At 45.5% G+C, this 57663-nt stretch carries 61 protein-coding genes, 4 pseudogenes and 1 riboswitch; of the genes and pseudogenes, 52 read left to right on the forward strand and 13 right to left on the reverse strand.

Annotated elements, in window-relative coordinates; translation table 11 throughout:
• The first annotated feature begins 390 nt into the window (after positions 1–390).
• From H525_RS0116915 to H525_RS0116990, 17 genes are all read left to right on the forward strand, one after another.
• Positions 391–915, forward strand: a complete 525-nt coding sequence (locus tag H525_RS0116915) for a helical membrane plugin domain-containing protein (RefSeq protein WP_245590509.1) — start codon at positions 391–393, stop codon at positions 913–915.
• On the forward strand, positions 908–1291 hold the full coding sequence (gene hypA / locus H525_RS0116920; protein WP_027417148.1) for a hydrogenase maturation nickel metallochaperone HypA: 384 nt from the start codon (positions 908–910) through the stop codon (positions 1289–1291). The genes H525_RS0116915 and hypA overlap by 8 nt, the downstream gene beginning before the upstream one ends.
• Positions 1257–1952, forward strand: coding sequence for a hydrogenase nickel incorporation protein HypB (hypB, locus tag H525_RS0116925; protein ID WP_245590510.1), 696 nt, complete (start codon positions 1257–1259; stop codon positions 1950–1952). The genes hypA and hypB overlap by 35 nt, the downstream gene beginning before the upstream one ends.
• 59 nt (positions 1953–2011) lie before the next feature.
• Positions 2012–2983, forward strand: a complete 972-nt coding sequence (locus H525_RS0116930) for an NADH-quinone oxidoreductase subunit B family protein (protein WP_027417150.1) — start codon at positions 2012–2014, stop codon at positions 2981–2983.
• A gap of 76 nt (positions 2984–3059) precedes the next feature.
• Positions 3060–4697 carry a nickel-dependent hydrogenase large subunit gene (locus H525_RS0116935; RefSeq protein WP_035101763.1) on the forward strand — a complete coding sequence of 546 codons (1638 nt, stop codon included), beginning with the start codon at positions 3060–3062 and terminating at the stop codon, positions 4695–4697.
• Between the two features lie 27 nt (positions 4698–4724).
• Positions 4725–5192, forward strand: coding sequence for a hydrogenase maturation protease (locus H525_RS0116940; RefSeq protein WP_027417152.1), 468 nt, complete (start codon positions 4725–4727; stop codon positions 5190–5192).
• Entirely contained in the window at positions 5182–5478 is a 297-nt protein-coding gene (locus tag H525_RS0116945; protein WP_027417153.1) for a hypothetical protein, read from the forward strand. Before H525_RS0116940 ends, H525_RS0116945 begins: the two co-directional genes overlap by 11 nt.
• A 50-nt stretch (positions 5479–5528) precedes the next feature.
• Positions 5529–6740, forward strand: coding sequence for a tetratricopeptide repeat protein (locus tag H525_RS0116950; RefSeq protein WP_245590511.1), 1212 nt, complete (start codon positions 5529–5531; stop codon positions 6738–6740).
• Positions 6740–7078: a hypothetical protein gene (locus H525_RS0116955; RefSeq protein ID WP_051331140.1), complete on the forward strand. Its 339-nt coding sequence runs from the start codon at positions 6740–6742 to the stop codon at positions 7076–7078. The genes H525_RS0116950 and H525_RS0116955 overlap by 1 nt, the downstream gene beginning before the upstream one ends.
• Complete coding sequence (locus H525_RS0116960; RefSeq protein ID WP_245590512.1) at positions 7078–7929, forward strand: NifU family protein; 852 nt, start codon at positions 7078–7080, stop codon at positions 7927–7929. The genes H525_RS0116955 and H525_RS0116960 overlap by 1 nt, the downstream gene beginning before the upstream one ends.
• 67 nt (positions 7930–7996) lie before the next feature.
• Positions 7997–8281: a HypC/HybG/HupF family hydrogenase formation chaperone gene (locus H525_RS0116965; RefSeq protein ID WP_027417157.1), complete on the forward strand. Its 285-nt coding sequence runs from the start codon at positions 7997–7999 to the stop codon at positions 8279–8281.
• A 5-nt stretch (positions 8282–8286) separates the two neighbouring features.
• On the forward strand, positions 8287–9426 hold the full coding sequence (hypD, locus tag H525_RS0116970) for a hydrogenase formation protein HypD (RefSeq protein WP_245590521.1): 1140 nt from the start codon (positions 8287–8289) through the stop codon (positions 9424–9426).
• A gap of 19 nt (positions 9427–9445) precedes the next feature.
• A complete protein-coding gene (gene hypE / locus H525_RS0116975; protein ID WP_051331124.1) occupies positions 9446–10480 on the forward strand; it encodes a hydrogenase expression/formation protein HypE in 1035 nt (344 codons plus the stop codon).
• 87 nt (positions 10481–10567) lie between these two features.
• Entirely contained in the window at positions 10568–10819 is a 252-nt protein-coding gene (locus H525_RS0116980) for a glutaredoxin family protein (protein ID WP_027417160.1), read from the forward strand.
• Between the two features lie 18 nt (positions 10820–10837).
• Positions 10838–13087, forward strand: a complete 2250-nt coding sequence (hypF, locus tag H525_RS0116985; RefSeq protein ID WP_027417161.1) for a carbamoyltransferase HypF — start codon at positions 10838–10840, stop codon at positions 13085–13087.
• A gap of 478 nt (positions 13088–13565) precedes the next feature.
• Positions 13566–13652: a tautomerase family protein gene (locus tag H525_RS26610; RefSeq protein ID WP_281172642.1), complete on the forward strand. Its 87-nt coding sequence runs from the start codon at positions 13566–13568 to the stop codon at positions 13650–13652.
• Between the two features lie 74 nt (positions 13653–13726).
• On the forward strand, positions 13727–13912 hold the full coding sequence (locus H525_RS0116990; RefSeq protein WP_027417162.1) for a hypothetical protein: 186 nt from the start codon (positions 13727–13729) through the stop codon (positions 13910–13912).
• Positions 13913–14020: 108 nt separating this feature from the next.
• On the opposite strand, the pseudogene H525_RS26615 reads toward H525_RS0116990, so the two are convergent.
• Positions 14021–14392, reverse strand: a pseudogene (locus H525_RS26615) (RNA-guided endonuclease InsQ/TnpB family protein); the annotation flags it as partial.
• Positions 14393–14533: 141 nt separating this feature from the next.
• On the opposite strand from H525_RS26615, the pseudogene H525_RS26620 reads away from it, so the two are divergent.
• The 14 genes and pseudogenes from H525_RS26620 to H525_RS0117065 all read left to right on the forward strand — a co-directional run bounded on the left by H525_RS26620 (position 14534) and on the right by H525_RS0117065 (position 31879).
• Positions 14534–15289: pseudogene (locus H525_RS26620) on the forward strand (ferritin family protein).
• A gap of 261 nt (positions 15290–15550) precedes the next feature.
• Positions 15551–17548, forward strand: a complete 1998-nt coding sequence (locus tag H525_RS0117005) for a sigma-54-dependent Fis family transcriptional regulator (protein WP_027417165.1) — start codon at positions 15551–15553, stop codon at positions 17546–17548.
• 320 nt (positions 17549–17868) lie between these two features.
• Positions 17869–19809 carry a hydantoinase/oxoprolinase family protein gene (locus H525_RS0117010; protein ID WP_027417166.1) on the forward strand — a complete coding sequence of 647 codons (1941 nt, stop codon included), beginning with the start codon at positions 17869–17871 and terminating at the stop codon, positions 19807–19809.
• Positions 19809–20162 carry an acetone carboxylase subunit gamma gene (locus tag H525_RS24545; RefSeq protein ID WP_051331125.1) on the forward strand — a complete coding sequence of 118 codons (354 nt, stop codon included), beginning with the start codon at positions 19809–19811 and terminating at the stop codon, positions 20160–20162. Before H525_RS0117010 ends, H525_RS24545 begins: the two co-directional genes overlap by 1 nt.
• Positions 20159–22333, forward strand: coding sequence for a hydantoinase/oxoprolinase family protein (locus tag H525_RS24550; RefSeq protein WP_051331126.1), 2175 nt, complete (start codon positions 20159–20161; stop codon positions 22331–22333). The genes H525_RS24545 and H525_RS24550 overlap by 4 nt, the downstream gene beginning before the upstream one ends.
• A 19-nt stretch (positions 22334–22352) precedes the next feature.
• Complete coding sequence (locus H525_RS0117025; protein ID WP_027417167.1) at positions 22353–24593, forward strand: hydantoinase B/oxoprolinase family protein; 2241 nt, start codon at positions 22353–22355, stop codon at positions 24591–24593.
• Between the two features lie 91 nt (positions 24594–24684).
• Positions 24685–25563 carry a hypothetical protein gene (locus tag H525_RS0117030; protein WP_027417168.1) on the forward strand — a complete coding sequence of 293 codons (879 nt, stop codon included), beginning with the start codon at positions 24685–24687 and terminating at the stop codon, positions 25561–25563.
• Between the two features lie 164 nt (positions 25564–25727).
• Positions 25728–26414, forward strand: a complete 687-nt coding sequence (locus H525_RS0117035; protein WP_425387737.1) for a CoA transferase subunit A — start codon at positions 25728–25730, stop codon at positions 26412–26414.
• Positions 26415–26489: 75 nt separating this feature from the next.
• Positions 26490–27140: a 3-oxoacid CoA-transferase subunit B gene (locus H525_RS0117040; protein WP_027417170.1), complete on the forward strand. Its 651-nt coding sequence runs from the start codon at positions 26490–26492 to the stop codon at positions 27138–27140.
• 84 nt (positions 27141–27224) lie between these two features.
• The gene (locus H525_RS0117045; protein WP_027417171.1) at positions 27225–28400 is read left to right on the forward strand and encodes a thiolase family protein; all 1176 of its coding nucleotides are present in this window, start codon (positions 27225–27227) and stop codon (positions 28398–28400) included.
• A 190-nt stretch (positions 28401–28590) separates the two neighbouring features.
• Positions 28591–28694, forward strand: a riboswitch (SAM riboswitch).
• A 241-nt stretch (positions 28695–28935) separates the two neighbouring features.
• Positions 28936–29432, forward strand: a pseudogene (locus tag H525_RS26625) (trimeric intracellular cation channel family protein).
• 87 nt (positions 29433–29519) lie between these two features.
• Positions 29520–29759: an AbrB/MazE/SpoVT family DNA-binding domain-containing protein gene (locus H525_RS0117055; protein WP_027417172.1), complete on the forward strand. Its 240-nt coding sequence runs from the start codon at positions 29520–29522 to the stop codon at positions 29757–29759.
• A gap of 117 nt (positions 29760–29876) precedes the next feature.
• Complete coding sequence (locus tag H525_RS24560; protein ID WP_035101768.1) at positions 29877–31328, forward strand: MFS transporter; 1452 nt, start codon at positions 29877–29879, stop codon at positions 31326–31328.
• A 59-nt stretch (positions 31329–31387) separates the two neighbouring features.
• The gene (locus H525_RS0117065; protein WP_027417173.1) at positions 31388–31879 is read left to right on the forward strand and encodes a DUF456 domain-containing protein; all 492 of its coding nucleotides are present in this window, start codon (positions 31388–31390) and stop codon (positions 31877–31879) included.
• 85 nt (positions 31880–31964) lie between these two features.
• Here H525_RS0117065 and H525_RS27530 read toward each other — a convergent pair whose 3' ends face one another.
• Together H525_RS27530 and lexA are read right to left on the reverse strand one after the other, a co-directional pair.
• On the reverse strand, positions 31965–32138 hold the full coding sequence (locus tag H525_RS27530) for a hypothetical protein (RefSeq protein WP_155837386.1): 174 nt from the start codon (positions 32136–32138) through the stop codon (positions 31965–31967).
• A gap of 174 nt (positions 32139–32312) precedes the next feature.
• Positions 32313–32936, reverse strand: a complete 624-nt coding sequence (lexA, locus tag H525_RS0117070) for a transcriptional repressor LexA (RefSeq protein ID WP_027417174.1) — start codon at positions 32934–32936, stop codon at positions 32313–32315.
• 218 nt (positions 32937–33154) lie between these two features.
• On the opposite strand from lexA, the gene yneA reads away from it, so the two are divergent.
• From yneA to H525_RS0117090, 4 genes are all read left to right on the forward strand, one after another.
• Complete coding sequence (yneA, locus tag H525_RS24565; RefSeq protein WP_035101771.1) at positions 33155–33427, forward strand: cell division suppressor protein YneA; 273 nt, start codon at positions 33155–33157, stop codon at positions 33425–33427.
• Positions 33428–33484: 57 nt separating this feature from the next.
• A complete protein-coding gene (locus H525_RS24570; protein ID WP_035101775.1) occupies positions 33485–33697 on the forward strand; it encodes a DUF896 domain-containing protein in 213 nt (70 codons plus the stop codon).
• A gap of 60 nt (positions 33698–33757) precedes the next feature.
• Positions 33758–34441 (forward strand): YneB family resolvase-like protein, encoded by a 684-nt coding sequence (locus H525_RS0117085; RefSeq protein WP_027417175.1) that lies wholly within the window; start codon positions 33758–33760, stop codon positions 34439–34441.
• Positions 34442–34890: 449 nt separating this feature from the next.
• Complete coding sequence (locus H525_RS0117090) at positions 34891–35262, forward strand: hypothetical protein (protein ID WP_027417176.1); 372 nt, start codon at positions 34891–34893, stop codon at positions 35260–35262.
• Between the two features lie 112 nt (positions 35263–35374).
• On the opposite strand, the gene H525_RS0117095 is transcribed toward H525_RS0117090, so the two are convergent.
• Complete coding sequence (locus H525_RS0117095; protein ID WP_211237031.1) at positions 35375–35782, reverse strand: FixH family protein; 408 nt, start codon at positions 35780–35782, stop codon at positions 35375–35377.
• Positions 35783–36183: 401 nt separating this feature from the next.
• On the opposite strand from H525_RS0117095, the gene H525_RS29695 reads away from it, so the two are divergent.
• The 11 genes from H525_RS29695 (at position 36184) to H525_RS0117150 (ending at position 48390) form a co-directional block, all read left to right on the forward strand.
• Complete coding sequence (locus tag H525_RS29695; protein WP_155837387.1) at positions 36184–36393, forward strand: Na+/H+ antiporter NhaC family protein; 210 nt, start codon at positions 36184–36186, stop codon at positions 36391–36393.
• A gap of 112 nt (positions 36394–36505) precedes the next feature.
• The gene (locus H525_RS0117100; RefSeq protein ID WP_035101825.1) at positions 36506–38998 is read left to right on the forward strand and encodes a U32 family peptidase; all 2493 of its coding nucleotides are present in this window, start codon (positions 36506–36508) and stop codon (positions 38996–38998) included.
• A 202-nt stretch (positions 38999–39200) separates the two neighbouring features.
• Positions 39201–40205 carry a C40 family peptidase gene (locus H525_RS25785; protein WP_027417179.1) on the forward strand — a complete coding sequence of 335 codons (1005 nt, stop codon included), beginning with the start codon at positions 39201–39203 and terminating at the stop codon, positions 40203–40205.
• Positions 40206–40346: 141 nt separating this feature from the next.
• Positions 40347–41417 carry an NAD(P)/FAD-dependent oxidoreductase gene (locus H525_RS0117110; protein ID WP_027417180.1) on the forward strand — a complete coding sequence of 357 codons (1071 nt, stop codon included), beginning with the start codon at positions 40347–40349 and terminating at the stop codon, positions 41415–41417.
• Between the two features lie 222 nt (positions 41418–41639).
• Positions 41640–42218 (forward strand): 5' nucleotidase, NT5C type, encoded by a 579-nt coding sequence (locus tag H525_RS0117115; RefSeq protein ID WP_027417181.1) that lies wholly within the window; start codon positions 41640–41642, stop codon positions 42216–42218.
• Between the two features lie 379 nt (positions 42219–42597).
• On the forward strand, positions 42598–42747 hold the full coding sequence (locus tag H525_RS27540) for an SDR family NAD(P)-dependent oxidoreductase (protein ID WP_155837388.1): 150 nt from the start codon (positions 42598–42600) through the stop codon (positions 42745–42747).
• Between the two features lie 23 nt (positions 42748–42770).
• On the forward strand, positions 42771–43757 hold the full coding sequence (locus H525_RS0117130; protein ID WP_027417182.1) for an aldo/keto reductase: 987 nt from the start codon (positions 42771–42773) through the stop codon (positions 43755–43757).
• Positions 43758–44029: 272 nt separating this feature from the next.
• A complete protein-coding gene (gene treP, locus H525_RS0117135; protein WP_035101777.1) occupies positions 44030–45436 on the forward strand; it encodes a PTS system trehalose-specific EIIBC component in 1407 nt (468 codons plus the stop codon).
• Positions 45437–45459: 23 nt separating this feature from the next.
• Entirely contained in the window at positions 45460–47139 is a 1680-nt protein-coding gene (treC, locus tag H525_RS0117140) for an alpha,alpha-phosphotrehalase (protein WP_027417184.1), read from the forward strand.
• Between the two features lie 23 nt (positions 47140–47162).
• Complete coding sequence (gene treR, locus H525_RS0117145) at positions 47163–47882, forward strand: trehalose operon repressor (protein WP_027417185.1); 720 nt, start codon at positions 47163–47165, stop codon at positions 47880–47882.
• Positions 47883–48012: 130 nt separating this feature from the next.
• Entirely contained in the window at positions 48013–48390 is a 378-nt protein-coding gene (locus tag H525_RS0117150) for a DUF2512 family protein (RefSeq protein ID WP_027417186.1), read from the forward strand.
• A gap of 142 nt (positions 48391–48532) precedes the next feature.
• Here the strand turns inward: H525_RS0117150 and H525_RS0117155 are convergent, their stop codons facing one another.
• Positions 48533–49969 carry an MFS transporter gene (locus H525_RS0117155; RefSeq protein ID WP_035101779.1) on the reverse strand — a complete coding sequence of 479 codons (1437 nt, stop codon included), beginning with the start codon at positions 49967–49969 and terminating at the stop codon, positions 48533–48535.
• A gap of 105 nt (positions 49970–50074) precedes the next feature.
• Between H525_RS0117155 and H525_RS0117160 the strand changes: the two genes are divergently transcribed.
• Positions 50075–50287, forward strand: a complete 213-nt coding sequence (locus H525_RS0117160; protein WP_027417188.1) for a hypothetical protein — start codon at positions 50075–50077, stop codon at positions 50285–50287.
• A 33-nt stretch (positions 50288–50320) separates the two neighbouring features.
• On the opposite strand, the gene H525_RS29700 is transcribed toward H525_RS0117160, so the two are convergent.
• Together H525_RS29700 and H525_RS0117170 are read right to left on the reverse strand one after the other, a co-directional pair.
• Positions 50321–50566, reverse strand: coding sequence for an alpha/beta fold hydrolase (locus H525_RS29700; protein WP_081413473.1), 246 nt, complete (start codon positions 50564–50566; stop codon positions 50321–50323).
• Entirely contained in the window at positions 50467–50817 is a 351-nt protein-coding gene (locus H525_RS0117170) for a dienelactone hydrolase family protein (protein ID WP_027417189.1), read from the reverse strand. Before H525_RS0117170 ends, H525_RS29700 begins: the two co-directional genes overlap by 100 nt.
• Positions 50818–51018: 201 nt before the next feature.
• Here H525_RS0117170 and H525_RS0117175 point away from each other — a divergent pair, with 201 nt between their 5' ends.
• Positions 51019–51207, forward strand: coding sequence for a hypothetical protein (locus H525_RS0117175; RefSeq protein WP_027417190.1), 189 nt, complete (start codon positions 51019–51021; stop codon positions 51205–51207).
• A 17-nt stretch (positions 51208–51224) separates the two neighbouring features.
• Here the strand turns inward: H525_RS0117175 and H525_RS0117180 are convergent, their stop codons facing one another.
• Positions 51225–51533 (reverse strand): hypothetical protein, encoded by a 309-nt coding sequence (locus H525_RS0117180; RefSeq protein WP_027417191.1) that lies wholly within the window; start codon positions 51531–51533, stop codon positions 51225–51227.
• 631 nt (positions 51534–52164) lie between these two features.
• Positions 52165–52563 carry a DUF3054 domain-containing protein gene (locus H525_RS0117185; RefSeq protein WP_027417192.1) on the reverse strand — a complete coding sequence of 133 codons (399 nt, stop codon included), beginning with the start codon at positions 52561–52563 and terminating at the stop codon, positions 52165–52167.
• A 197-nt stretch (positions 52564–52760) separates the two neighbouring features.
• On the opposite strand from H525_RS0117185, the gene H525_RS0117190 reads away from it, so the two are divergent.
• Positions 52761–53759, forward strand: a complete 999-nt coding sequence (locus H525_RS0117190) for a zinc-dependent alcohol dehydrogenase family protein (RefSeq protein ID WP_027417193.1) — start codon at positions 52761–52763, stop codon at positions 53757–53759.
• A 113-nt stretch (positions 53760–53872) separates the two neighbouring features.
• On the opposite strand, the gene H525_RS29210 is transcribed toward H525_RS0117190, so the two are convergent.
• Positions 53873–54022: a thioredoxin family protein gene (locus H525_RS29210; RefSeq protein WP_425387722.1), complete on the reverse strand. Its 150-nt coding sequence runs from the start codon at positions 54020–54022 to the stop codon at positions 53873–53875.
• 256 nt (positions 54023–54278) lie between these two features.
• On the opposite strand from H525_RS29210, the gene H525_RS0117200 reads away from it, so the two are divergent.
• The 3 genes from H525_RS0117200 to H525_RS27545 all read left to right on the forward strand — a co-directional run bounded on the left by H525_RS0117200 (position 54279) and on the right by H525_RS27545 (position 56458).
• Positions 54279–55205 carry a DMT family transporter gene (locus tag H525_RS0117200; RefSeq protein ID WP_027417194.1) on the forward strand — a complete coding sequence of 309 codons (927 nt, stop codon included), beginning with the start codon at positions 54279–54281 and terminating at the stop codon, positions 55203–55205.
• Positions 55206–55329: 124 nt separating this feature from the next.
• The gene (locus H525_RS0117205) at positions 55330–56034 is read left to right on the forward strand and encodes a PIG-L deacetylase family protein (protein ID WP_027417195.1); all 705 of its coding nucleotides are present in this window, start codon (positions 55330–55332) and stop codon (positions 56032–56034) included.
• Between the two features lie 244 nt (positions 56035–56278).
• Complete coding sequence (locus H525_RS27545; RefSeq protein ID WP_155837389.1) at positions 56279–56458, forward strand: hypothetical protein; 180 nt, start codon at positions 56279–56281, stop codon at positions 56456–56458.
• 34 nt (positions 56459–56492) lie between these two features.
• Here H525_RS27545 and H525_RS0117210 read toward each other — a convergent pair whose 3' ends face one another.
• The 3 genes and pseudogenes from H525_RS0117210 to H525_RS24585 all read right to left on the reverse strand — a co-directional run.
• Positions 56493–56801, reverse strand: a complete 309-nt coding sequence (locus H525_RS0117210; RefSeq protein ID WP_027417196.1) for a hypothetical protein — start codon at positions 56799–56801, stop codon at positions 56493–56495.
• A 139-nt stretch (positions 56802–56940) separates the two neighbouring features.
• A pseudogene (locus tag H525_RS29705) lies at positions 56941–57162 on the reverse strand (IS701 family transposase); the annotation flags it as partial.
• A 31-nt stretch (positions 57163–57193) separates the two neighbouring features.
• Positions 57194–57663: IS3 family transposase (locus H525_RS24585; RefSeq protein WP_035101780.1), on the reverse strand; the 470-nt coding region annotated here is incomplete at its 5' end.

Here is a 57663-nt window from a genome sequence, read left to right on the forward strand (position 1 = left end):
CCCTGCAGAAAAAGGACGAGCGGCAACGCCCGCGAGTTTTTCTCATAAAACAAGGAATTACCGGGTTAGTTTAGTATTGTCTTTTTTAATAATGTGTTTTGAGATATTTTCAAGATAGCGCTTGATTTTTTTCTATCGTCCTTGATTGGATGGCGCCACTGTCTACTTGACAAGGATAAGACCAGTTTAACGAGTCTTTTTACAAAAGCAAAGTTAACTTTGACGGATAGAATGTTGGCATGGTAATATTATTTTGATAATTCAAAATTATTGACGTTATTAAATTATTAAGTTGGAGAATATGAATCGTAAGAAAGGAAAAGCGGTAACGTACAAAAAGGACGTGCTTTTTAATCTCTACGGTTACCAAAAAAGGAGGGAATTATCGCTGTGAAAATTGGGGAAGGGTCGGTCGTGGAGGCACCAATTGATCAGTTGCTGATAGAGAAAATTTCTGATCCGCAAACGATCGAGCAACTGGTTCGCCTGCTCGATAAACTGGAGCATATAACGTTTCTGTTCGACATGGTGGAACATTTTATGCGTCGCGGGCCTGAAATAGCTGATTCGATTAACGAGCTCATCGTTATTTTACGACAAAGTTTGTCCAAGCCCGAATACGCAATGCGCTTTGAGCGTGCCCTTACCGCTGTCCAACAAATGCAGGAATTTCTCGATTCCCCTCAAGTCCAGGAACTGTTCAAATCCGATGTTCTCGACGTGCGCTCGGTGCAAATGGTTGGAAAAGTGTCGCGTTCGATGCTCCAGGCCACTGCAGAAACGGCCCGGACGGGGACGAAACGCGTCGGGCTTATTGGGCTTATGCGGGCATTGAGCGACCCGGAGGTGCAGCCGGCTCTCAATTTTGTTCTTAATTTCGCGCGACATTTATCGAAGGAACTCGGCGATGCATGAATTGTCCATTGCCCACAGTCTGGTTGAATTAGCCGTCGAAGCAGCGGAAAATACGGGGATGAAACGGGTGAAGGCTCTTTACTTAAAACTCGGTGTCTTGTCGGGTGTGGTAAAAGAATCTTTGGAATTTTCCTTCGATGTGGTCATCGAAGGGACACCTCTTGAAGGGGCGAGGCTAGTGATTGAGGACGTTCCTGTACAAGTATTCTGTTCTGATTGCCAGGAAGCGCATGTTTTGCCTGAACCGTTTCCTATGCGGTGTCCTGTGTGCGGGACGAGAACAGGCCAGGTGCTGGAGGGACGCGAGCTGGAACTGTATGCCCTGGAAGGAGGTGAGGAAAATGCAGGAGATGACATTAAATCCCCGGATCGTTGAAATCCGCCAGAACGTTCTTAAGAAAAATGATCTTCTTGCTAGAGAATTGAGGAAGCGTTTTCAAGAAACTGGTGTCTACGTCGTCAACCTGGTTTCGAGTCCGGGAGCAGGAAAAACGACGCTGCTTACGGATATGTTAACCAGACTTGGGGAACGGCATAGTGTGGCAGCGCTGGTCGGTGATTTAGCCACGGAAAACGACGCGGAACGCTTGCGTGAAAGTGGAGCGAAAGTGCGTCAAATTACCACGGGTACAGTTTGTCATCTTGAGGCGAACATGATTGAAAGAACTTTGGCAGAATGGGATTTGGCAAGTATCGATTTTCTCTTTATCGAAAATGTTGGCAATCTCGTATGCCCTTCGAGTTACGACTTGGGAGAAACCCAGCGTGTTGTTCTCTTTTCTGTGACAGAAGGCGAAGACAAGCCAGTGAAATATCCGACCATTGTTAACAGCGCCGATGTGGCAGTTATTACGAAAATCGACTTGGCTGAAGCGGTGGGATTTCAACGGGAACGCTTCTATGAAGCGCTGAACGAGGTGAGGCCTGGTATTCCTATTCATGAAGTTTCTGTGCGAACGGGAGAAGGGGTCGACGAGTGGATAACCCGTTTGGAGGCTGACAAAGCAGCGTTTAAAAAATCGCTCGATTCCCTGTGATCGATCGTCAAATCGCTCGACGATTTGCTAAAAAAACTCGCTCTTTGGAGGTGGGAGAAGTGGCGAATCTTCTTTGGGTGCACGGCGGTGCGTGCAATGGAAACACCCAATCGTTTTTAAATGCTGAAGAACCGACAGTAATTGATTTGGTCACTGATTTCGGTATTAATATTCTGTATCATCATTCTTTGTCGATGGAATTCGGCGATCAAGTGCGTCGTTTGTACGATCAGATCCTGAGTGACGAAATCCCTTTGGACATACTCGTGGTGGAAGGGACGGTTATTCAGGGGCCGAATGGAACCGGACACTACGACATGCTCATGGATCGTCCTAAAAAAGATTGGATTTTGGAATTCTCCCATAAAGCCCAGTACGTTGTCGCTATCGGCGACTGTGCATGCTGGGGAGGGATTCCGGCGACGAAGCCGAATCCGTCTGAATCGATTGGTCTTCAATACTTGAAAGGGGAACGGGGCGGATTTCTCGGAGCCGAGTTCCGTTCGAAGGCAGGACTGCCCGTTATTAATATTCCCGGTTGCCCGGCTCATCCTGACTGGGTGACACAAATTCTTGTTGCCGTTGCTACCGGTCGCGCGGAAGATGTCCTTTTAGATGATTTACAGCGGCCGCAAACGTTCTTTAAGACGTTCACCCAAACCGGCTGTACACGTGTGCAATATTTTGAGTGGAAAGAACCTGTGGAAGAGTTCGGACAAGGCACCCGGAAAGGTTGTTTGTTCTACGAACAAGGTTGCCGTGGCCCGATGACCCATTCACCATGCAACCGTATTCTCTGGAACCGTCAATCTTCAAAAACCCGGGCAGGGATGCCCTGTATCGGTTGTACGGAGCCTCAGTTCCCGTTCTTCGACTTGGCACCCGGTACGGTGTTCAAGACACAAAAAATTCTTGGCTCGATTCCGAAGGAAGTGCCACAAGGCAGCGATCCGTTAAGCTATTCCATTAATGCGGCAATGGCCCGGGCGGTGGCACCGAAGTGGGCGAAAGAAGATATGTTTGTGCCATAAGCATAAATGATTAAAAATGCTCTGCCCTACATGTCTCTTTTTAGGGAAAACCATTCTAAAGGTGGGGTGTAACAGTATGAGTAAGCAAGGAACAAAAACAGTAATAAAAAGCAATAAAACGGAAATCAAAGTCCACTCGCTAGGGCGTGTAGAAGGCGATTTGGATGTTAAAGTGACGATTGAAAATGGAGTTGTTGTTGATGCCTGGACGGAAGCCACGATGTTCCGCGGCTTCGAGATGATTTTAAAGGGAAAAGATCCGCAGGCCGGTCTGATTGTTACCCCCCGGATTTGCGGCATTTGCGGCGGCAGCCATTTAACCAAGGCGGTTTATGCATTGGATACGGCATGGAACACCCAGGTGCCGCCTAACGCTACGCTTATTCGTAACATTGCCCAGGCAGCCGAAACGATCCAGAGCATTCCTCGCTGGTTTTATGCCCTGTTCGCTATCGGGCTTACTCATAAGAACTATGCTTCCTCCAAATTGTATGAGGAAGTGGTTCGTCGCTGGGCGCCATTTGAAGGCGAACACTATGAGATTGGCGTTACCGTTTCGGCCAAACCGGTGGAAATTTATGCAATCTTCGGTGGCCAGTGGCCTCATTCGAGTTTCATGATTCCCGGGGGCGTAATGAGTGCACCGACGCTGTCCGACATTACCCGCTCTATCTCGATTCTGGAATATTATCGCGATAGCTGGTTGGAGAAAATCCTCCTCGGTTCGTCCGTTGAACGGTGGCTCGAAAACAAAACATGGTCGGACGTCCTTGCATGGCTTGATGAAAAACCGGAACACCGTGATTCCGATCTCGGGCTCTTCATCCGCTACAGTATGGAGATTGGCATGGACAAATACGGTGCGGGTCCGGGAAGTTATCTTGCGACAGGAAACTTCTTCCATGAAGAGAAATATCGCTATCCTACCATTGAAGGGCGCAATGCTGCGTTGATTGCCCGCTCCGGCATATTTGACGGGAAGGAATATCACGATTTTGATCAAGCCCGCATACGCGAAGATCACACGTATTCCTTCTATCGCGGTAGCGGTTCTTACCATCCGTTTGAGGGAATAACCGAGCCTATTGATCCGATAGAAGGCCAAAAGGAAGGAAAATATACGTTTGCAAAGGCACCCCGATATGACATTCCGGGGATGGGGGAGACTCCGTTAGAGGTAGGACCGCTGGCTCGCCAAGTGATGGCCGGCCGGCCGAATGCGGAAGAGTGGCAGGATTATGATCCTCTCTTCTTAAATATTATTAATGAAATCGGTCCGAGTTCAATGGTACGGGTGCTGGCACGTTTGCACGAAGCGGCGAAGTACTATTTGCGCATGCGGAAATGGCTGCAGCAGATTGATTTGAATGAGAAATTTTATATCAAGCCAAACGAATTGCCTAAGGGGCGCGGTTTCGGGGCTACGGAAGCAGCTCGCGGCGCTTTGGCCGATTGGATTGAAATTAAAGACGGAAAGATTGAAAACTATCAAGTCGTAACGCCGACGGCCTGGAACATTGGTCCGCGGGATCGTCATGGACAGCGGGGTCCGATTGAGACGGCGATGATTGGCCTGCCCGTCAAAAATTCGCAGGATCCGGTCGAACTGGCCCATATCGCACAAAGTTACGATTCTTGTCTCGTCTGTACTGTTCATGCTTACGATGCCAAAACGAACAAAGAGTTAGCCAAGTATGAGGTTATGAAGATGTAATTTACGCTGGTAGAAGGAGGAATTCGTATGACCGTCATTATTGGATGCGGCAATTTGCTCCGCAGTGACGACGGGGTGGGTCCGATGCTCATCCGCAAATTGTGGGAGCTGGGGGTTCCGCCTGAAGTCCGCCTGGCTGATGGTGGAACCGCCGGAATGGATGTGACTTTTCAAATCGGGGATGCTGAGGAACTGATTCTCGTGGATGCCTGTCAATCGGGGGCAGCGCCAGGCACGATTTTTCAACTTCCTGGAGAAGAGGTAGAAACGCCTCCTCTAAAAGATGTCAACCTCCACGATTTTCGGTGGGAAAATGCCATTGCCATGGGCCGTTGGCTGCTCAAAAGCCGCTTTCCAAAAAAAGTGACGGTCTTCCTCATCGAAGCTGAAAACCTGTCGTACGGGTTTGGCCTGTCTTCTACGGTGGAAGAAGCTTTAGATCGTTTGGCGAACGAGTTGCTTCAGCGCGTGGGAGGGAAAGTAAGTGAAGTTTGAAATTACTTCAACGGGTTATCTTCATATCCCCGCCGAAGAAGCGATGAGGTTCCGTACGGGAACCGCCATCGCTTTAATACGTGGTGAAGAACTGTGGATTATGCCGGTGAGCCATCCAGGGGCAGGAGGATTATTGTTAAAATTACGCAATTCCCGCGGGGATCGAAGCATGTTGGTCGAAGAGTTTCTGCCTGAAGGTGTGCCACCAGGGGAGCGCAGTGCTGTATGGGATGATCAGCTCGGAGCACTTCGCATCCCCCTTTTCTGTTCAAGTACTTCGGCGTAGTTGTAATCATAATTTTTTGGCTTTTCGATGAGAAAAAAGGGGGGAGAATTGTGCTGCAGACGCAACCGCTCGGTGTTTTTCCCGGAGCTGCAAGTTTTTTTCTTTTACCGTCTGCTCCAGAAGGAAATAATGTATTGCCGCTTCTTCTCCGCGGCTATCTTCCCGACATATGGTCGGAGAGTTGGCGTTTTTTTGTTGCGGCAATTCAAGGGGAAAGTGAAGATGTGGTTGTAAGCTTATTGCCGCAAGGGCCGGAAGGGATTTACAACCGATTTATTCTTGAGCCGGAAGAACACATATATGCCTGGGCCAGAGAATTGCTTGAAGGGGATATGGCCCTGCTCTTAGATGCGGTGGCATGGCGTCTTGGCTTGCGCGAAACACCCCCGCCGTATGCTGATGCCGCCGGAGAAGTACGGGCGTTTCTGTTGGCTACCCAGGCGTACGAGGCACTTCACCGGAACGATTGGCCGACTGGGCTTGCGATTCTTTTGGAGGCAGCGAAAACGGTCCGGGAGATTTCCCCTGTTTTTTCTGCCCGACTCTACGCCGAATGGGCGGCGACAAAACAGATGCTTGGCGAGCACGGGCAGGAAACAGTAGGGGGGTATCGCTGCGCCCTGGCTCTTCTGGAGACGTCTTCCTTTCAGGAAGCCCGGGCAGAGCTGTGGTTTCAATTGGGCACAGCCTATCAAACCGGTTCAGAGGGACGGAAGGACTCCCTTTTGGAAGCGGTCAGGTGCTATCATGAAGTGTTGAAAGTGTATCGTAAAGACACTCATCCTGATGGTTATGCGATGGTTCATATGAATTTAGCGCTCGCGTATATTGCCATGCCGTCTTCGGATCGCGGCGCCCATTTGCGCGCTGCGACGGCCATTCAATCACTGCGGGAGGCTCTGCATATTTTTAAAAAAGACACCCATGTTGAGTATTGGACGAGTGCTACAATTAATCTTGCCAATGCCTTACAGCATGTGAAAACATCCCATCCGGAAGAAAACCTCTGGGAAGCTGTAGCGCTTTATGAAGACGCGCTGAGTGTACGACGCCCTGAGGATGATCCGCTGGGTTATGCCCGCGTCCTTGCGAATCAGGGAAATGCCCTTGCCCATCTCGGTGCATTTTCCCGGGCGGTACCTCGGTTAGAAGAGGCGAGCCGACTGTTTCGAACATACGGGGAAAATGATGCGGCCGATTCCGTCAAGTACATATTGGCTGAAATTTCGATAAAGCAGAAGGAAGCGGCATCCTTTTGTTAATGATGGCCGTTGAGCGCTTTAGTGAGCGCATCATCCAGCGCAACGAAGGGGCACAAAACGCGCTGCATCGGCTTCGCGCGAATCCCCAGGGAGAAGGCGTGTGGTTGAATGAATTTGCGGATGCATTTTTTCGGGATGCTCTCCTTGATAACTCTGCCGGTTCGTGCTTGATTCTACAAGCTCTGGCTAATCAGCGCATAAACGACTCTTCTCGTATTTTTGTACCTGTTACCGTTGGGGAGGCGCTGCAGGAGCTGGCGAAGCAAAGCTTCGCCACTTTGTTACAGAATAAAACGGAAGAAGCGCTTGAGCAGACCTTGGCTTTTGGAGGGGATTGATGATGAAAGTTATGCAGGAGGATTTTAATGCGTTGGCGGAACGCGTAGATCGGGAGCTGTCCTCGATTAAGGAACTGCCGGAGGATGCATGCAGGAAGGCAATGGAGTTGAAAAAGGCCATCGAAGCGTTTCATGAACATGGTCTCAGAAAGCTCGTCCGTACGTTCCGTGAAACAGATGCGGGGAAAGAATTGTTGCTTAAGGCGGTGGAAGACCCTGCCGTCTACGCCATGCTCTTCATGCATGGGATCATTAAACAGGACCTGTTTACCCGTGTTGCAGCGGTGCTAGAAGAAGTGCGTCCGTACATGCGCTCTCACGGCGGCGATGTGGAGCTGGTGAAAGTCGAAGGAGAGACTGTGTATGTCCGCCTTCAAGGTGCCTGTTCCGGATGTTCTATGTCCGCTGTGACGTTGAAAAACGGGGTTGAGGAAGCGATCAAAGCGCGTGTCCCGGAAATCGAATATGTCATCATGGCGGGAGATGAAGTGGCTTCCGGCTACCTGCCCATTCATGCGATTGATGATGCGGAAAGCCTCGAACAAAGTGGCTGGAAGCAGGGACCTTCCATCTCGGAACTTGAAGAAGGACGACCGGTTCACTTTGCCCACGAGGAGTGGGATGTTTTGTTGGTGCGTATAGAGGGAAAAGTGATGGCTTTTCGCAATCAGTGTCCCCATATGAGTATGCCTCTCGACAAAGGACTCGTCGACGGTTCTGCTATTACTTGTCCGTGGCACGGTTTCCGTTTCGACTTATCAACCGGAGAGTGCATCACGGCGCCTCACGTGCAGCTCGAACCGTTTCCGGTACGCGTAGAGGACCAGCGGGTATGGATACGATTAAGCTAATCGCTTATCCTCTTGATTGACACAAACTTTTACTTTTCATTACAACATTTAAGGAGGAAACGCGTCCATGTGCTTAGCTATTCCAGGACAAATTGTGGAGCTTCTCGACGGTGATCACCATTACGCTATGGTTGACGTTTCCGGCGTGCGCCGGAAAATCAACATCGGCCTGCTGAAAAATGAAGGAACCCGGCTTGGCGATTGGGTGCTCCTCCATGTCGGATTTGCCATGAGCAAGATTAGCGAAGAACAGGCGGTTGAGCAGCTGAGATTGCTCAGCATGCTAGGTGAATCGGACGAGGCCATACAGGAAGTAATGGGGTATCAATTTGATGAAGAGAAAAAAACGTGAAGAAAATGAGCATTGGAGGTGTGATTATGACGATGAAATACGTTGACGAGTTTCGCGACCCGGAATTAATCCGCAGGACATCGGAAGAGATCCATCGTCTTGTCGATCCTGATTATCATTATCGTTTCATGGAAGTTTGTGGCGGGCATACGTTTTCGATCTTTCGATTTGGGTTGCAGCATCTGCTGCCAGCAAACATCGAACTCGTTCATGGACCGGGATGTCCGGTTTGCGTTCTTCCCATGGGGCGGATGGACGACGGTTTATCCATTGCCCGGCAGCCGAATGTGATTTTCACCGCTTTCGGTGATGTGATGCGGGTTCCCGGTTCACAGGGAACTCCCTTAGAACTCCGGGCCAGAGGAACCGACATCCGTATGATTTACTCTCCCCTGGACGCTTTAAAGATTGCCATGGATCATCCAGAACAGCAAGTGGTGCTGTTCGCCATCGGCTTTGAAACGACGGCCCCGTCGACGGCGCTGACGCTCATGCGCGCCCGCGAGTTAAACGTGCCCAATTTTTACGTGTTTTCCAATCATGTTATGATTTTGCCGGCGATTCGCACGATCCTGGATTCTCCGGATATGCGCATCGACGGGTTTATAGGACCAGGGCATGTCTCGACGGTGATCGGCGCCCATCCTTATGAACTTGTCACGGAACATTATGGAAAACCTGTGGTGATCTCAGGTTTTGAGCCGCTCGATTTACTCCAATCGATCCTTATGCTGGTCAAACAAATGAAGGAAGGCCGTGCGCAAGTGGAAAACCAGTACAGCCGTGTAGTTCCATGGGAAGGAAACATCCCTGCGCTGGAAGTGATGAACGAAGTTTTTGAAGTCCGTCCTTTCTTCGAGTGGAGGGGACTTGGGGTCATCTCCCAATCGGCGCTGAAACTGCGGCCCGAATTCGCCCGGTGGGATGCGGAAGTCCGCTTCCAGATGGAAGGTGTTCGCGTCACCGATCCGAAAGCGGCGCAATGTGGTGAAGTATTAAAAGGGGTGCTTAAACCGCATCAATGCAAATGGTTTGGGAAAGAATGCACACCTGAACATCCTATAGGTGCCCTCATGGTGTCATCGGAAGGGGCGTGCGCCGCATATTACCATCACGTCCACATGCGTCAGGCAATCGGCGAATAGCTCAGGGAGGAAAAAAGATATGAAGACTACCAAGATGAGTTTTACTGATGCCCATATTGAGTTGGCCCATGGAGCCGGTGGGAAAGCCAGCCGACGACTCATCGAGGGGCTATTGGTTCCTTACTTGATGAACGACACGTTGCCGGAGTTGAACGATGCGGCACACATCGATGCTGATGGACGGCGTTTGGCTATTACGGCAGACAGCTATGTTGTCAAGCCGCTCGTCTTTCCGGGCGGGTCCATCGGCGAACTTGCCATAAATGGGACGGTTAACGATTTGGCCATGGGCGGAGCAAAGCCATTGGCGCTGGTGACCACGTTCATATTAGAAGCGGGCCTTTCGACATCTGAGCTGGAACGGGAAGTGGCGGCCATGGCCAGGGCGGCACAGTGTGCCGGGGTGTCCGTGGTGGGGGGCGATACGAAGGTGGTGGAACACGGTAAAGCAGACGGGCTGTTCATCACCACTGCAGGTATTGGTCTTACTGATCAGCGCGTATTCCTTTCGGCCGAACACGTTCGACCCGGCGATCAGGTAATTCTTTCCGGTCCGATCGGAGATCACGGGATCACCGTCCTCCTGGCCAGGGGGGAATTGGATTTGGAAGCCGATCTCACCTCAGATACGCGCCCGCTATGGCCATTCGTTGCTAACCTCATCGACGCTGCGGCGCCAGGGCTGCGCTGGTTACGCGACCCGACGCGGGGCGGCGTGGCTACGGCGTTAAACGAATTGGCAAGAGACGCCAAAGTCGCCGTAGTGCTGGACGAGGAGGCGATTCCGGTACGTCCGGCGGTGCGGGGTACTTGTGAAATTTTAGGCCTGGATCCTCTTCACATTGCCAACGAAGGGCAGTTTCTCGCCATCGTTTCCCCGGAATACGCCGATATGGCGTTAGAAGCGATCCGGGGCATACCGGGCGGAGAGGACGCGCGGCGCATCGGCGAAATTCAAGAAGATCCGAAAAAAGTCGTCCTGGCGCGTTCCCGCTACGGAGGTACGCGGGTCATTGATATGCTTGTAGGCGATCCGCTGCCGCGTATTTGTTAAATGGTCGCTCCGGCTGCCTTGCGCGCATCGGGGAAGCGCGGCCGTCTGTTTCATCATCCGTAAGGACGGGAGGTGCTGAAACGAACCATGCGTACACTTTATGGCACAAAAGGATGCCCTTACACGAAGGAGATGCGGGAATCTTTATTATGGGATGGAGAAGAGTTTACCGAATATGATGTGGAAGAAGACGAAGAAGCGTTAAAACAGCTCATCGCTTTGACGGGCGGACGCACCGTCCCTGTCCTGGTTGAAGACGACCGTGTCGTTCAAGTCGGGTTTTGCGGCCGCGGATGCATTGTCAAGCTGCCTTCTTCCATGGAAGATACATCTTTGTAAAAAGGTAGGTGGTTTATCATGCATATCGCACAGCTCATTCGCGTTCACGGCGTTGTTCAGGGGATCGGTTTTCGCCCCTTTATCTTTCGCCTGGCGAAACGGTGGGAGCTTAGCGGCTGGGTGTGCAACGGGGAAAGCGGCGTGGAGATACATGTGGAAGGGGATGCCTCCGCCATTCAGACGTTTATCGAGGAAGTCACGACACATCCTCCTGCGCTGGCCCGGGTGACCGATCTGGAAATCGAAGATGTGGCCGTGCAGGGGCTTCACGATTTTCGAATCCGTGAAAGCAAGCGGAACGATCGGCCGACGGTGCACATCCCTGCCGATCAGGCCGTGTGTTCGGCTTGTTTGACCGAACTGTTTCATCCTGCAAACCGCCGCTATCTGTATCCTTACATCAATTGCACGGAGTGCGGCCCCCGCTACACCGTGATACAACGCCTGCCGTATGACCGTCCCTATACGACGATGAAATCGTGGCCCATGTGCCCGGCCTGTTCTGCAGAGTATTATGAGCCGACCGACCGCAGGTTCCACGCGCAGCCGACTGCCTGCCCCGAGTGCGGGCCTTATTATCACATGCGATGGCAAGGCGAAGAGATAAATGGAGATGGCAAAGTCATCGAAAAGACCGCCCAGCTTCTTCGTGCAGGGCGCATCGTGGCGATCAAAGGACTTGGCGGATATCATCTGGCATGCGATGCGGAAAACGCTCAGGCGGTGTGGACACTCAGAGATCGGAAGCGTCGCAGGGCGAAACCGTTTGCCCTGATGGTCAAAGACGTGGAGACCGCGCGGATGCTTATTAAGCTATCACCGGAAGAAGAGGCGCTTCTTACGTCTGCGGCTCGTCCTATTGTGCTTGCCCGCTCACACCGCTCGCTTCCGGGCGTGGCACCTGATAACACCGATTGCGGCGTGATGCTCCCGTATACACCGCTCCATCATTTGCTGTTTCATTTCGGTGCGCCGCCTGTGCTTGTAATGACGAGCGCCAATCGCTCCGGTGAACCCATTATCTATAAAGATGAAGACGCTGTGGAAGGGCTTGAAGGACTTGTCGACGCCTGGCTTATCGGTGAGCGGCCCATCGCCCGCCGCGTCGACGATTCCGTCGTCCGCGTGAGCGAATTTGGGTCCACTGTACTCCGCCGGGCGAGGGGATACGCTCCGCTTCCTGTCACTCAATTGCCCGGCGATCGGCCCATTCTTGCTGTCGGCTCTGACCTGAAAAATACTGTCACGTTAGTCGTTAAGGGTCAGGCGATCGTAAGCCAGCATGTGGGAGATTTGACGCAGTACGAGGCGTATGCGGCATTTGAGCAGACCATCTACGATCTTTTGTCGATGTATGATGTCCCGCTGGCAGACACGATCGTGGCGCATGATCTCCATCCCGATCATCGTTCCGCCCAGTTTGCGCGCGGGCTGGAAAACTGCGAGTACGTTGGCATCCAGCATCACCGCGCCCATGTGGCATCCGTGCTGGCGGAACGAAATGCTCTGGACAAACGGGTGATCGGAGTGGCATTTGATGGGACGGGATTTGGCGATGATGGGGCCATCTGGGGCGGGGAACTGTTTGTCGGAAGCGTCGCAGAAGGATTGGAACGGCATGGGCACCTTCGCTATGCCGTGCTTCCGGGCGGTGATGCGGCGGCACGTATACCGCTTCAGGCGCTGGCCGGTTTCTTTGTCGACGTGCCCGAATTGGCGACGGACGTCGGCAGGCGGCTTGCGCTTCCAGAACGGTTTTTCACGACGGTAAAACTCGTGGAAAAAAGACTCCGCACCTTCCCCACAACGTCCGTTGGCCGATTATTCGATGCCGCAGCCGCCCTTTTAGGATTCACCGAATCCATTTCGTTTGAAGGCCAGGCAGCTATATGGCTCGAACATCTCGCTCGCTCTGTCTCTTTGGAGAAGGTGTATCCTTTTCCGTGGGATGAAAAGGAACTTGACTATCGTCCCCTCTTGCAGGCGCTGGCGGAAGATCGTTTGAATGGGCGGGACGCGGCGTCGATTGCCCGTTCGTTTCATAGGAGCATCGCTGAAGGCGTATTTCGAAGCGCCCTCGCTTTAGGAGAAGCCCACGGGATCGATACGGTTGTATTATCCGGCGGTGTATTTCAAAATTCTCTTTTGCTAGCCGATCTGAAGGAGTTGTTCACTGAAAGGGCCATGCATGTATGGATAGGTGAGAGGGTCCCCCCAAACGACGGTGGCATCAGCCTCGGACAGGCGGCGCTGGTGGCGGCGACGTAGAGCGCCCATGAGATGATAGTCCGCTTTTGCGTAGCTGTTGATCACCTGTGGACACGTATACCAGGCATTGTAGAAGCAATGGCACATGCGTCTTCAATAAAGCAGAAGGATTCTGTTTTCACGATTTGCTGAAGAACAGGCTTCGAGAGTAGAGAGGCAGCCGATGTTGTTGTAAAAAATTGCGTATGGGTTCGTGTTTTGGTACTATAGGGGTATAAGACATGTCTTTTCCTCCTCTGGTAAGATTGGTTGTGGTGACATATCTATACCATAGGAAAAGGAAGATGTCTCTTTTTTTATCTGGAAGAAAAATGGGAGCGAATTTACTCATTTATAGTATAATTAAAAGATTTGCAAAATTTTCGTTTAAATATTAGCAAAAGATCAATGTGGCAACGATTCCTCTGAATTTAGATCCAGCTTAAGCTGGATCTTTTTACATAAATAGAGCTATTAGTTCTTAATCAAGGAGGAATTAATCGAAAAAATGTCTCACTTGGTAGCAGAAACGTTACAATCCCCTATTCAAAGCGTTCGAGTGCTCATCCACGAAATGCCAATATAGCATTGGGGGATTGCCGGGGAATCTGTAAAGACAATAAGAGGCCGTACAAGTATAGAAGAAAGGGGAGATAAATAATGTCAGCAGAACCTGCTTTAGAACCTGCCTTCCAAAAAAAGCTCAGGGAGCAACCCTGCGATTGGCAGACAAAGAATGAATATGAAGAAGTTACGCTTAGACAGCAACCTTATCTGCATGGACAGTACCGCAATATCCATGATGAGAGAGACTATACATCTATGATCCTCGTTATACGAGAGTGAACTACCCGCCACCTCCGCTTCGCTTAGAGGTGGGGGCTTCTAAGATGATCGTACCTAACGGTACGAAATTGACTTAGCTATCGAGCCTGTTCCATGCTCTATCTATGATTAGGCTAACAGTCGCAATCCTTCGTTTTTGATATTGATAGAAGCGTTCCAATCCCTGTCTGCAACAAAACCGCATTGACAGGGGAATGTGCGCTCAGAAAGGGATAGGGATTCTTTCACTCGACCGCAACATGAGCAAGTCTTGGACGATGGAAACCACTTATCTATTTTGATAAGCTTTTTTCCCTGCTCCTCTAACTTGTATTGGAGAAATGTCGTAAACATGCCCCAGGCATTATCTGCAACACTTTTGTCAAAGTTGAGGGCTTGTGACATTCCTTACATGTTGAGGTCTTCGACAACCGCGCAGTCATACCGTTTCGCTAATTTGTGCGATTCCTTATGTAGAAAGTCTTTTCGTTGGTTCGCAATCCTTTTATTTATCTAAGACTGATTATATCACAGCATAAGAGAAGGAACAATGTTAGGCTGCGCCTAACCGAAATTCATCTCCCGCTTTCACTGCTGCTGTCGCACCTTCACGTTTAGAAGTGGGAGACTTCTTTCGGAAGAATGTTAAAAAGCTCGGATTGGGAAGGATTCCGTGATCCGAAAAAATTCTGGTATACGACGTATGTGAGTAATCGGAAAAAGCTTGCGGAAGAAGTGGAAAATGGGTTCGAATATACGAAGGAATTAGAGATTATTGAAAATCTTTCCCCTGAATGGGTGAATGCAATGAGAGACTTGTATACCCCACTGCGTCATCTTGAATATGGTGAGAATGTACAAATGCAGCACGTGATTCGCTATGCGATGGGCAGCACAATCGAACAATGTGCAACGTTCAAGGCGTATGATAAAACCGGGCGGGCCCAGTGGATTTTATTATGGGCCATGAACATGTAGGAACATCACGGTGATTTTCTAAGCTATGGCAAAGAAATACTGATGCAGGATGCTGCCTATCAGCCACTGCGTAAGTATGTGGAAGAAATCCTCATCACAGAAGACTGGGCCGAAGTGCTGATCGCTGAGAACTTGACGCTCGATTATGGGAATTGGCCTGGAGATTATCTCTGGGGATTAATTTTAAGCGATCCAAGAGAAACGCCGGAAGAGACGATGAGCAATGCAGAAATTATCGGGGAATGGGTAAACAAGTGGTACCCGAAGGCATACGAAGCGTTTTCTTCCTTGTCTCCGATATTTGAAAAGCATAGCCTCCCCATCGATCTTTCAGCTTCTCTCAAAAAAATCGAAGAGGAAATTGTGATTCTGACTTTCAAAAAGTACAATGTGACATTTAAAATTCATGAATTGATTTAAATGGGATAAGGAAGAAGCAAATGGAAACGAAGCAGGCGTACGTGGGATGGATTTGGATACCAGTGGCGGGGAAGTCGTAGAGGCAATCATTGAAGCGATTAAACAGGATAACGAAATTTTTTGAAATCGATATTCCGGATCTCGAAGAAACAAGGGCGTATTCTATGGCTAATCCATATTCAGATTGAAATTGAAATTGAAAGGTTACATCATTTATAATTGATTGAACATTTAAAATTATCGGCCTTATGGGAGGGTGCTATGAATAAGAAGTTCATTTATGAAGGATTACTAAGGCCTGAGCCGTCCGATTTAATCTCCAGCATCCAAAACGCATGGGTAAAATATATTAAAGAGGGAATAAAGCCTGAATCTCTGCTTCGTTCAGAAATTATTGCTTCCTGGGAAAGATCGAAAAGATTCGGAGTAAATCCTTTGCAGAAACAAGTTGAGGAAAGTATTGATAATGACGAACTAAGTTTATTTCACGAGAAAAATGATAAACTTCTCCATTACGCCAGGCCGGATATGAAATTTCTGGCAGAATCTCTAGAAGGTTCGGAAACTATAATAACAATTAGCGATAAAAACGGGCTTTTACTGGATATGTATGGTGATCGTGAAATTTTAAGAAAAGCGGGGAGAATAAATTTTCTTCCAGGGGCGGTTTGGAGTGAAGAAGTTGCAGGAACGAACGCTATAGGTACGGTTATAAAAAATAAATTGCCTGTTCAGATTTTATTTACTGAACACTTTTGTACGGGATGGCATGATTGGATTTGTGCGGCTGCCCCTATATTGAATCCGTTTTCGCATGAGTTAATGGGTGTATTAGATATATCCGGTAAATGGAAGAATGTTCATCCACACACATTAGGATTAGCGATTAGTAAAGCTAATAACATCACCAAGTATATCGAGAGGATTATTTATCATGAAGGATTACGAATGAATCCTTTTTTGACGGCTACACTTGGTTCGTTTGAGGATGGAATTATTATTGTCGATGAAAAAAAGAATATTTTGAGGACTAATACAAAGGGAGAGTCATTTATAATTAGAAACAATAAGGAGAAATCTCTTAAAGATTACCCCGAAATTGAAGAGCTTGTTGATAATGTTATAAATAGTAAACGGTTGGTTGTTGAAAACGAGATCTCGATCAATGGTATGCAAGACAGATTCATTTGCACCGTACATCCTGTAATGTTTGATCAAAACACTCTACTAGGTGTAGTTGTTCGTTTACGTAAAATCGCCCTAAAATTGAATGCGAAAGAGAGTAAAAGTATAATATCTGCGGCAGATTTTGGAACAACAAGATATACATTTGATCATATGATTGGTTCAGATCCTGCATTTGTAAAGGGTGTTGATAAGGCTAGAAAAGCCGCATCTTTAGATTCTACTTTACTTTTAACTGGAGAATCTGGTACTGGAAAAGAATTGTTCGCCCAAGCAATACACAATGCAAGCAAAAGAAGTAATAATCCTTTCGTTGCTCTAAATTGTGGTGCAATCCCTCGCGAGTTGATTGAAAGTGAACTATTCGGTTACGAACAAGGGGCTTTTACGGGTGCAAAGCAAAAAGGTAGCAAAGGAAAGTTTGAATTAGCAGATGGAGGCACCATTTTTCTGGACGAAATAGGGGACATGCCTTTAGAAGTACAAGTTCATTTACTTCGTGTTCTTGAAGAGAGAATGATTATGAGGATCGGTGGTGATAAAGTTATACCGATCAATGTACGAGTGATTGCAGCGACTCATAAGAACTTGATGGATGCTGTAAAGACAGGGATTTTTAGGGCTGACTTATACTATCGTCTTCGTGTAATCGAATTGAAAATTCCCTCCGTGCGTGAGAGATCTTCGGATATTCCGCTTTTGGTTAAACATTTTCTTAAACAACTTAGTGGGAAATTTGGTAAGGAGGACATTCAAGTAGATTCGCAAGCGATGAAGTATCTACAGTCTTATTCATGGCCAGGTAATATTCGGGAGTTAAAGAATGTAATAGAACAAGCTATTTTTAATATGGAAGGAAACACTATTCTTCCCTACGATCTTCCGTCAGAGCTATTAGCGGAAGAAGAACAAAGTGTAACGTGTGAAAAAGGACATTTTATTGCTGTAATTAAGGCTGTTGGAGGGAATGTTACCCTTGCCGCTGAAAAATTAGGAATTTCCAGAGCAACAATGTATAGGAAAATGAAGCAATTAGGCATCTCTTCTGAAACAGTTAATCAAGTGAAACTTTGAGACAAATGATACAGATAGTGTTTCATTGAGACAAAGATAAGGCTGGTAGAACGCTAACAAAGTCTAGTATTTTCTACAATTTTCGATGATATCTTTTATTTGAGAACTTGGCATGCTTCTTGCTAATAATAAAGACAGAAGGGAGGGATAACCCCTTTATAAAAAGGACATGCCACAAAAATGAAAGGGCTTACAATATTTGAAGCAAAAGGGAGGTCAAATATTAAAGCGATAAATTGGACAGCATTGATGACTTATAAGATAAAAGTAGAAAGTTGTCGAATTTCATAGCAAAACAAAAAATGAAAGGGGAATCAAGAATGGGACTGTTAATGACCATTGATAATGGTGGTACATTTACCGATGCGTGTTTGATCTATGGGGAGCGCGTGTTTCGTGCCAAGACTCTTACAACGCCGTATGACTTAACCAAATGTTTTATCGAAGTAATCAAGGCTGCTTCCAAAGAGGTTTATGGAGGGGAAAACATCCGTGCTCTTTTAACCGATCTTGATTATTTGCGTTACTCTACTACAGCAGGTACGAATGCAATCGTGCAGAAAAAAGGACCGCGCCTTGGTCTAATCTTGCGCGAAGGGGCAAATCCTTCATTTCTGTTGGGAAGTAATGAAGAAAAAGAAATGTTTACTGCTATGGTGGATGATCGTGTTGCGGGGATCAACACCAGTGGGGAAGGGCAAGAATTGGAAGCTAAAGTGGTAGAAGTCATTAACCAATTACTCTCCCAGGGTACTAATCGTTTAGTAGTTAGTTTAAGTGGATCGAATATCATAGAAGACGAAATTAAAATTAAAAACATTATTTTACGGAAATATCCTCGTCACCTTTTAGGGGCGGTTCCTGTATTATTCTCACATGAATTAGTTGATGACGCAAATGATAGCAGACGGACTTGGGGGGCTTTAATTAACTCATTCCTTCACTCGGGGATGGAGCGCTTCTTATATAATGCAGAAAATGTGTTGCGTGAATATCGCACGAAAAATCCGCTGCTTATTTTCCATAATGATGGTAACTCAGCCAGGGTAGCCAAAACAACAGCCATTAAAACCTATGGTTCAGGGCCTCGCGGAGGAATGGAGGGGACGAAGGCACTAGCTCAACATTATAACATTCCGGCGTTGTTGACCCTGGATATTGGGGGAACTACTTCCGATATTGGTCTGGTCAAAGTCGGTCAGATTAAAGAGGATGTATATGGAAAAATTGAAGAAATTCCAACGTCATTCTCTTTAAGCGATTTGATTAGTGTAGGTGCTGGTGGAAGTTCAATCTTTAAGGTCGTGGAAGGAAAGGTTGTTGTTGGTCCGGAAAGTGTAGGGGCTGCACCGGGACCGGCTTGTTTTGGACGCGGAGGGCAGGAACCGACTATTACGGATGCATACCTCTTGATGGGAGTATTGGATTCTCGCTCCTATTTCCGTGGTAGCATGGTTCTCGATGAGTCCCGTGCTAGGGCAGCGATTGAAGAAAAAATTGCGAAGCCCCTTGGAGTAAGCCTTGAAGAGGCGTTAGTGGCAATGGAAAAAGCGTATGAGGAAAAGATTGCGAAAGGATTGGCTGTTTATCAGGACCAGGCGAACGAAGTGACCCTGTTAGCTTTTGGTGGTGCAGGACCAATGAGTGCTTGTGGAGTGGCAAGGGCAGCAGGAATTAAACAAATCGTTATTCCACGTTTGGCCGCAGTCTTTAGTGCGTTCGGAATTTCATTCAGTGATATTGCGCATGAATATCAAGCTAATTTAGTTGAGATTAACGGTAAGAGTTTACAGGAAAAGTTAGTTCAACTAGAAGAGCGGGCTAAACGGGATATGTTTGCGGAAGGATTCGATATCTCGGAGTGTACAATCCAAACTCATCTCAGCTTTTTCCGAAATGGAGAGTACCAAACGATTACACTTGACCCATCAGATGCCGTAATCGTCGGATTGGAAGGAGCTCAGGATATTCGCCTTCATCTTAAAGTGGAAAAGCCGATTGCTCACTTTAAGTTAGAGAATAAAAAGAAATTGAAGGAACATGCTCCAACCCCTATATATCAAAAATCAATTTTAAATACGGAAAAACAAGCACAAGAGGTTCCGGTTTATCGCTTTGAAGAGATGAAACCAGGGGCTATCGGAGCAGGGACCGCTTTGATTGAAGATGAGTACTTCACCTGCCGTATTTTAGAAGGGTGGACGTTTAAGGTTAACGAAAACAAAGATATCTTTTTGTACGATGAAGGGGGAAAGGCATAATGAAAGCTAATATGACGGAATATTTAGCAATCGATCTGGAAAAGGAGCTTTGGTGCTGCCGCAAATGTGACCACGAAATTGCCTCTGCTCGTGGAAATTATAAAGAAGGTCTTCTCGTTTACAATCGTGATCCGAGAGAAATTCATAAGCCCATTATTAATCCTGATTGGTACGAGTTTACCTTTTCACCCGATCCGAGCTGGTGTCAGATTCTTGAGTATTATTGCCCTAATTGTGCAACCATGGTGGAAGTAGAATATTTACCACCTGGCCATCCTCCACTACATGATATGGAATTTGATATCGATGCATTAAAAGATCGTTATCTTAAAAGAGAGGGGAAGAGAGCATGAAGCAAGTTAGTGTAGATATTGGTGGAACGTTTACAGATTGCTTTCTGGTTTGGGATGATATCTATTTAGAAACGAAAGCGCTAACAACGCACCATAACCTAGCACTCGGTTTTATGGACGCACTGGAGCAGGCATGTAAAGAGCTTGGAAAAGATATTCGCACGGTCCTTTCCCAACTGGATTCCGTGCGATATGCCACAACTTTGGGAACTAATGCCCTGATCGAACGAAAAGGGCCAAAAATTGGATTGTTGACTACAGCTGGTTATGAAAGTCAGGTCCCTTTAAGCCGTGGTCGCGGTTATGGTGATGGTTTGACACCTCAGGAGCAGCAAGACTTGCCTGCCGGTCAGCGCCCCGAGCCGATTGTACCAATTCCAATGATAGCAGGGGTTCGTGAGAGGATTGATTATAAAGGCGACATTGTAATGCCGCTAGATGAAGAGCATCTTCGTCAGCAAATTCGACTTCTTGTTGACCGCGGGGCCCAGGCATTTGTGGTCGGGCTGACTAATTCCGTTGTTAATCCGGTGCATGAAAGAAGAGTAGAAGAAATTTTCCTGGAAGAGTATCCGACCCATATGCTAGGTGCGCTTCCTGTTATTCTTTCCCATCAGGTAGCTGAACGGAAGGGAGAATATGTGCGCATTACCTCTGCCATTCTGGATGCCTATTTGCACGACCAAATGTATCATGCATTAAGTTCACTTGAAATGACGCTGAAGGAATACGGGTATAACAAACCGATGTTAGTCGTTCACAATATCGGTGGAATGGCTCAGTTGAACTCAACGCATGCTCTTCAAACGATTCATTCTGGTCCAACAGCAGGGGTTAACGCCGCCGAGCACCTTTCAGAAGAATTTAATGTGGGGCATTTAGTTGCAATGGATATGGGTGGAACAAGCTGTGATATTGGGATTGTCGTAGGTGGCGGTATCCGATTCTATGATTTTAACCCTGTAATTGACAGATGGTTAGTCAGTGTTCCAATGCTTCATTTAGGAATTATTGGTGCAGGGGGAGGTTCCATCGCCCGCTACGATACAACCTTAAAGCATATTGAAGTAGGGCCAGCCAGTGCAGGTTCTGAACCGGGTCCGGCATGTTTTGACCGAGGGGGAATCAATCCGACAGTAACGGATGCCGATTTGATTTTAGGATACTTGGATCCGGAATATTATGCAGAAGGTCACATTTCCCTAAACAAGAAACGCTCGGAATTTGCGATTGGGGAAGCCATTTGTGATGAATTGGATATAAGTGTTGTGGAAGCGGCACGTCAAATAAAGAAAAAAGTAGACACCAATATGGCCCACGCTATTTTTAAAGAACTTGGCGTTAAAGGATATGATCCGAAAAACTTTACCCTCCTGGCATATGGAGGAAATGGGCCCCTCCATTGTTGTGGTATCGCAAAAGTTCTTGACATCGAAAAAATCTTAATACCTCCGTTCTCCCCTATTTTCTCAGCAGTGGGAGCAGGTATCATGAATCAGGTAAATATTCATGAAAAATCGGTGTTTATGAACATTTATGATTCCAATACGCGGAGTCTCTTTAAAGAGTATGAACGGTTCAACTCGATCGTCGAGGAATTGGAAGGGGAAGGAAAAGAGGAGTTGTTGCGTCAGGGAATCCCGGAAGAAGCAATTCAGCATCGTCTGGAACTGGATATGCGTTACGGAAATCAGCTGACACAAACTTCTGTTATTTCTCCAGTTAACCGTCTAAATAATATGGCTGAAGTGTTGGAACTGGTGAACTCGTTCAGTGTAAACTATGGCGAACGATTTGGGGAAGGAAGCCAGCAGCCTGAAGCCGGTATCCGGATCAATACGATCCGTGTGCTATCTTTCGTTGAGTTGGAACGGGTTGAGTTCAAGAAACCGATTGAAGGTCAAATAGAAGCGCCGGAACCTGTTAGTAAACGTGACTGTTATTTTGTTGATATCGATGAACCGGTGGTTACAAGTGTGTACCGTACACAATCGATTCAACCAGGTGCTGTCATTGAAGGACCTGCACTCGTGGAATCACCTCGTACCACCTATCTCATTGAGCCGGGTTGGAAATTTATTATGGGCGAACAAAACTCGGCCTGGATTATAAATAGTCAAAATAATAGCGCAAGTAACAAATTTCAAACGGATACGATGGCCGTAAAATAACAAAAGGGAGTGTGGAAACATGGCTTTGGATGAATTGAAGCGAGAACAAGAACTGGTAGAGAAGTTTTTGAAAGAAACCACCCTTTTTCTTGGTCCTGGACCCAGTTTGATGCAAGACCATACATTAGCCCCGATAACAGAAAGGGAAATTGAAGCCATTCGGAAGGTTACGGATCCTTCTGTTCTTAGTGTGGCACGCAGCAAGATGCAAGCAGGAGCAAACGAAGCGTTTGAAATGCTTGAACAGATCGGGGCTGCACCAGGAGCAAAATGGGGGGATCTGGTTTGTGGGATCTTTACCGCGAAAGGAGACTTATCCATCGTAAGCTCCGGTGGAGTGTTGATCTTCGCCGGATGTACACAGTATGGGGTAAAATATATCGTTCAGAATTGGCTCGATGATCCCGAGGTAGGCGTAAAGCCTGGTGACATCTTCTATTACAATGATGCCCGATATGGTGGAGTTCACAATACAGACCAAAACTTGATTATGCCGGTTTTTCATGAAGGGGAGTTAATTGCTTGGATTGTGACCGTTGTCCATGAAGGGGAAAATGGGGCGATCGAGCCGGGTGGCATGCCATCTGCTGCCGAACAAGTTTATGATCAGGGTCTGGCTATTTCACCGGTTCGGGTAGGCGAAAATTATAAGTTTTATAAAGATCTGGTCACTTATTTCCAAAATTCCGTCCGTGAACCAAAATTGCAAGTGGTGGATATGAAGGCCAAGCTTTATGCCGCCCGCCGCATTGAACAGCGTATTGAGGAAACTATTGGTGAATACGGTGTAGATGCTGTTGTTGCCGTATTAAGAAAGACGTTAGATGATACGGTAGAAGAGGTAAAGCGCCGTCTTCGTCAATGGCCTGACGGCAAAGTGCGGATGATGGGGATTGCTGACAGTACTTTGCGGGAAAATTTATTAATTAAAGTCAATCTGGAGCTAACCAAAAAAGATGATTTATTAACTCTTGATTTCCGGGGATCATCACCCGAATTTGCCAACCGTCCTAACAACTCGGTAACAAGCGCGATGAAAGGGATGCTAGCTCAATTATTCCTATCATTTATTTGGCCTGATCTACCAAGGAATCAAGCAGTTCTGGCACCAATGGAATTTATTATCGATGAGCATTCTATCTACAATGCTTCATACGATGTTCCGAATGCACAAAGTATGATGACGTTTTTCCCGGCGTTCACGGCAACGCAGGCAGCTTTAGCCAAATTTTTATACAACAGCCCGGAAAAAGCGACGAAGGTTTTGGCCCCTTGGTACAACATGATTAGAACTTGTATCTATGGTGGGGTAACCCAACATGGGGAAACCGTAGGTAATCTATGTGCCGACTTGAACGGGATGCCTGGTGGAGCAAGGGAAGGTCTTGACGGAGAGCACTCGATTGCGCCGATCTTTGCCCCGATGGCGGAGCAAGGGGAGCAAGAACTGATTGAAGAGGAAGTTCCGATTATGCAGCTTTCCCGCCGCCTTATGAAGGACAACCAAGGATTTGGCAAATATCGAGGTGGTCAGGGCTATCAAATGTTTTTGACGCAAAAGGATTCGGACTATTTCGGGTTTATGACCACGACCATCGGTTCCAAATATCCGTCAACGTATGGAATTTTTGGAGGCTATGCTTGCCCGGCTTACCCACTTTGCAAAATCAAGGGTGTGGATATTTTTGAGATTATGAAAAATGAACCGGAAAAGATGGTCTATACAGCCAAAGAGATCATGAACAATCGTCCTTTCGAAAATGCTACCTACACCACGCATCATGGCGGATTACAATTCGAATTGGTTCAAGAGGGTGAGCTTTATATTATTACGCAAGGGACTGGCGGCGGTTATGGGGATGTACTTGATCGGGATCCGGAGAAGGTCATTAAGGATGTGGAGGAAAACCTGATTTCCCAGGAGACGGCCAATAACATTTATAAGGTCTTTTACGATCCGAAAACCCTTGTACTGGATGTGAAAAAGACAGAAGAGGCCCGACAAAAAGAGAAAGAAGACAGGAAAAAGAGAGGGGTTCCTTATCAGAAATTCATAAAAAAATGGGTAACTGATAAGCCGCCAGCTCATCTTCCTTTCTATGGTTCATGGAAGGATCGGGACATTATCTTTGCCGGATCCCCGGATAGTGTTATGACGGAAGGAAATTTAAAATCAGTATGGTTGCCGAATCCAAAAGATGTTCGCATTTCAGAATTAGAAAAGCAGCTTCAAGAATTAAAAGAAAAAATCAATTCCTAATCTTTGGTGATTAATATGTTTAACTGAAAAGTCAGTAAGTTGTTCTTTGCGGCTTTTCCAACTGCTATAAAAGTGAAGGGGGGAATGAGGAATGAATTTTAAACAGTTTTTATTCCCATCAGATACGAAGAGAAAAGTCTGGGTAGATTTTCTTGACTATGCCAATCGACTTTTTGCGGCAGGTAGGGAGGATTTATGGAGTAACCCAGATACCTTTATTTCCGTCTATAGCCAGGGGCAGGGACTGCTTCGTTCAGATGTACTAAGTCTTTCTATCCTTGACTTCTATGCGGACTTTATCAATCGTGAACTGGGTGTCAAGGAACCGTGGGTGGGCAGAAAACCAACATTTGCCTTAAAAAAACTGCTGGCACTGGAAGAACCCAGAAATGTTCTTTTGGATGTTTTATCAGGACTACAAAATCTTTATCGGGGAAATCCGCATATCGTACTTGCGATCCCCTCTCCACAAAGGCTGCTTGTATGGTTGGATTCAGTGGTGCAAATTAATCAAGATCTTCCGATAAGCCATGATGATATCGAGGCAGCAGCAATGTATTTGGCCGAGTATTTACGGTCTTTTTCCACTTCCGGATTATCGGCGATTGTCATCATGGAGAGCGATTCTCCGCTTTTAGATATAAATGAAGCTCTTTCTCTCTACCAGCCCGTATTTAATATAGCGAGGCATTACCAGTGGTCGGTGGGAATCCAGAAAGGGGGAACCGCTCATGAAATGACCAAGGGCGGGGATGAGGTGGACTTTTATCTCTATGGAGATAGTGAAATTAGCGCCTTGCTTCCTCTTTGGGAGAAGGGACTTGCCATTGGAGGGGGACTAAATCGGAATTTTTGGGAAGAAAATTCTAATTTACTTGAACTTCCTTCTATAGGGCTCACTTATGGGATGATCCCTGGGTATGCGGAACCTGAAAAGGTACTTTCTCAATTGAAAAAGTTGCGTTCGTAAAAATTTTTACGATTAATGTGAAGAAGTAAACGGAATAGATAATGCCTGTGAAATATGCGGCGAAGGAGCTGCAATGATCTCGTGACCTGCGATCACGAGATCATTGTTGTCTTTAACATCTTCCCTATGAAGAGAAAGGAGACTGTATTTTGAAAAAAGGTAAAATAATTGGGTCTTTTGCAGAAGCGGTTCGTGATATTAAGGATGGTTCCACCATCATTGTAGGTGGATTTGGAATTTGCGGAATTCCTGAAAAATTAATACTTGCCTTACGGGATCAAGGGGCTAAAGATTTAACCATTGTCAGTAACAATTGCGGCACCGATGATTGGGGTCTTGGGTTGTTGATGGCCAATCAACAAATTAAAAAAATGGTAGCCTCTTATGTCGGTGGAAACAAAATCTTTGAACAGCAATTCATAAGCGGAGAGTTAGATGTGGAATTAGTTCCGCAGGGAACGTTAGCAGAACGAATTCGTGCTGGTGGTGCTGGAATTCCCGGTTTTTATACGGCAACAGGAGTAGGGACCATGGTTGCAGAAGGAAAAGAACACAAAGTATTCGATGGAAGAACGTATATCTTAGAACGCGGGATAGTGGGGGATTTCGCATTGGTCAAAGCATGGAAGGGGGATCCGCTGGGCAATCTTGTTTTCCGCAAAACGGCGCGCAACTTTAATCCCCTGGCGGCCATGGCGGGTAAAATCACCATAGCGGAAGTAGAGGAAATTGTAGAAATCGGAGAATTAGATCCAGATGAAATTCATACACCTAGCATTTATGTCCAGCGTATTTTGCTTGGTACGAATTATGAAAAGCGAATTGAATGCCGTACCGTTTTTACGGCCTAATTCTCTTACGGGATTATGGATAATACGTTCTTCTTAATAGCTTCTGGATAAAAAGTAAGGAATGGAGGAGTTCTTATGAAAGATGTTCGCTTAAAAATTGTGCAACGTGCCGTAAATGAAATTGAAGATGGAATGTATGTCAATCTTGGAATTGGGATGCCGACACTTGTTGCTAATGAAATTCCCCCAGAATATAACGTGTTACTTCAATCGGAGAACGGATTGTTAGGAATTGGTCCGTATCCTGTAGCAGGAATGGAAGATCCAGATCTCATTAATGCTGGGAAAGAAACCATTACCACAGTTCCCGGCGCTGCTTTCTTTGATAGCGCTGAATCGTTTGCCATGATTCGAGGTAGACATATTGACCTTGCTATCCTTGGAGGGATGGAGGTATCCGAAAAAGGAGATTTGGCCAATTGGGTCATTCCAGGGAAAATGGTGAAAGGGATGGGGGGAGCGATGGATCTCGTCAATGGAGCTAAACGTATCGTTGTGATCATGGAACATGTCAATAAACATGGAGAATCGAAAGTGAAAAAGGAATGCACACTTCCATTAACAGGAAAACAAGTGGTGCATCGTTTAATCACTGATTTGGCAGTATTTGATTTTACTCCAGAGGGCATGGTTCTTGTAGAAACCCAGGAAGGGGCAAGAGTGGACGAAGTGAAGGCTAAAACAGCAGCTTCCTTTATGGTAAGCCCGAAATTGCTAGTAAGATAAAGGTTTATATATATTTTGGTAACTAAGGGTCATAGTACCGTTTGTGGATAAAAAACAGTCGTGAAACTGAAAGGAGTGAAAATTGTGGAACAGGTTGTCATTGTTGCCGCAGGTCGTTCACCGATTGGAGAATTTGGGGGAAGTTTAAAAAGTGTGTCAGCAAGAGAATTAGCCACACATGTAGTCAAAGAAGTAGTTAAAAAATCCGGGCTCTCGCCTGAACACATTAATGAATTAATTTTGGGGAATTGCATCCAAAGAACGGATGAACCCAATATTGCCCGGACAGTAGCGATTGATGCGGGGTTTGGCAATCATGTAACAGGTTTTACCGTACAGCGCCAATGCTCTTCCGGAATGCAGGCCATTGTGAATGGTGTTCAGGAAATTTTGTTAGGAGACAGTGAAATTGTCGTTGCTGGCGGTGTGGAAAACATGAGTAATGCCCCTTATGTGTTGAAAACAGCACGTTGGGGGAATCGCCTACAGCACGGCCAAATGACCGATACTGTATGGGAAATTTTGATGGACCCGCATCATCAGATTATGATGGGCGAAACGGCGGAACGTTTAGCGGATAAATATGAGATTACCAGAGAAGAGCAGGATGAAATCGCATATCTTAGCCATCAAAAAGCGATCGGTGCTATTGAATCCGGTCGGTTTGCTGAAGAAATCGTTCCAATACCGATAAAAAAGAAGAAGGAAACGGTCTTTATAGACCGGGATGAACATGTCCGAACAGATATTACGTTAGAAAGCTTAGCTAACTTGTCTCCCATTTTCAGAAAGAATGGAACGGTCACAGCAGGAAATGCCTCAGGCATAAACGATGGTGCGGCTGCGGTTGTTCTCATGACGGAAAGAAAAGCAAAAGAACTAAATCTTGAAATCATTGGGAAAATCAAAACATATGCTTGGGTCGGTGTGGAGGCCGATCTGATGGGGTATGGCCCGGTGCCCGCTACACATAAAGCCTTAAAAAGGGCCGGCTATACGTTAGACGATATTCAGCTGATTGAGGTCAATGAAGCATTTGCTGCCCAATATCTAACTGTAGAAAAATTGCTAGGCTTAAATCGTGAGATTGTCAATGTAAACGGAAGTGGGATTAGTTTAGGTCATCCCATTGGTTGCACGGGTGCAAGAATAGTGATTAGTCTACTTTTTGAGATGAAGCGTCGGGACTTACAGCGTGGTTTAGCAACCTTATGCATCGGTGGCGGCATGGGAATGAGTATGATTGTAGAGCGTGAATAATTAGAAGAATAGTTTGAAAGATTTTGAAGGTAAAGGAAGTAAAAAATGTAAGTAATTGGAAATTGGACATTGCGAGACTTGCTTAACGAAAAGACAACCCTTTATCCTGATAAAACATTTCTTCATTTTGAAGACAATAATGAACAAATATTTACCTTAACTTATAAACAAATATACAAAAATATTTAGACTCTTATCAAGAGAGGTGAGGGACTGGCCCAATGAAACCTCGGCAACCATTGACTCGTGCAACCGGTGCCAATTCCAGCGGAACATTGTTTCGAAAGATAAGGGGTGCGACCGTTCCTTTGCTGCGTTTTTGTCGACCTCTTACCACCGAAGAGGTCGTTTTTATTTGTAACGTGCCCAGCAAGCCGTTAATTGCTAGTTGGTGAAAGTCTAACACAAGGAGGAGCTGAATTGACGGGAGGGGGATCCTTTAGTAATCTAGAATGATGATAGTGTTAAAAATAAATGGCAGGTATTGAGGAGACATATGGGCATAGTTAATGGATAAGGAGAGGAACTTTCAATAATGTCTTGGGAGATTTTGAACATAATTGGCACGATTGCGTTCGCTGTAAGCGGTGCACTGGTCGCAAAGCACCTTGCTTTGGACGGCGTTAATTGCGATGCTCGTTCTTTTTCTTCTTCCAGGCAAGTGGATTAACCAGAGCAGAAAATATGTCGAATTATTTGATGCGGTTGGACTTGCAGCTTTTGCCATTCTAGGTGCGCTGTATGCTGCGCAAATCGGGCGTCCGCTGAGTGCCATTATGGTGGCTGCTATTGACAGGAATAGGCGGTGGCATGATTCGCGATGTACTTGCCGGGCGAAAACCTTATGTGTTAAAGGAAGATATTTATGCTATATGGGCGATGCTGGCGGGTTTTATTATTGGCATGGGTTGGGTTTCCCTGTCTAATCCCGTCCAATTATCAGCTCTGTGCGGCGTTATTGTTATCCTGCGAATGTTGTCCGTTTATTATAGATGGAAACTGCCGAGGCGAACCCTGCAAAAAGCTTGGTAGAAAATGTAGTTTTTTTCCTTAGCAGAGAAGGGTTTTTGTAGAAGAATGGCGAATCTTTCTTCGTGTTGACCCAAAGGAGGAAAGACAATGAAAGTACCTGGCCTTTTAATTCGTGTGGATGACCTGGGACGAATCGCTATACCGGTCGAGCTGCATCGGAAAATCGGGATTTGCGACCGGGACGAAGTAGAAGTGATGCTGGAAAAAGATACGATTACACTGAGAAAGCCCCGCCCTAGTTGCGTTTTTTGCGGAACGGAGGAAGGGCTGCTGGCTTATTCAAAACGATCCTATTGTGTGTACTGTATTGGTGAATTAATCGAATAGGCTACCTATCTGCCAAAATAATAATGTAATATCACTTACATAAAATATGCTCCGGGAAAGCTTGCTTATGCCGAACCGTTTTGCTTGCAAAACGGTTTTCGTTTTAGGAGGTAATGGATGAACCATTCAGAAACGCTGGGATCAAATAAAAATCAACAGCGATGGTGGATTCTTGCAAATGTATCATTGGGAACCTTCATGGCGACCCTTGACGGCAGTATTACGAATGTAGCGCTGCCTACAATATCAAGTTCGTTATCCGTCCATTTGTATATTGTGCAATGGGTGATAACCGCCTACTTGCTTACGATTGCTTCCGTCCTTCCGATCATCGGAAAGCTTTCCGATTTATTTGGCCGTTCTTTGCTGTATAATGTCGGCTTTCTGGTGTTCACGGTCGGATCCGGGCTCTGTGGATTGTCACATTCTATTGGGATGCTGATTGCGATGCGGGTGGTGCAGGCAATTGGAGCCGCTTTTTTAATGGCGAATAGCCAGGCGATTGTGGCCTCCACGTTTCCGTCCACCGAGCGGGGAAGAGCGTTAGGGATTACAGGAACAATGGTGTCACTCGGTTCTATGGCAGGTCCCGCTATTGGAGGGCTATTAGTTGGATTTTTAGGCTGGTCCTCGATTTTTTGGATCAACGTTCCGATAGGCATCGTTGGATTTCTCGCTGGTCTTCGCATTTTGCCAAAGGACAAACAGGCGAAAACAGGCGAGCCTTTTGATTATTCCGGTTCCCTGTTGTATATGGCTGGAATTGTAACGTTTCTCTATACCGTTTCTAATTCTGAAGTATGGGGCTGGGGCTCACTTCCGTCCATTTTGGGATATGCAGTGTCTTTTATTGTATTGGTGCTGTTTTATTTTCGCGAACGATTTACAAAGTATCCGATGCTGGACTTTTCCCTGTACCGTATTCAGACCTTTCGCGCGGGAAGCATTGCCGCTCTTTTGTCCTTTGTGGCGTTGTTTTGCACAAACGTGATGATGCCGTTCTACATGCAGGACGTGCTCAATTTTTCCCCGCATGTCATTGGCTATGTGATGATGGCTTACCCGCTTACAATGGCGCTTGTCGCTCCTTTCTCGGGATGGCTGTCAGATAAAATCGGGCCGTTATTTTTAACAACAGGCGGCCTTGTTATCAACGCCATTGGATTTGCGTCTTTAAATATGCTGTCCTTTGAGGCCAATTCCTGGATTATAGCCATGCACCTTGCCGTTTTCGGCATCGGAATGGGGATGTTTCAATCACCGAACAATTCCAGCGTGCTGGGAGCCGTTCCGCGGAACAAGTTGGGTTCGGCCGGGGGATTAAACGCGCTTGTCCGCAATATTGGCATGGTGTTGGGAACCTCCTTTTCGATCTCTCTCTTCTCGTATCAGCTCCATAAATTAACCGGGCGCATTGCTCAATTAAAAGTGGAAGGTGCCCAGCATCCTGCAGCATTTCTTACTTCCCTTCATACGGTGTTTTGGATGGCTGCCGGCGTTTGTATTGTTGGTGCGTTCGTGTCAGCAAGCCGTAAAGCGCTCCCGGTCAGGACAGCCTCAAACTCTTAATCTTTTTGCAAAATGGAAATACAGGCTAACAGGAAGACATGAAAAAAAGGAGGGGAAAGATGACAGCCATTATCTGGATTGTAATCGGACTGTTGTTTCTCGTAAGCATCGCCGGGGTGTTTATTCCAGTCATCCCCGATGCTGTGCTTATGTGGGGGGCCTTTCTGCTTTACCAGTTTACCGTTGCTAAACACGGCTTGAACTGGTCATTCTGGGTGCCGATGACGGTGTTGACCGCCGTCATATTTGCAGCCGATATGCTGTCCAATGCATATTTTGTGAAAAAGTATGGGGGAGATAAGTGGTCAATGGCGGCTTCCATTGTCGGGATTATAGCGGGGCCTATTGTGCTGGGCGCTTTCATTGGCCCGTTTGCGATTATCGTCGGCCCTTTTCTCGCTGTATGGCTGACCGAGCTGGCCCGCCAAAAACGGGGAAAGCGGGCGTTCGGAATCGCGCTTGGCACTGTTCTCGCTTTTTTAAGCAGCGCTGCGGCCAAAATCGTGATTCAGCTTATTATGATCACCTGGTTTTTTATTGCTGTAGCATAGATTATCAACATCTTTTCAATAAGAAAACCATGCTGTCTACGACCAGCATGGTTTTTTGTGCCCGTTAAAGAAAGTATATGTTGCTTTACAGTATTAAAGCAACATATACTTTCTTCCATTGGTCACCCGAGAAAAACTCGCGGGAGTGTGCCGAACGTTGCTTTTTCGATGTGGAGCGTGTGGCCGGAAGGGCGATCAGACCGACAATTGTCCATCCTTGAGATACCCGGATGTTTTGTCGGTCCGACCTTCCGGTCACTAAGCGGCCGTTTCGCTTCCCTGCAGAAAAAGGACGAGCGGCAACGCCCGCGAGTTTTTCTCAGCGGTAAAAAGCGTATCTTTCTTCTATATGGCTGAGGTATATGGTTGAGACTGTGGTTTTTACCGGCAGCTGCAAAGGAAGCTGCAGCTATCGTCTGCCCCAGTGCACTGTTCAGTGAATTTGCCGGTATACCCCGATAACCTTACCCAGAATCGTAACGACCGGTAGCAAAATGGGCTCCATTGTTGCGTTTTCCGGCTGGAGTCTAAAGTGGTTCTTCTCTTTGTAAAAACGCTTAACCGTCGCTTCATTTTCCTCCGTCATCGCCACAACAATATCCCCGTTGTTTGCTACCTGCTGCTGGCGTACGATAACGTAATCGTCATCCAGAATGCCCGCTTCAATCATACTTTCACCTTGAACCCTCAGCATGTATACCGTATCCCCGCCTACAGTGCTCTCGGGAAGGGCGAAATATTCTTCAATATTCTCGACGGCCGTAATCGGCTGCCCCGCCGTTACCTTCCCCAACACAGGAACTTTAACGGTCCGTACTTCCTGAAACTCGCGCTCCATTTCTTCGGAATTCAGAATTTCTATCGCGCGCGGCTTGGTTGGATCGCGGCGAATAAGCCCCTTCTTCTCCAGGCGTGCAAGGTGTCCGTGGACGGTGGAACTGGACGCCAGCCCTACCGCCTCTCCAATCTCCCGCACGGAAGGAGGGTATCCTTTATCCTTGACCTCTTGTTTGATGTATTCCAGAATGGCAAGCTGCCTGCTCGATAACTTCTTCACCCAAAACACCCCTTTACTTCCAGATCATTCTCTGAAGCTATTATACCAACATTTGTTCTTATATACAAACATAAGTTCTAATTTTTCGATTGACAAGAACGTTCGTTCGCTCTATTATAAAACTATCAAAAGAACGTGTGTTCTGATTTTTGTTAGTTCTAGCACATAAAGACAAGCATATGATAGAAACAGATAAAAATCTAAGGAGGAAACGCAGCATGAATAAGAAGCTATTATTTACAGGACTCATTTTTATTCTTTGTATCCTTGGAATGACAAAGATAGTGTTTGCTGCTATGAAAGGCGGCAGCAACGACACATCTATTACTGTCACCGTACAAGAAGGAGAAACGCTGTGGAATATTGCGGACCGGTATAACGAGCAGGAAGGAATGTCGGTGCCGGAACTTATATTTTACATCAAGCAGGCCAATCATCTTAAAACCGCTATGATTCAGCCGGGCGATAAAATCATCATCCCTCGTAAATAATATTTGTTCGCATTTTATGCTATACTAGAGGAACATCCTGTGAGAGGAGTTCAAATAGTGACCGAAGAAAAAATTAAACGTATAAATGAACTGGCAGCCAAGGCGAAAGGCGTTGGATTAACGGAGGCAGAGAAAGAAGAACAGCAGGCGCTGCGTTTTGAATATGTGCAAGCGGTTCGGAATTCACTTCGCGTAAACCTGGAGTCGATTCGTTTGGTCGACGATGATGGGAAAGAAATCGGTCCTTTGCCAAAAAAACATAGACATTAAGCGACCCCTCCGCTACATGGAGGGGTTTTTTGGTATGGAAATTCAGGGAGGGTTAACAATATGAAAGTGGCGATTTATGCGCGCGTGAGTACCGAACGTGCCGAACAGGAAACAAGCCTTGAGCGTCAGGCCGAAGAATTACAGGTGTTTGCGGCCCGGCAAAAATGGGAGGTAGTACGTGTTGTAAAGGAACAAGAAAGTGGATTCGTAGAAGAAAGGTATGGACTGCTTGAAATTTTACAGGATTTTTCGGAAGGTGTCATTCAGGGAGTCCTGATTCAGGATGAGTCAAGACTTGGAAGAGGGCACAGCAAGATTGCCATTCTGCACCAGATTCGTAAATCGGGTGGGCGCGTATTTTCACTCGATAATGGAGGAGAGTTGCAAATCAGTGAAATGGAAGGAATGGTGCTGGAAATCCTTGCGGTAGTGGAAGAGTATCAGCGTCGGCTGACGAATCAAAAAATTTCCCGTGGTGTGCAGCGGGCGATTGCTCAAGGCTATCGACCCGAGCAAAATTTAAAAAACTTAGACCAGGGCGGCCGAAAACGCAATGACCTTCCGCTTGACGATATTATCCGGCTCCGTGATAAAAAATTAACGTTTGAGGATATCGCGGCTACGCTGCGGGGACTTGGGTACGATGCTTCACGAGCCACCGTACATAGAAGGTATCGGGAATATGTTAAAAAAACAGAAGGCAGCCAAAGGAGCGATGAAGCAGATGGAGGTGGAACTCGATAAAGTTACGGAGCGATTTATGCGATATACTGCGGGGAAGAGGTAGTCGGCTATTTATGCGAAAACTGCCACGCCAAGCATAAAGTTAAGCCTGTCAGAGAAAAAAATCCATTTGCAAAACTGGCCAAGCTTAAGGGGCAGGAATAAGTAGTTATGTGCGGGCAATACCAATTATAGGCGGTCTGTCCATTTTCCTTTGTTCATATTATAGTACAAAAATACTGCGTAGTTAATAATTTAAATAAAATTAAAAATAAACTTCCTCCACACACCTATACAACGATAAAAACAAGTAAAAAACAGATTAAACCTTAACATGAAGCTATTTTCCAGACAATACTTTGAATTATGCGATGGCTTGGCCCAATGGATCGACTTAGGCATAGGATGCAGCCGATCGATAGACAATAAGGAGGGAAAATATAAAACTAGAAAAAGGAGCCTATATATCCATGAGCGAAAAAAACATTCTTGCATTTTTCAAAAGTCCGGAAGAAGCTGAGAAAGTAGCTGAACAGCTGAAATCGTTAGGCACTGCCGATATGCAGATTGACCGAATCAGTCGATATACCGGCGAGGGAGTAGAACGTTTTACCAATCCAATTACCGGAAATATATCCAGCCTCGCTAATCTAACTCTTGCGGCCGATGGAACAACCCGCAACGAAGGAATTCTCATGGCAGCGGATGTAAGTGCAAGCGGAATGAGCGATGGAGGGCAGGACGATGTCACCGGCCGGGATGTCCTTTTAACAGTTGTTATAGATGAAAGCAATCATAAGAAAGCATTGCAACTGATTGAACAAGGAGGAGGTATGGTGTAGCCGGAATTGTGATAGCGTCGCTCTGAACAACATACATAAAAACCCCTCGTATTCTCATAAAAGCGAGGGGAAAACAGAATATCCAACCGACAAATTGTCGTTTGCCTGCCGATTATTTGGCTTCTTTGACCGTGAATGTTGCCGTTGGCATAATGTGCATATGATTTGCGTTTGTATGGAGCATGACATAATAAGTCCCCGCTTTGTTGAAGGTCCGGGTTAGCGCGTAATGTCCCTGTTGATCCGGAACCGGAACCGTATCAAACATTTCATGCCGGGATTCACCATCCCGCCATATCTCCATCTTCATTTCAGCATCGTTCACCGGTTTTTCTCCTGCTTTTACCGTGCCGATTAGTTTCACCGGCTGACCGGTCTGAACAGAAGCAGGCGTTGTGGAAAACGAAACGACAGGCTGGCTTGTTTCCATACTGCAGCCACTTACGCTAATGGAGAAGAGCAAACAAAGAGGAATCAATCCCAACTGCTTTATTCGTATGAGTCGAATTAGCTGAATCAAGGTGTACACCTCACGATCATGATGATGAACATTTTAGTATACGTTAGAATAGTATATTGTCTGCCGAAGATATACGTGCAGAATGATTGAGATGCCTTTTCTGTATTGAGATTTGCAAAACAGAAAGGCAGGTTTAAAAGGAAATTCAGCCTGGACATTTTACAGCATGCCATCTATATTAAACATAGTTTTTGTTTAATATAGAGAAATGGCAAACGTATATGATCACACCCGGGTCCGGCGCGTGCTCGGAGCTTCGACCGGCCTTGGATCATCAACGGTACGCGTCGCTTTATTCGGTCTTTGCATGAATTTCGTCTCGTGCAATCAAACCTTGCCGATCATGGTCACGGGGGCGCACTCTTCTGCCAATCTGGGGTGAACGTTAACCGAGGCCAGAGCTGTCCCGGGTGGTCGCGGATACGAGTTTAGTTTTTGCCGGGCTCGTTCCCTGGAACATGCTGGCTATTCTCTGTAGTACGGTCATCGGAATACCGACTGTTCAGTATCTGCCGTACGCTGTTTTTCTCTGGCTATTACCCCTGCTGACCGTGTGCCTGTCTTTTAGCAAAAGGCAAACAGGGGAGGTTAGACCGTATACTACCCGGTAGTTGGCGTTCTTTCCTTTTGTAAAAAATGATAGAATGGTTTGTAAAATAAACTTGACTGCTGACATGTAAGCTGTGAGTAAGCAATATGGAAGGATGAACGAGATTGGCAGTAATGACAAGAGATAAGATTGACCTGCTGGCACCCGCCGGTAACTGGGAATGCTTGAAAGCCGCAGTGGCAAATGGTGCCAACGCGGTTTATTTCGGAGTGGAGAAGTTTAATGCGCGAGCCCGGGCGGATAACTTCCAGATGGATGAACTGCCCGAAATCATGGCGTATCTTCATACGTATGGTGTCAAAGGCTTTTTAACGTTTAATATACTCGTATTTGAAGACGAATTGGACGAGGCGGAAGAACTGGTAGAAGCCTGTATGAATGCCGGAGTAGATGCGGTCATCGTGCAGGATTTGGGACTGGTTCAACTCATTAGGGAAATTTCCCCGGATTTTCCGATTCATGGTTCTACCCAGATGACGGTTACCTCACCGGAAGCGGTTGAATTTGTTAAGGATTTTGGTATGGAAGTCGTCGTGCTCGGCCGGGAAAATAACCTGAAGCAAATCCGGACTATTTCGAACCAGACGGATGTTCCGCTTGAAGTATTCGTTCACGGTGCTCTTTGCGTATCGTATTCCGGCCAGTGCCTTACGTCTGAGATGTGGGGCGGCCGTTCCGCAAACCGCGGCGAATGCGCCCAGGCCTGTCGTCTGCCCTATGATTTAATCGTAGACGGCATTCAGAAAGAGATGGGGAATATCGCTTATTTACTTTCACCGAAAGATCTGGCGGCGATTGATATTATCCCTGAGTTGATTGAAGCAGGCGTTAGGTGTTTCAAAATTGAAGGCCGATTGAAATCACCCGAGTATGTTGCTAATGTCGTAAATAAATACAGGGAAGCGATTGACCGGTATTTTACAGGGGAAAATTATGTGCCTTCGCCGGATGATATGCGTGAACTTCAGCAGAGCTTTAGCCGCGGGTTTACCCATGGCTTTTTGACAGGCACCAATAATAAAAAGCTTGTGGATGGAACCTTTCCAAAAAGCAGGGGCGTTTATTTGGGAACCGTTAAAAAAGTTTTAAAAGATGCCGTATTGTGTGAACTTGCTTCCCCGTTAAAGAGGGGAGACGGCATCGTATTTGACGCCGGAAAACCTCAGGAAAAAGAAGAGGGAGGTCGCGTTTATGACCTGCGCAAAAACGGCCGCAAAATCGAAGGGGAAGTCGTTTCAGGTATTGTTGAAATTGTCCCGGGACGCAAGGATGTAAAATTAAACCGCGTCCATGCAGGCGATAAAATCTGGAAAACAAATGACCCGGAACTGGATCGCAGACTGCGTAAAACGTTCGAGCAGGATCAACCTTATGAATTAAGCACACTTTCTGTTGATGCATATGGAAAGGAAGGGAAGCCCTTAACTTCCGTTTGGCACGATAAAGCGGCAGGCCGCAAAATCACGGTATCCTCCGAAATGTCGCTTGAACCGGCGTTGAAGCGCCCTTTAACCGAGGAGTACTTGTTTGAACAATGGGGGAGATTGGGCGGCACCATCTATGAATTAAAGGATCTACAGGCCCGGCTGGAGGGCGACGTAATCGTCCCGGTCAAAGAACTGAACCGGATGCGCAGGGAAGCGGTTGAACAGCTTATTGCCTTGCGGAGAAGTCCGCGGCAATTCAATCGGACGAACCAGATCGGAGAACAGCGGGTACCGCTCGCTTTGAACCATACGCTGGCACCCCTTGGGGCAAATCACAAGCCGGAATTAGTGTCACTTTGCCGTACGATTGAGCAGGTGCATGCTTCTGCAGCCAGCGTTGCCGATTATATTTATGCGGATTTTGAATTTACGCGTGATTACCCTCAGGCGGTTGAAATCGCACGGCGCAGTGGAAAGCCGATTGCCCTTGCCACCCCGCGGATTCATATGCCGGGTGAAAACGGGGTGCTCTATTCGATTCGTAAAGCGAATCCCGACGCCGTTCTTGTGCGGAATGTAGGGGCGATGCAGTACTATAAAGAAACAAATGATCTTTCGCTTATCGGTGACTTTTCCTTAAATATTGCGAACCATAGAGCGGTTGACTTATTTATCGAACGGGGTCTGGCCCGTGTTACACCCTCCTATGACTTAAATATTCAGCAGATGATGGACATGCTGCAACAGTCCAGGGTGGATAAAATGGAGCTGGTCATCCACCAGCACCTTCCGATGTTTCACACGGAACATTGTGTATACTGCACGTTTTTAAGCGAAGGGACCGACTTTACTAACTGCGGCAGGCCTTGTGAAAGCCATCGTGTTTCTTTGCGGGATCGCGTCGGCATGTCCCATCCGGTGCGCGTGGATGTCGGATGCCGCAATACGGTTTATAATGCGATTGAACAATCGGGCGCCGAATATATCGATCGGTTCCTTGAACAGGGGATTCGGGTATTTCGGGTGGAATTTTTAGAAGAAGACGCGGATAAAGTGAAGGAAGTTCTTACTTTATACAGGGAAGCACTCGATGGAGAGCGAAGCGGCACAAGTGTGTGGAAAACGCTGAAAGCTACTAACCAACTGGGTGTAACACGCGGCCAATTATTAAAAAAATAGGGAGCTCCCTTTTCGATGTATCTGTCCATAAAAAGACAACTTATGACCTATAGTACTATACACAAATACTAGATTTCCAGATAGAATAGGGATAGGACAGCTACAATGCTACCAAATATTTCTCAAACACATCTCATAGAATTCGACAGAATACATGAATTTATTTGGTAAAAGCAGACGAATGCTAGGGATGGTGATAAAGATGAAGAAGAAACTCGCGGGTATTGTCCTTCTTTCGATGGCAATTGCTTCGCCTGTATCGGCTGCTTCTTATTCTGTTACTAAAACGGATACACTTTACAAGATTAGCAGGCAATATCATGTGTCGGTTGCTGAGTTGAAGAAAGCCAATGGTTTAACGAGCGACACCATTATGGACGGACAAGTCCTGATTATTCCAGGTTCTGCAAAACCGGATATACCAAAGGGCGCGAAAAGTACAAAGCCGGGTACCGCTGCAACTGCCAAAGTTAATTCAAGTAAAAGCTCAAGTAAAACTTCCGGTAAAACCTCTAGTAAAGCATCTAGTAAAAATTTTAGTCAAAATTCGAGCAAAGGTTCCGGCAAAACTACAAAATCCGTTGCTGCGAAAAGCACGGAGGCTCCAACAGACAACGGCGTACAAACATTGGCAAGCCGCTCTGTTAGCCGAACGTTTTATGAACCTTCATTTTCTGCCGATAATTCCGTGATGAATGATGGAGGAGGAGAAAATCAAGGCGCTCATGGAAATGCTGCAACAAATGCAGCAGGGGCACCGGCGGCGGATGTATCGCAAGCGGATGTACATACGGGAAATAACACGTCAACGAATACATATAATAACCAGGTCCCTGAAAATTCAGGGCGCGTAGGAGAGATTGTAAGTCCTTTACTGGGCGTTCCTTATAAATTAGGGGGCAATACCCCGGACGAAGGGTTTGATTGCAGCGGATTTACCTCTTATGTATATTCGCAGTTGGGCATCACGCTGCCCCGGATTTCCTCGGACCAGTACACAATGGGAACGGATGTCCCAAATAAAGAAGACCTAAAACCCGGAGATTTATTGTTCTTCGATTCGATGAATAAAGGGATGGTCACCCACGTAGGCATTTATTTGGGCGATAACAAAATGGCTCATTCAGGTTCGGACAAGGTCACTGTGGAGGATCTTACATGGTATTTCAACCACTATCCTTTTTACGGTGCCAAACGTTTTCTTTAACCCTGCCAACTATTTTTCTATGTGGAAATGGTTATGAAAATCTTGTGACATCCTTCTCTGGAAGTTGTGGATATGAAGGCAAAAGGGTATGATTAATAAGAAAACTTAATCTTTCGGCATAGAAAAGAAAGGTGATCGCCAATGGGGAAAGAGATTGTTTTATTGGGAGCGGGATACGGCGGAATTTCATTTCTCTACACAGTTCTTTCGCACATTCCATCCGATGTCCATATTCATGTTATCGACAGACTTTCAGCCCATACAATAAAACCGGAATTTTATGCTCTTGCCAGCGGGTCGCTTAATGAAAACAAAGTAATGGCACCTTTTCCGCAGCATCCGAGAATCACCTATATACAGGATGAAGTGGAGGAAATACAAGTCTATAACCATAAAGTTATCGGAAAATCAACCGAAACTCATTTTGATCAGCTTATTGTAGCTCTCGGGTCTGTTGACAACTATTTCAATGTGCCCTGGGCCGAGGAATATACGCACAGTATCCAGTCTTTTGCCAAGGCGATGAAGACGAGGAAGGCCGTGGATAATCTACCGGAAGACAGCCGTGTGGTAATTATAGGGGGCGGGCTTTCCGCTGTTGAATTTGCCGCCGATTTGCGGGAACAGCACCCTACACTTCGCATTACACTGCTGGAGCGTTCGAATCAGGTACTGCCGACGCTGCCCGAGCGCATTCAGCAGTTCGTGCGGACGTATCTGGAAGACAGCGACATCGAAGTCAAAACAAATGTTGGCGTAACGCTGATCGATGATAAGAACATTCATTATTCATTTGAAAATAAATGCATGCCTTATCGCCTGTGTGTCTGGGCAGCCGGCATTAAGCCACATCCTGTTTCCCATGCCCTTTTGGCCTACAGTAACGCTGACCGGCTCAACAGGGTCGTTGTAAAAGAAAATTATGAGCTGCCTTATTACGAGAATATTTTCGTGGTTGGAGACTGTGCCAGCTCAGAATTCGCACCAAGCGCTCAGCTGTCAAATATCCAGGGGAAACAGTTAGGCCAATATTTTTTGGATAGCTGGCAAAATAAACAGTTTGTCCCTGAACCGATAAAATTAAAAGGCGTGTTAGGGTATTTAGGCAAGAAAACGGGATTTGGTATGGTCAATAATAATATACTCCTTGGAAAAATCCCGAATGTAGTCAAATCCGGTGTACTCTGGATGCATAAACATCATATGGGGTAATTCACTTTGGATAGCGCAATAGAAAGGTCCTGGTGCTTGTCCCCTCACATAGAAAAAAACCACTGGAATAGATGAGCGGTCTAAACCGTCTGCAGTGGTTTTTTGCTTTCTTCCTGCCAGACCGCTAGTGGAATTTCCCGTCCTTGTTTATCGCCATGGAATTCAGTAGCATATAGGTATAATGATTTGAAGGTTACATAAGAGAAAGGAAGGAAAAATCGAATGAAAATCGGGTTTGATATTGACGATACGTTAAATGATATACGGTACACGATTACCCGCATCTTCAATGAACACTTAGAACGCGAGGTCACGAATGAGTTTGTGGACACTTTCCCTACCCTTCATGTGTATGATGCATTTAACTTAAGTCATGAAGAAGGGCATAATTTGTGGCGCAAGTTTCAGGATCGAATTCATGAAGAAAATCTTCCCCTTGAATTTTCCTCTGATGCACTGAACAAGCTTACCAGGGACGGACATGAGATTTACTACATAACAGCCCGTGAAGATTCAGCCCGCGATGCCACTGTAAGCTGGCTAAAAAAATACAAGTTTCCTTTTCAGGAGGACCATCTGTTTATCGGGATGAAGGATGAAGAAAAGGCAGGCATAGCGAAAGAAATCGGACTCGATTTGTTTTTTGATGACAAGCCGCATGTTCTCGACGCTTTTGCAGGAACTGGCGTGAAAGTGTGTATTAAAGACACCTGCTATAACCAGCATGCCCCCTACCAGCGAATCTCCAGTTGGTCTGAATTGGAAAAAATCGTGCAAGGTCATGTTAAAAGCGGAAAGTAACGTCCACGTTTCGTTTTATATAAAAACTCACGAGGACCAAAATAGGCGGCGCCTGGAATCCCTCCATCCCGGGTCACTTCAACGTATGGTATAAATCATTGTATTTCTCCCAGAGGATAGATTCACTGGTTATTTTACCATATTTATATTATGTAAAGTAAAAATAATTTAATCGACTGGGCAAACACTTTCAATCCTGCAACCAAATAGGAATAGAAAATCCGGGGATTGCCGATTTTCATCTTATGGGTGTTTGCATTCCGAAAGAATATAGCAGCAAAAACACACCCGTTTGCAATCAAAAAAGGATTTCAGGTTAATATTATTGAATCAATTAATTGGAAAGAGGCAAATTTATAGGTAACGAAGGTGCGCCCGGGTGGCCAAAGCAACAGAAAAATCACTTCAAAACGTACATGCCTTTGCCACAGGTGCGTCAAGCGGCTTAGGACTCACCATGGCAGAAGCTTTGTTGCGTGAAGGGGCTGCCGTCGCTTTGTCCGCGCGAAAAAGTGAACAATGGCTTTAAAATCTGGAAAGGTAGGCGAAAGCATGGAAAAAAGAAGAGTAGGCAAATCGGAATTAGTAGTCTCTGCGCTGGGACTTGGCTGTATGGGGATGTCGGATTTTTATAGCGGACAGGATGACGAAGAATCCATTCGCACGATCCATCGAGCGTTGGAATTAGGTATTAATTTTCTCGACACGGCCGATATGTATGGCGTTGGAAGGAATGAAGAACTGGTTGGAAAAGCGATTAAAGGCCGCCGGGACCAGGTTGTTCTTGCTACAAAATTCGGCAACGTAAGAGGGCAAGACGGATCGTTTCAAGGTGTAAATGGAAGACCTGAGTACGTTAAGCAAGCTTGCGAAGCCAGCCTTCGCCGTTTAGGAGTAGACTACATCGATTTATATTATCAGCATAGAGTGGATCCGAATACACCAATTGAAGAAACAATTGGCGCGATGTCTGACTTAGTAAAGGAAGGAAAAGTCCGGTATATCGGCATGTCAGAAGCGGCGCCTAATACGATTCGCAAAGCCAGCAAGGTTCATCCGATTACCGCCCTGCAGACAGAGTATTCGCTCTGGAGCCGGGACGTGGAAGATGAAATTCTGCCCACAGTACGGGAATTAGGCATTGGCTTTGTCTGCTACAGCCCGTTAGGCCGAGGCTTTTTAACCGGACAGATCAAATCGTTTGATGATCTTGCTGAGGATGATTACCGCCGTTTTTCACCGCGCTTCCAGGGAGAAAATTTTCAAAAGAATCTTGAACTCGTTAGCCGCATTCGTGAAATTGCCGAAGAAAAGGGTTGTAAACCTTCACAGTTGGCTTTGGCCTGGTTGTTAGCCCAGGGGGATGATATTGTGCCGATTCCGGGCACGAAAAGAAGAAAATACTTAGAAGAAAACGTCGGGGCATTAGATATCAAATTAACGGAGACAGACATAAATAAAATCAATAAAGCTGCACCGCAGGGAATAACAGCGGGAGGGCGGTATCCTGAAGCTTCGATGAAAAGTGTTAATCTTTAAGTATATGGGGGTAGTTAAGCCCAAACTGGAAAATTTGCTGTACCACTTCTATAGTGAGTACGGCTATTTTTTTGAGTTACTGATCCGGGATTTTCCCTCTTCCTTAATAATGATACTTTCCGTAAAGAAGCGGTTTAAAACGTTTACATAAATGCAAAATTTTCTGTTGACGAACTTGTACATACAAGTTAAACTATCAATGTATCTTGTATATACAAGTTTTAAAGAAGTTGAATGCGCTTAATTTGTAAGCGATAACAGGAGGAAGTAAAATGGATATAAGGCAATCTACGGAGCAAATTGTCGACGCCATTGGCGGAAAAGACAATATTGCAGCGGCCACTCATTGTGTTACGAGGCTTCGATTTGCATTGAAGGATGAAGGCAAGGTTGACAAAGAAACCCTTGAAAATATTGATTTAGTAAAAGGCTCTTTCTCAGCCAACGGGCAATTCCAGGTGGTTATCGGCCAGGGGACTGTGGACAAGGCGTATGATGAGCTTGTTGACATTGCCGGGATAGGGCACGCTACCAAACAAGAAATTAAAGATGCGGCGGAAAAGAACCTCAACCCGATTCAACGTGCTGTTAAAACACTGGCGGATATCTTCATTCCAATTCTGCCGGCTATCGTTACAGCCGGTTTGTTAATGGGGATAAACAATATTTTAACGGGAAAAGGTATTTTCTACGCAAATCAGTCTTTTATCGATATTCACCCGGCATCGAAAGACCTTGCGGATATTATTAACCTGATAGCCAACACTTCGTTCACGTTCTTGCCCGGTTTAATTGGCTGGTCAGCGGTGAAGAAGTTTGGCGGAAGCGAATTATTGGGGATCGTTCTCGGGCTCATGCTTGTGCACCCGGCTTTATTGAATGCATGGGGGTATGGTGATGCTCTGCGAAAAGGGACCGTTCCTTACTGGAATCTGTTCGGTTTAAGCGTTGCAAAAATTGGGTATCAGGGACAGGTTTTACCGGTATTAATCGCGTCCTATGTCCTCGCCAAAATCGAAATCGCTTTAAATAAGCGCGTGGCAGACTCGTTTAAGATGCTGGTAGTGGCACCCATTGCTTTATTAGTGACAGGTTTCTTAGCGTTTATCGTCATTGGCCCAATCACGTTCGGTATCGCGAACGCACTGACTACAGGCCTCGTGTTTGTATTTAATAAATTTGCGGCACTTGGCGGCTTGATTTATGGTGCGCTGTACGCCCCGTTGGTAATCACAGGAATGCACCACACATTCTTAGCCGTGGATTTACAGCTTATTGGAAGCACCGGTGGAACATTCTTATGGCCGATCCTTGCTTTGTCTAATATCGCCCAAGGTTCCGCCTCGCTTGCGATGATGTTTGTCGCAAAAGATGAAAAGGTAAAAGGCTTATCGCTGACATCCGCGATTTCCGCTTATCTGGGAATTACGGAACCTGCCATGTTTGGTGTGAACTTACGATTTAGATTTCCGTTCTTTTGCGCCATTATTGGTTCGGCACTTGGTGCGGTATTTATTACGATTAATCATGTTATCGCAGCGTCTGTTGGCGTTGGTGGACTTCCGGCCTTCTTATCGATTCTTCCGCAAAAATGGGGTCCGTTCTTTGTTGGAATGGCTATCGCTATTGTCGTACCTTTCGTGTTAACCTATCTGTTTGGAAAAGCTAAAAGAGCGTAATTATAAAGATAAGGATGTTGAAAATGAAGCAACCTTGGTGGAAGAAATCTGTCGTCTATCAAATATACCCAAAAAGTTTTAATGATACAACAGGAAACGGTGTAGGTGATTTGCCCGGTGTCATTGAAAAGCTGGACTATTTGAAAACACTTGGGGTCGACGTCATCTGGCTAACCCCTATTTATAAATCACCGCAAAAAGACAACGGATATGATATCAACGATTATTATGACATCCATGAAGAATTCGGAACGATGGCGGACTTCGATCACCTGATTGCAGAAGCCCACAAAAGAGACATGAAAATCATCATGGATATTGTGGTAAATCACACCTCGACTGAACACAAATGGTTTAAAAAATCAAGGGAATCCAAGGAAAGTCCTTATCGGGATTTTTACATCTGGAAAGACGGAAAAGACGGTAATAACGGCAAGCAACCGAATAACTGGGAATCGAAATTTGGCGGTTCCGCCTGGCAGTATGACGAGCAGACCGGACAATATTACCTGCACCTATTTGATGTTACACAGGCAGATTTAAACTGGGAAAACGAAGAAGTCAGAAAAACAGTCTATGAAATGATGCACTACTGGTTTAAAAAAGGAGTCGATGGCTTCCGTCTTGATGTCATCAATTTAATCTCCAAAGACCAGAGATTCCCGGACGATGAAACGGGTGATGGCAGGAAATTCTATACAGACGGCCCACGCGTGCATGAGTATATTCATGAAATGAACCGGGAGGTATTCTCGAAATACGATAGCATGACGGTCGGGGAAATGTCTTCAACGACGATCGATAACTGTGTGAAATATACAAATCCGGAGCGGCATGAGCTAAATATGACGTTTAATTTTCACCATTTAAAAGTGGATTATCCGAACGGTGAGAAATGGGCTATTGCCGATTTTGATTTTCTTTCGTTAAAGAAAATTTTATCGAAATGGCAGGTGGAAATGCACCGGGGAAATGGCTGGAATGCGCTGTTCTGGTGCAACCATGATCAGCCGAGAATTGTAACCCGCTACGGAAATGACCAGCAGTATTGGAAAGAATCCGCAAAAATGCTGGCGACAACAATCCATATGATGCAGGGAACCCCTTATATTTACCAGGGGGAAGAAATTGGCATGACCAATCCTAAATTTGATACGATCGATGACTACCGTGATGTGGAAACGCTAAATATGTATCATATTCTTAAAGAAAAGGGTAGGAATGAAAAAGAAATCCTCGAAATTATCAAGAGAAAGTCGAGAGATAATTCGCGTACACCGATGCAGTGGGACGCAAGCCAGCATGCCGGATTTACAACGGGAACACCCTGGATTCATGTAGCGGACAATTATAAAAAAATTAATGTGGATGCAGCACTTCGGGATCGCGATTCGATTTTTTATCATTATCAGACATTAATTAAACTTAGGAAAGACGTAGAAGTTATCACTCACGGGGATTATCGGTTGATCCTGGAAGATCATCCTGATATTTTTTCGTATACCAGAACATACCATAATGAAACGTTACTTGTTATTAGTAACTTTTACGGCAAAGAAACAGCTTTTGAATTACCTGCTGAGCTGCAGTTAAATGATATGGAAGTCCACATATTGCTTTCCAACTATCCTGATTCTCCGGCTGATTTTACAAAAATCGAATTACGGCCATATGAATCCGTCGTTTATTATCTTAAAAAGTGATAAGATAATACGGGTGGTATACGATGCAAAATAAGTATTTTACGATTTATCATGACATTGCAAACCAAATTCAAAATGGAATCATTAAACCGAATCGAAAGCTACCTTCGGAAAATGAGCTCGTTGAACAATACGGAGTATCGAGGGAAACGATTCGGAAGGCACTGAACTTGTTATCCCAGAATGGATACATTCAAAAAATCCAGGGAAAAGGTTCCCTTGTGCTCGATATGAGCAAATTTAATTTTCCAATATCGGGATTAGTTAGCTTTAGGGAACTGGCGAATAAGATGGGAAAACAGTCAAACACGGTGGTCCACGTTTTGGAATTAATTACACCCGATGATTATCTGATGGATCAGTTAAACACTTCTGACGAAGAACAAGTGTGGAAGGTTATACGCTCCAGAGAAATCGAGGGCGAAAAAATAATTCTCGATAAAGATTTCCTGTCGAAAAAATTCGTGCCGGAGTTAACGCAAGCCATTTGTGAACATTCGATTTACGACTACTTGGAGAATCGGCTCGGGCTTACGATAAGTTTTGCGAAAAAGGAAATTTCCGTCGAAGACACCACAGACGAGGATCGAAAGTATTTGGATGTGGAAGGATATCAATCGATGGTCGTTGTGAAAAACTATGTCTATCTCGATGATGCAACCTTGTTTCAGTACACGGAATCAAGACACCGGCCGGATAAATTCAGATTCGTTGATTTTGCGCGAAGGAACCATAAACCATAAAAGCGACTGGTCCGCCCCCATTCATGTTGATTTCCTCAATGTTTTTATCTCCCTCAATTTTTGCGTCGGTCATATTTTTAGCAAAATCGTTCAAACTATTTACTGATGCAGATAGAGGAGGGTAAAGGCTGTGGATCACATCAAAGCATTGGGAATTAAATTCATAAGATTTTTATTTAATTTTTATATTTTTATCGGCCTCGTTTTTAACCAGCCTTTTATGGTTGTCGTTGAAATGAGTTTACTTCTGTCTGTCATGTCCTACCTGCTGGGAGATTTATTTATTCTTCCCCGATTCGGAATGAAAACCGCGACCGTTTCCGATTTTATCCTAACATTTTTAGGAATATGGTTAGTAACAAAGGCATTCGGAGTACCTGTTCATGTGTTCGTTTTTACCATGATTTCGATTTTTATTACGATTGAAGAATTTGTTTATCATGTGTATGTCGAAAAAGTTATCTATGGAAGAAAAATGAATCTAAATCGGATGATAAATAAAATTTAACATGACATGTGAGAACCCCCCATCTTCAAGCGCTACGCGCTAGGTGGGGGAGTGTTCATCATATAATTTTTCTCTCTTGGGATGCTTTCGGGCATCTTTTTTTATGAGTAGCTTTTTACTGCCGATAACCTTGCAGTCCATATTAAACATTGCATTTTTGTAAATTTTTACTTGAGAAAAACAATGCGGTAATACTTATTCCGGCAGCTACCCAACATACCGTATGTAAAGCAGAAACGAAAGCAAGCGGGTGCTGTGTTCCTTCGACCGGCAGGGGAGCCGATTGGTGGGTCAAACGATGAAGCCGGGTTGAAAATAAGGAAATCGATACCGATATTCCGAGCAGCATGCCCAAATTTGTTACAAGAGCATTCATTCCTGCCGCAGCACCCAGTTGTTTTTTCGGGACAGAGTCGATCACATTGGCATGATTGGTTGATTGAAACATGCCATACCCAATTCCAAAAAACGCAAGATGGAACGCAATGAGCCAGGAAGATGCCGTAACAGGTAATGTGGCAAGCTGTACAAATCCCAGAGTATTTACCATAAGCCCCAGATTGATGAGGAAAAAAGAGCCAGCTCTGTCTGACAGCCAACCCGATAAACGAGCCATGATAACCATCGTTAACGGATAAGCCATCATCGTATATCCAATGACTGCCGGCGTTAAATGTAAGACCTCCTGCATATAGAAAGGCAGCAGCACATTGGAACAGAATAAAGCAGCAAAAGATAAAAAACCGGTGATCGTACCGATTCGAAACAATTGTATACGATATAGGGAGAAATCGAGCAGCGGTATAGATGTATGGAATTTTTTCAAATAGAACAGGACAAAGGAAAAAACGGACAGAGAGAAACCGACCAAGGTCGATATGGATTTCCATCCCCACATTTCCAAATGTGCAAGGGTGTAAAAAAATGAATGCAGCCCTACTATATAGAGCAACGGTCCTTTGTAATCGAATGTTTTCACTCTCGTACCGATTTTTTCTTTAGGGAAAATGAAAAAGCCTGTGATCCATCCAAAAATGCCTAATGGTACATTCAATAAAAAAATACAGTTCCATCCATAGCTGCCTGCCACAAAGCCACCGAGGGCCGGCCCTGTTACAAAACCGAGAGAAATCATGGCTCCTATAATGCCAATCGCGCGCCCGCGTTCATAACCTGGAAATATGGAGGCGATAATCACATAATTGCCCCCCACTAATAAAGCAGCACCAATTCCCTGAATGATTCGCATGGCAATGAGCACCGAAACTGAACTGGATAAACCACACAGTCGGGAACTGACTGTAAATGCGATAAGCCCTACGTTATATAATAGATACCTCCCGAATGCATCAGACAGCTTCCAAACGATAGGTAGAACAGAACAGATCGTAAGCAAATATGCGATGATAACCCATTGAACAACCTGCAGGGACGCCAGTAAAGAATCAGATATGGAAGGCAGGGCGACATTTATAATGCTCCCATCGAGTGCGGCCATAAACGTTCCAATGGAGGCACCGGCTAAAATCCACCACCTTTTTTGTAATTCGTTGATTTGAACGATTTGACTTTGAGCCATGGAGCAGCCCCCTTGCTAGTTTTAAAGGGTATTTTGTCTTATCGTTCCACGGGTTACCGAATGGCATACTAAATAATATAGTGACAGGGGAAGGAGGAGAAGAAAATGAAAATCCTACAGGGTGAACATGAATGCTTTTATTGCGGAAAAATATTTATCTGGCAGGCAAACATTGCTGGTATTATTCCGAGCGTGGTCAAACCGCGCGATGTCATCGAGGCGAACATTGCATTTATCGGAAAAAATAAAGTAGAGATGGATCTATACTGCCCCCAATGTAAATTTAAAAACAGATTTACTGCCGTGTTCAGCAAATAAATCAGTACGTAATCGAGTCTTTCCGGTACTCGTTTACTTTGATAAATGCAAGAAACGCACGATCTCCTCATCGACTTCCTGCCATTTTTCTTCGTGTAAAAAATGTCCGCTTTCGGTTATAATAACAAAAACGGAATTCTTTATATCTCTATGCAGCTGTTCACACTGGACACGAGGGATCACCTGGTCATATTCTCCTGCCAGAATGAGCGTACGGTGTCGAATATCCGAATTCCCTCGGCCGGTCTGCCACCTGTTCTGTGCCCGGCAGATTTCCATAGTATACAACGGCGCCTGCAAGACGGGGCTCCGCCTATGCAGTAGCCAGTTGAGGCCACGTCAGGGCGTTTCCCGTTTGTCGTATATAAATCCGGTGCGACAGCAAGATATTCTGCCTTCGCAAAACGGTCAGTCAGGTCCGGAATGTGCGTGTCCGTCCCCCAAATCTCCTGGATTACGATGACAGCCGGCAGTGGTTTTCCGGAATTAGCCGGGCGAGACGTATACAGCGCATATTTGTTCTCAATCATTAAACTGTATCCATTGTCTATGTAATGCCATGCGCAGGACCTCCAACAAAATTTTTTCAATTTTATCGTATCATACAATTTTATGAATTATATAAGTTTACTAGATACAATCTTTGTCCAAAATAGTAGTAAGCAGCTAGATAAAATAGATAGCTAATATACCTCATCAAACAACACTATTAGCAAGGTAGGTGTTTAAAAATGGAAATCATCGAACAATTTATTATAAACTATGAGCTTGAAGCCGGTGAATCGCTCGGAGAAGCGCTTCAAGAAGGTATTGATAAATATCAAAAGCGCTACTCAAATGATTTATTATTAATTCAGCAGGTAATTAAACAAACAAACTCCCATTACGTGGCCATTGTTAATAGAGTTGAAATCGAATAAAGCGAATGAAAAGGTGTTTACAGGCGAATCATATCGCCTCTTTTTATTTCACCCCTAATCGCTTTCCGAATCAGCGCTTGATCGTGAATCGCCCAGAGTTCCCCGGATTTGACTTGCTTGACATAGAGCGTACCTTTTTTTAACGATATCACCTGATATTCATTAGCGGACAAGTTTGTCGCTTTTTTGGCAGCCGTGCTGCCGGAAGTCTGAACCATGCCGGTCACTGGAACGTTCGCCTTGGATATTCCTATGTTTACTCCAATCCAGATAAATATAATAAAGACCCCTGTAAACAAAAGGCCGATTTTTGCAGATCGATGCATAGCCTGTCCCCCCTCTACTCAATAAATTATGAGCAAACAAGCTTTGATATGAATAAAGGGCTGTCCCTTCTTACCCTTCTTTACATTCTGTAAGAAAATAAAGAAATTTATAAAAATAGTAAGAACAATAAAGACAAACGGCAATGGACTTGGCTTAATGGTGAGTTTTAAAATCATTGAAAGCCATCAAGGTAAAGTCTTTGGATTTGCTTTTTAGTCTGCTGGTTCTCCGTTTGCTGTATGTCTAAAGCTGCTTACATCTGTAATCCCCCTGTATGAACTTCAAGTATGATAATCATTTTAATTTACAAAATATTTATTGACCAATAGATTTTTCTGGAATTCACTTGCGTGGACGTTACATTTCGCAGCTTGCAATACCGTTAAATGCTTGTATTTAATAAAAATTTCTCTTTGCTCTACAGGATTTTTATGATAAAAAAGAAAATATATGCTTTATATATTTAGTTTATTATTATATTAATTTATGTTCTTCAATCCAATAAAGCAACATAAAATAATAAAAAGCGTCAAATCCTTGAATTACATGGATTTAACGCAATAGTACAGAACGCCATAAATGAAGTTAATCTAATAGTGTGAAGGTTTCCGGGTTTTGCCGTGCACTTTTTTACTTTTTACCCGAGTGCTTAGAATTTTTGTTTGAGAACCAGGCGAATACAGTTCGCCAAATCACTAATAAGGCCGTATTAAAAACCGTCGTCACAATAAGAAATGGGATAGAAATGCCATGACCTAGAAGTAATGCACGCAATAAAACCCCGATAGGATTGGCAATCAGTGAAGTGATGAAAGTTCGTACTACAACACGCTTCATGCTACCTAAAACTTCTTTTTTGTATATTCCCGTAATAAAACCAACGAGTAACCATGCCAAAATAAAAGGGATCAGATTGGATAATAACCCTAATATATTAATAGATATACTATGCTCCCGGTCTCCCAGCAGAATAAACAAAAGAAAACAAATCATATCCCCTATAATCAGTGTCCATTTTCTAGCTGCCACGCCGAATCCTCCATTTTGTTGTTTTTATCGTTATCCCTATTATTAAAGTACAAACCATATTGTAAACGAAATTTTACGTAAACTATATCGATATTGTGACTTCTTTGTGAAAAGTGATTGATAATAAAACTGTATAAGTTGAATAATATTGTTACAATAGAAGTAGGAATAGTCGCATTTACATAAGGAGGAGAAACATGAAAGCCCAAGTTATTCGTGAATTTGGAGACCCATCCGTTTTTCAACCGGCAGAGATACCAAAGCCTGAGGTAAAACCTGGCCACGTTCTTATCCGGGTAGCGGCGTCAAGCGTGAATCCAATTGATAGTAAGGTTCGTCAGGGGGCCGTAAAAGGAGTGTCCCCGGATTTTCCAGCTGTTCTCCATGGAGATGTCGCCGGAGTAGTTGAAGAAGTGGGGGAAGGCGTAACATCATTTAAACCAGGTGACGAAGTGTATGGTTGTGCCGGAGGATTCAAAGGCACGGGCGGTGCCCTTGCGGACTATATGCTGGCCGATTCTGCTTTGATTGCCCATAAGCCACCGTCACTGACGATGAGAGAGGCAGCCGCTCTTCCATTGGTTTCGATTACCGCCTGGCTGGCGCTCTTCGATAGAGCGAACATTCAGGCCGGACAGAACGTTCTGGTCCACGGCTCAGCCGGGGGCGTGGGGCATGTTGGGATTCAATTGGCGAAATGGGCAGGTGCAAAAGTTTACACCACTGCTTCCTCGCCAGACAAGCTGGAGATAGGCAAGCAATTAGGAGCGGATTTTACGATATGCTACCGTGATGAAACGGTGGAGGAATATGTAAATAAATATACGGAAGGAAAAGGATTTGATGTCGTATTTGATACGGTTGGCGGAAAGAATCTGGATCGGTCGTTTGAGGCCGCGGCCATGAACGGGACTGTCGTTACGATTGCTGCACGCTCTACCCATGATTTAAGCCCTCTTCATGCAAAGGGACTCAGCCTTCATGTTGTTTTTATGCTTCTGTCCATTGTTACCGGAGTCAATCGTGAACGCCACGGCTACATTTTAGAACAGGTAACAAAATTAGTGAATGAAGGAAAACTGCGCCCGCTACTAGATGCAAAGACATTCAGTTTTGCGGAAGTGGCTGCTGCACACCGGCATTTGGAGTCAGGGAAGGCAGTAGGAAAAGTGACATTAGTAAACGAAAATTTTTAAACGTATGAGAAAGTAAGGCTAGCATCAGCCGCAGGAGCTGATGCAGTTCTTTCACAATCGTCTCCTGATATCCGGTATCTTCGCCATATTCCTGGAGCATAGCTGTCTTTTTTTCATCGTAGTTCGACATTGCGGTCCGGATTCTCTTTTTTAAAAGCGGTCATAATCGCCTGCACGTTGGCCGGGCGTGGTCCCCATTTCCCGAGCACATTGACGTTTGCATCCGTAAAAATCACAAAGGGAATGGCGGCCTCCGCGAGCACCCGGAATACAACAAGTCTTCAAACCACTGTAAGGCTTCTCTAACAAGATAAAAGGACATAGGGATGCTTTTTTATCACTAAAAGAGTATAATTATGGTGTTAAATTGGCATTGTATGTTGTTTGATATCATCCTTTGCATTTTTGGCCTGGATGGTCTTCTGTCGTTTAAGACGGGACTTCGTTACGTTTTAATGTACATAGGCGCGGGGTGCCCGATTAGGGAAATTCAAATCTAGAAAGGATGATATGGTTAATATGTCTGTACAGAAATCGGCCCTATTGGGCCTTTTTGGTGTTTCTCTACTGTGGGGATGCAATTATGTAGTGAGCGCATTTCTCCTGCGTGCTTTTTCACCTATCTTTCTATCGTTCGCCAGAATTTCTATGACCTCCCTTTTTCTGTTTTTTGTAGCGTTAAAAGTTGGGGGCCTGCGTCGTCCAACGAAGCATGAGTGGTTCTTGCTGGCAGGGACAGGGATTTTTGGGACGCTGTTCAACCAGATTTTTTATTTTACCGGCCTGCATCAATCAACGGCTTCCAATGCGGCGCTTATCATTGCTATGTCTCCGGTAGCCACCACTATTTTAGAACGAATCTTTTTAAAGGTGCCGCTAACCCTCACGAAGGTGATCGGAGCCCTGTTTGGTTTGGGCGGCGTCATTGTCATTGTCGGATTTCAGGGTGAGTCGCTTGGAGTAACGTCTGGCGACTTATATTTGTTGTTTGCCATGCTGGCTTTGTCGATAAGCCTTTTGTTTATCCGGGGCCTCACGCACAGTATGTCGTCCTACGCAGTGACTATTTTTTCAACCATTCTCGGCAGTATCCTCATGGCTCCGGCAGCTGCGGGGGAAGCAATCTTCGGACATATTGAAATGAGTCATAGCCTGCTATTTTGGATGCTTATGTGTACGGCCGGAATTATTGCCCAGGGCATGGCCGGGTTTTGGTGGAATCGTGGGGTGTCTGTTGTCGGAGCAGGTACGGCTTCAATGTTTATGAACATTCCCCCGTTCATTGCGCTGATTGTGGGACACTGGGTACTGGGAGATGCGATCCGTACGGCCCAGGTAATCGGGGGATTTCTTGTATTGTCCGGGGTGTTTATCGCTAACCAGAGTTCTTTTCGTGCTTCTAAAGGAAAACGAAACGTTTGTCAAAACGCTGCGGAATCATTGTAGGAAAGAAACCCCGATAATTCTGCCATTCCTCTTGTCTTCTTGTTCGCAGGAAAACGTGCCATGGAAAAGCAAGCTGATTTATGGATGTTAGTTATTTTTGAAAAACTGTGGGAGGAAACCTATATTGGAAAAGACTAAAATTGCAGGTGTTTTCGCGCATCCGGACGACGAGACATTTGTAGGCGCCTCGATATTTTATGAAGCCGCCGTTCGTGGAAAAGAAGTCGTACTCTTTGTCGCAACCCGGGGTGAGGCGGGAAAAAGCGGACGGCTGGGCGCTATGACACGGGAACAGTTAGCGGAAAGACGGAAACTGGAACTGCGCGCCGCTTTGGATATTATAAAAATAAATACGTTTCATCAATTGACCTATCCGGACGGGAAGTTATCCCAGGTTGACCGGGAGCAATTAATACAGGATGTTGCAACATTTATTAACGAACAGCATGCTCAGGTTATTGTAACATTCCCGGAGGACGGAATTTCCGGTCACCCGGACCATACGGCTATTCATCATGCGGTGCGAGAAGCGGTGGTAAGCGAAAAATGTCCGGAGGTCCAGAAGCTGTACTATGCTGCAAGCCGGCCTTTACTCCATGCGGGCCATTCTCCCTCCATTGTCTTCGACAGCAACGTGCACAGAGAAATAAAGGTGCAGGCCCTGCTCGCCCATGAGTCTCAAATTCTATCGATCGAAAGGGTATTCGGTGACCTGCACCATCCGCAGACAAAGATACGGCCTGAATCATTTGTGCTTGCTTGGCAGAGAGGAATATACTGGCCGGATAAAAAGGAAGGCTTTTTTACTGATGACTTAGCTTGCGTTTAAGACGGTGGACTTGGATGCGTCCAATGTGTGCGGGTGCACGTATCTTTGGAACGTTGTTTAACCAAATTTTTTATTTTACCGTCCTGCATCAACCAATAGAGTTTGTTGTTGACCCGATTGACATATTTAAAAAAACCAACTAAGAAAAACTCGCGGGCGTTGCCGCTCGTCCTTTTTCTGCAGGGAAGCGAAACGGCCGCTTAGTGACCGGAAGGTCGGACCGACAAAACATCCGGGTACCTCAATGATGGAGACAATTGTCGGTCTGATCGACCTTCCGGCCACACGCTCCACATTGAAAAAGCAACGTTCGGCACACTCCCGCGAGTTTTTCTCGGGTGACCAATGGAAGGAAAGTATATGTTGCTTTACAGTGTTAAAGCAACATATACTTTCCTTAACGGTTAAAAAACCATGGATTTAGAATCATCCATGGCAAATAAGAAACAACAGCACCATTAAATGAAGAAAGGAAAGAAGAATGGATTGAAAAAAAAGAATGGGAAGAAAAGTCGACGGAAGCGTCGTCTGAAAAAAAACGGACGTCTAAAGAATCTTTGTGCCGCATGAACATCTTCTTCTTTAGCGTTTATGTTCTTCCCAATGAGTTGAACGGAAGGATGATGAACAGTATAATGGTCAGGGAGTAACACAGTAACGCCCTGACTATTTACGCTTTCAATTTTTCCGTAAAAGGCACCGGACTTTGTATTGATTACTGTCCACTTCCCTATGTTTTCATTCAACGTTTGACGAAGATTAGTCATTCTTTGATCCCCCCCTAACTTTGATAACTTTCTATAGAATATGAGGGAATATAAAGTCTTGATTTAGTTGAGTACCCTAATAATCGTCCTTTTATCTATAAATGAGCAAAAACGGATACAAAAAATGTCAAATGTTGAGTCAGTCCAGTTTTAACCGCTCCTGAACCACTTGAAAGGGAATACCCTTCTGTCCGCAAGCGTAAACGTACTGAGCAACATCGAGTTTGACTTGCTTACGCACGGTACGAAGACCCTCGCCAAATAAGCAAGGCTGATTTAGTCCGATGGTGCAGTACAGATGCGTCCAAGCTAGCAGCGCCTAAAGACGTACAAAGGCGGTCGCCGAACGAACTTGGTATGAGGTCAATAGAATGGACACAAAAAGTAAAGATCTAGGCAGCATTTTTAATAGAGTTATAGTACATACGTTCGTATTGAAGGGGTGTGAAGTATCCGATTGACGAATGAATTCTTTTTCGATTGTAAAAAAATTCTATATACTCATAGATGTGTTTTTTAGCCTCTTCACGGGTCTTAAACTTGTTTAGGTAAATTAGCTCTTTCTTAATAATGCTATGAAAAGACTCAATACAAGCGTTGTCATAGCAATTGCCTTTTCTGCTCATGCTACCAATCATGTTGTACTGTTCCAGACGATCCTGATAGTCTTTAGAAGCATATTGACTCCCTCGATCGGAGTGGTGAAGAACTTTTCCTTTGGGCTTCTTTTTGTCATAGGCCCTGTCCAACGCCTTGAGGACTAAGGCTTTCGTCATTTGTTTATCCGCATACCAACCGACAATTTCACGCTGGTAGAGATCCATAATACTCGCGAGATAGAGCCATCCTTCATCCGTTGGAA

This window comes from Aneurinibacillus terranovensis DSM 18919 (assembly GCF_000430625.1).
Lineage (GTDB): Bacteria > Bacillota > Bacilli > Aneurinibacillales > Aneurinibacillaceae > Aneurinibacillus_B > Aneurinibacillus_B terranovensis.

Bases quoted from the DNA above. Each gene is read 5' to 3' on its own strand.
- hypA (WP_027417148.1), top strand. From the start codon at position 908: ATGCATGAATTGTCCATTGCCCACAGTCTGGTTGAATTAGCCGTCGAA.
- hypB (WP_245590510.1), top strand. From the start codon at position 1,257: ATGCAGGAGATGACATTAAATCCCCGGATCGTTGAAATCCGCCAGAAC.
- H525_RS0116935 (WP_035101763.1), top strand. From the start codon at position 3,060: ATGAGTAAGCAAGGAACAAAAACAGTAATAAAAAGCAATAAAACGGAA.
- H525_RS0116940 (WP_027417152.1), top strand. From the start codon at position 4,725: ATGACCGTCATTATTGGATGCGGCAATTTGCTCCGCAGTGACGACGGG.
- H525_RS0116955 (WP_051331140.1), top strand. From the start codon at position 6,740: ATGATGGCCGTTGAGCGCTTTAGTGAGCGCATCATCCAGCGCAACGAA.
- H525_RS0116960 (WP_245590512.1), top strand. From the start codon at position 7,078: ATGATGAAAGTTATGCAGGAGGATTTTAATGCGTTGGCGGAACGCGTA.
- H525_RS0116965 (WP_027417157.1), top strand. From the start codon at position 7,997: ATGTGCTTAGCTATTCCAGGACAAATTGTGGAGCTTCTCGACGGTGAT.
- hypD (WP_245590521.1), top strand. From the start codon at position 8,287: ATGAGCATTGGAGGTGTGATTATGACGATGAAATACGTTGACGAGTTT.
- hypE (WP_051331124.1), top strand. From the start codon at position 9,446: ATGAAGACTACCAAGATGAGTTTTACTGATGCCCATATTGAGTTGGCC.
- H525_RS0116980 (WP_027417160.1), top strand. From the start codon at position 10,568: ATGCGTACACTTTATGGCACAAAAGGATGCCCTTACACGAAGGAGATG.
- hypF (WP_027417161.1), top strand. From the start codon at position 10,838: ATGCATATCGCACAGCTCATTCGCGTTCACGGCGTTGTTCAGGGGATC.
- H525_RS0116990 (WP_027417162.1), top strand. From the start codon at position 13,727: ATGTCAGCAGAACCTGCTTTAGAACCTGCCTTCCAAAAAAAGCTCAGG.
- H525_RS0117005 (WP_027417165.1), top strand. From the start codon at position 15,551: ATGAATAAGAAGTTCATTTATGAAGGATTACTAAGGCCTGAGCCGTCC.
- H525_RS0117010 (WP_027417166.1), top strand. From the start codon at position 17,869: ATGGGACTGTTAATGACCATTGATAATGGTGGTACATTTACCGATGCG.
- H525_RS24545 (WP_051331125.1), top strand. From the start codon at position 19,809: ATGAAAGCTAATATGACGGAATATTTAGCAATCGATCTGGAAAAGGAG.
- H525_RS24550 (WP_051331126.1), top strand. From the start codon at position 20,159: ATGAAGCAAGTTAGTGTAGATATTGGTGGAACGTTTACAGATTGCTTT.
- H525_RS0117025 (WP_027417167.1), top strand. From the start codon at position 22,353: ATGGCTTTGGATGAATTGAAGCGAGAACAAGAACTGGTAGAGAAGTTT.
- H525_RS0117030 (WP_027417168.1), top strand. From the start codon at position 24,685: ATGAATTTTAAACAGTTTTTATTCCCATCAGATACGAAGAGAAAAGTC.
- H525_RS0117040 (WP_027417170.1), top strand. From the start codon at position 26,490: ATGAAAGATGTTCGCTTAAAAATTGTGCAACGTGCCGTAAATGAAATT.
- H525_RS0117055 (WP_027417172.1), top strand. From the start codon at position 29,520: ATGAAAGTACCTGGCCTTTTAATTCGTGTGGATGACCTGGGACGAATC.
- H525_RS24560 (WP_035101768.1), top strand. From the start codon at position 29,877: ATGAACCATTCAGAAACGCTGGGATCAAATAAAAATCAACAGCGATGG.
- H525_RS0117065 (WP_027417173.1), top strand. From the start codon at position 31,388: ATGACAGCCATTATCTGGATTGTAATCGGACTGTTGTTTCTCGTAAGC.
- yneA (WP_035101771.1), top strand. From the start codon at position 33,155: ATGAATAAGAAGCTATTATTTACAGGACTCATTTTTATTCTTTGTATC.
- H525_RS0117085 (WP_027417175.1), top strand. From the start codon at position 33,758: ATGAAAGTGGCGATTTATGCGCGCGTGAGTACCGAACGTGCCGAACAG.
- H525_RS0117090 (WP_027417176.1), top strand. From the start codon at position 34,891: ATGAGCGAAAAAAACATTCTTGCATTTTTCAAAAGTCCGGAAGAAGCT.
- H525_RS0117100 (WP_035101825.1), top strand. From the start codon at position 36,506: ATGACAAGAGATAAGATTGACCTGCTGGCACCCGCCGGTAACTGGGAA.
- H525_RS25785 (WP_027417179.1), top strand. From the start codon at position 39,201: ATGAAGAAGAAACTCGCGGGTATTGTCCTTCTTTCGATGGCAATTGCT.
- H525_RS0117110 (WP_027417180.1), top strand. From the start codon at position 40,347: ATGGGGAAAGAGATTGTTTTATTGGGAGCGGGATACGGCGGAATTTCA.
- H525_RS0117115 (WP_027417181.1), top strand. From the start codon at position 41,640: ATGAAAATCGGGTTTGATATTGACGATACGTTAAATGATATACGGTAC.
- H525_RS0117130 (WP_027417182.1), top strand. From the start codon at position 42,771: ATGGAAAAAAGAAGAGTAGGCAAATCGGAATTAGTAGTCTCTGCGCTG.
- treP (WP_035101777.1), top strand. From the start codon at position 44,030: ATGGATATAAGGCAATCTACGGAGCAAATTGTCGACGCCATTGGCGGA.
- treC (WP_027417184.1), top strand. From the start codon at position 45,460: ATGAAGCAACCTTGGTGGAAGAAATCTGTCGTCTATCAAATATACCCA.
- treR (WP_027417185.1), top strand. From the start codon at position 47,163: ATGCAAAATAAGTATTTTACGATTTATCATGACATTGCAAACCAAATT.
- H525_RS0117155 (WP_035101779.1), bottom strand. From the start codon at position 49,969: ATGGCTCAAAGTCAAATCGTTCAAATCAACGAATTACAAAAAAGGTGG.
- H525_RS0117160 (WP_027417188.1), top strand. From the start codon at position 50,075: ATGAAAATCCTACAGGGTGAACATGAATGCTTTTATTGCGGAAAAATA.
- H525_RS29700 (WP_081413473.1), bottom strand. From the start codon at position 50,566: ATGGAAATCTGCCGGGCACAGAACAGGTGGCAGACCGGCCGAGGGAAT.
- H525_RS0117170 (WP_027417189.1), bottom strand. From the start codon at position 50,817: ATGATTGAGAACAAATATGCGCTGTATACGTCTCGCCCGGCTAATTCC.
- H525_RS0117175 (WP_027417190.1), top strand. From the start codon at position 51,019: ATGGAAATCATCGAACAATTTATTATAAACTATGAGCTTGAAGCCGGT.
- H525_RS0117180 (WP_027417191.1), bottom strand. From the start codon at position 51,533: ATGCATCGATCTGCAAAAATCGGCCTTTTGTTTACAGGGGTCTTTATT.
- H525_RS0117190 (WP_027417193.1), top strand. From the start codon at position 52,761: ATGAAAGCCCAAGTTATTCGTGAATTTGGAGACCCATCCGTTTTTCAA.
- H525_RS0117200 (WP_027417194.1), top strand. From the start codon at position 54,279: ATGTCTGTACAGAAATCGGCCCTATTGGGCCTTTTTGGTGTTTCTCTA.
- H525_RS27545 (WP_155837389.1), top strand. From the start codon at position 56,279: ATGATGGAGACAATTGTCGGTCTGATCGACCTTCCGGCCACACGCTCC.
- H525_RS0117210 (WP_027417196.1), bottom strand. From the start codon at position 56,801: ATGACTAATCTTCGTCAAACGTTGAATGAAAACATAGGGAAGTGGACA.